49 protein-coding genes and 3 pseudogenes (2 of these 52 only partly in view) are annotated in these 56,805 nt (G+C 72.7%); 31 read left to right on the plus strand and 21 right to left on the minus strand.

Annotation, left to right across the window (positions count from 1 at the left end):
- Positions 1-1,639, plus strand: the end of a protein-coding gene (locus tag ACFY01_RS36500; RefSeq protein WP_390740150.1) for a pyruvate carboxylase. It extends 1,736 nt beyond the left edge of the window; the window shows 1,639 of its 3,375 coding nt (coding positions 1,737-3,375); its start codon lies off the left edge, out of view; it ends in the stop codon at positions 1,637-1,639.
- A 358-nt stretch (positions 1,640-1,997) separates the two neighbouring features.
- Here ACFY01_RS36500 and ACFY01_RS36505 read toward each other — a convergent pair whose 3' ends face one another.
- The 6 genes from ACFY01_RS36505 to ACFY01_RS36530 form a co-directional block, all read right to left on the minus strand.
- Complete coding sequence (locus ACFY01_RS36505) at positions 1,998-2,192, minus strand: antitoxin (RefSeq protein ID WP_390740059.1); 195 nt, start codon at positions 2,190-2,192, stop codon at positions 1,998-2,000.
- A 110-nt stretch (positions 2,193-2,302) separates the two neighbouring features.
- Positions 2,303-4,408, minus strand: coding sequence for a SpoIIE family protein phosphatase (locus ACFY01_RS36510; protein WP_390740060.1), 2,106 nt, complete (start codon positions 4,406-4,408; stop codon positions 2,303-2,305).
- A gap of 163 nt (positions 4,409-4,571) precedes the next feature.
- Entirely contained in the window at positions 4,572-5,882 is a 1,311-nt protein-coding gene (locus tag ACFY01_RS36515) for a serine/threonine-protein kinase (protein ID WP_390740151.1), read from the minus strand.
- A 197-nt stretch (positions 5,883-6,079) separates the two neighbouring features.
- Positions 6,080-6,742 (minus strand): DUF305 domain-containing protein, encoded by a 663-nt coding sequence (locus ACFY01_RS36520; RefSeq protein ID WP_390740061.1) that lies wholly within the window; start codon positions 6,740-6,742, stop codon positions 6,080-6,082.
- Positions 6,743-6,834: 92 nt separating this feature from the next.
- A complete protein-coding gene (locus tag ACFY01_RS36525; RefSeq protein WP_390740062.1) occupies positions 6,835-7,227 on the minus strand; it encodes a DUF6153 family protein in 393 nt (130 codons plus the stop codon).
- A gap of 5 nt (positions 7,228-7,232) precedes the next feature.
- Positions 7,233-7,745, minus strand: coding sequence for a hypothetical protein (locus ACFY01_RS36530; RefSeq protein WP_390740063.1), 513 nt, complete (start codon positions 7,743-7,745; stop codon positions 7,233-7,235).
- A 216-nt stretch (positions 7,746-7,961) separates the two neighbouring features.
- Here ACFY01_RS36530 and ACFY01_RS36535 point away from each other — a divergent pair, with 216 nt between their 5' ends.
- The 3 genes from ACFY01_RS36535 (at position 7,962) to ACFY01_RS36545 (ending at position 10,688) form a co-directional block, all read left to right on the plus strand.
- Entirely contained in the window at positions 7,962-8,627 is a 666-nt protein-coding gene (locus tag ACFY01_RS36535) for an SDR family NAD(P)-dependent oxidoreductase (protein ID WP_390740064.1), read from the plus strand.
- A 94-nt stretch (positions 8,628-8,721) separates the two neighbouring features.
- Positions 8,722-9,441, plus strand: coding sequence for a restriction endonuclease (locus ACFY01_RS36540; protein ID WP_390740065.1), 720 nt, complete (start codon positions 8,722-8,724; stop codon positions 9,439-9,441).
- Positions 9,442-9,509: 68 nt separating this feature from the next.
- On the plus strand, positions 9,510-10,688 hold the full coding sequence (locus ACFY01_RS36545; RefSeq protein WP_390740066.1) for an FAD-dependent oxidoreductase: 1,179 nt from the start codon (positions 9,510-9,512) through the stop codon (positions 10,686-10,688).
- 30 nt (positions 10,689-10,718) lie between these two features.
- On the opposite strand, the gene ACFY01_RS36550 is transcribed toward ACFY01_RS36545, so the two are convergent.
- Entirely contained in the window at positions 10,719-10,892 is a 174-nt protein-coding gene (locus tag ACFY01_RS36550; protein WP_390740067.1) for a CsbD family protein, read from the minus strand.
- Between the two features lie 156 nt (positions 10,893-11,048).
- Here ACFY01_RS36550 and ACFY01_RS36555 point away from each other — a divergent pair, with 156 nt between their 5' ends.
- On the plus strand, positions 11,049-15,551 hold the full coding sequence (locus tag ACFY01_RS36555) for an HAD-IC family P-type ATPase (RefSeq protein ID WP_390740068.1): 4,503 nt from the start codon (positions 11,049-11,051) through the stop codon (positions 15,549-15,551).
- Between the two features lie 52 nt (positions 15,552-15,603).
- On the plus strand, positions 15,604-15,870 hold the full coding sequence (locus tag ACFY01_RS36560) for a hypothetical protein (RefSeq protein WP_390740069.1): 267 nt from the start codon (positions 15,604-15,606) through the stop codon (positions 15,868-15,870).
- 63 nt (positions 15,871-15,933) lie between these two features.
- On the opposite strand, the gene ACFY01_RS36565 is transcribed toward ACFY01_RS36560, so the two are convergent.
- Positions 15,934-16,587 (minus strand): FMN-dependent NADH-azoreductase, encoded by a 654-nt coding sequence (locus ACFY01_RS36565; RefSeq protein WP_390740070.1) that lies wholly within the window; start codon positions 16,585-16,587, stop codon positions 15,934-15,936.
- Between the two features lie 123 nt (positions 16,588-16,710).
- Between ACFY01_RS36565 and ACFY01_RS36570 the strand changes: the two genes are divergently transcribed.
- Positions 16,711-17,070, plus strand: coding sequence for a winged helix-turn-helix transcriptional regulator (locus tag ACFY01_RS36570; RefSeq protein ID WP_390740071.1), 360 nt, complete (start codon positions 16,711-16,713; stop codon positions 17,068-17,070).
- A gap of 36 nt (positions 17,071-17,106) precedes the next feature.
- Here ACFY01_RS36570 and ACFY01_RS36575 read toward each other — a convergent pair.
- Positions 17,107-17,787, minus strand: a pseudogene (locus ACFY01_RS36575) (peptidase dimerization domain-containing protein); the annotation flags it as partial.
- Positions 17,788-17,804: 17 nt separating this feature from the next.
- On the opposite strand from ACFY01_RS36575, the gene ACFY01_RS36580 reads away from it, so the two are divergent.
- Both ACFY01_RS36580 and ACFY01_RS36585 read left to right on the plus strand, forming a co-directional pair.
- Positions 17,805-18,995, plus strand: coding sequence for an aminotransferase class I/II-fold pyridoxal phosphate-dependent enzyme (locus ACFY01_RS36580; RefSeq protein WP_390740152.1), 1,191 nt, complete (start codon positions 17,805-17,807; stop codon positions 18,993-18,995).
- Between the two features lie 112 nt (positions 18,996-19,107).
- The gene (locus ACFY01_RS36585) at positions 19,108-20,025 is read left to right on the plus strand and encodes an SGNH/GDSL hydrolase family protein (RefSeq protein WP_390740072.1); all 918 of its coding nucleotides are present in this window, start codon (positions 19,108-19,110) and stop codon (positions 20,023-20,025) included.
- 18 nt (positions 20,026-20,043) lie between these two features.
- Here the strand turns inward: ACFY01_RS36585 and ACFY01_RS36590 are convergent, their stop codons facing one another.
- Complete coding sequence (locus tag ACFY01_RS36590) at positions 20,044-21,276, minus strand: acyltransferase family protein (protein ID WP_390740073.1); 1,233 nt, start codon at positions 21,274-21,276, stop codon at positions 20,044-20,046.
- 199 nt (positions 21,277-21,475) lie between these two features.
- Between ACFY01_RS36590 and rpmG the strand changes: the two genes are divergently transcribed.
- The 3 genes from rpmG (at position 21,476) to ACFY01_RS36605 (ending at position 23,327) form a co-directional block, all read left to right on the plus strand.
- Positions 21,476-21,640: a 50S ribosomal protein L33 gene (gene rpmG / locus ACFY01_RS36595; protein WP_361807056.1), complete on the plus strand. Its 165-nt coding sequence runs from the start codon at positions 21,476-21,478 to the stop codon at positions 21,638-21,640.
- Between the two features lie 43 nt (positions 21,641-21,683).
- On the plus strand, positions 21,684-22,889 hold the full coding sequence (locus ACFY01_RS36600) for an MFS transporter (protein WP_390740074.1): 1,206 nt from the start codon (positions 21,684-21,686) through the stop codon (positions 22,887-22,889).
- Positions 22,890-22,964: 75 nt separating this feature from the next.
- Positions 22,965-23,327, plus strand: a complete 363-nt coding sequence (locus ACFY01_RS36605) for a hypothetical protein (RefSeq protein ID WP_390740075.1) — start codon at positions 22,965-22,967, stop codon at positions 23,325-23,327.
- Between the two features lie 129 nt (positions 23,328-23,456).
- Here ACFY01_RS36605 and ACFY01_RS36610 read toward each other — a convergent pair whose 3' ends face one another.
- The 4 genes from ACFY01_RS36610 to ACFY01_RS36625 form a co-directional block, all read right to left on the minus strand.
- Positions 23,457-25,340, minus strand: coding sequence for a hypothetical protein (locus tag ACFY01_RS36610; RefSeq protein WP_390740076.1), 1,884 nt, complete (start codon positions 25,338-25,340; stop codon positions 23,457-23,459).
- 65 nt (positions 25,341-25,405) lie between these two features.
- A complete protein-coding gene (locus tag ACFY01_RS36615; RefSeq protein ID WP_390740077.1) occupies positions 25,406-26,236 on the minus strand; it encodes a transferase in 831 nt (276 codons plus the stop codon).
- The gene (locus ACFY01_RS36620) at positions 26,233-27,498 is read right to left on the minus strand and encodes a glycosyltransferase family 4 protein (protein WP_390740078.1); all 1,266 of its coding nucleotides are present in this window, start codon (positions 27,496-27,498) and stop codon (positions 26,233-26,235) included. Before ACFY01_RS36620 ends, ACFY01_RS36615 begins: the two co-directional genes overlap by 4 nt.
- Before the next feature lie 121 nt (positions 27,499-27,619).
- Positions 27,620-28,195: a DUF3455 domain-containing protein gene (locus ACFY01_RS36625; RefSeq protein ID WP_390740079.1), complete on the minus strand. Its 576-nt coding sequence runs from the start codon at positions 28,193-28,195 to the stop codon at positions 27,620-27,622.
- A 206-nt stretch (positions 28,196-28,401) separates the two neighbouring features.
- On the opposite strand from ACFY01_RS36625, the gene ACFY01_RS36630 reads away from it, so the two are divergent.
- Positions 28,402-28,875: a carboxymuconolactone decarboxylase family protein gene (locus ACFY01_RS36630; protein WP_390740080.1), complete on the plus strand. Its 474-nt coding sequence runs from the start codon at positions 28,402-28,404 to the stop codon at positions 28,873-28,875.
- Here the strand turns inward: ACFY01_RS36630 and ACFY01_RS36635 are convergent.
- Together ACFY01_RS36635 and ACFY01_RS36640 are read right to left on the minus strand one after the other, a co-directional pair.
- Entirely contained in the window at positions 28,851-29,156 is a 306-nt protein-coding gene (locus ACFY01_RS36635) for a hypothetical protein (RefSeq protein ID WP_390740081.1), read from the minus strand. The genes ACFY01_RS36630 and ACFY01_RS36635 overlap by 25 nt on opposite strands.
- A gap of 105 nt (positions 29,157-29,261) precedes the next feature.
- The gene (locus tag ACFY01_RS36640; protein WP_390740082.1) at positions 29,262-29,672 is read right to left on the minus strand and encodes a hypothetical protein; all 411 of its coding nucleotides are present in this window, start codon (positions 29,670-29,672) and stop codon (positions 29,262-29,264) included.
- 164 nt (positions 29,673-29,836) lie between these two features.
- Here ACFY01_RS36640 and ACFY01_RS36645 point away from each other — a divergent pair, with 164 nt between their 5' ends.
- From ACFY01_RS36645 to ACFY01_RS36670, 6 genes and pseudogenes are all read left to right on the plus strand, one after another.
- The gene (locus tag ACFY01_RS36645) at positions 29,837-30,691 is read left to right on the plus strand and encodes a GNAT family N-acetyltransferase (protein ID WP_390740083.1); all 855 of its coding nucleotides are present in this window, start codon (positions 29,837-29,839) and stop codon (positions 30,689-30,691) included.
- 93 nt (positions 30,692-30,784) lie between these two features.
- Positions 30,785-31,575 (plus strand): annotated as a pseudogene (locus ACFY01_RS36650) (hypothetical protein); the annotation flags it as partial.
- 132 nt (positions 31,576-31,707) lie between these two features.
- Positions 31,708-32,013, plus strand: coding sequence for an alpha-L-rhamnosidase C-terminal domain-containing protein (locus ACFY01_RS36655; RefSeq protein ID WP_390740153.1), 306 nt, complete (start codon positions 31,708-31,710; stop codon positions 32,011-32,013).
- A gap of 68 nt (positions 32,014-32,081) precedes the next feature.
- The gene (locus ACFY01_RS36660) at positions 32,082-32,282 is read left to right on the plus strand and encodes a DUF6229 family protein (RefSeq protein WP_390740084.1); all 201 of its coding nucleotides are present in this window, start codon (positions 32,082-32,084) and stop codon (positions 32,280-32,282) included.
- Between the two features lie 99 nt (positions 32,283-32,381).
- On the plus strand, positions 32,382-35,228 hold the full coding sequence (locus ACFY01_RS36665) for a type 2 lanthipeptide synthetase LanM family protein (protein WP_390740085.1): 2,847 nt from the start codon (positions 32,382-32,384) through the stop codon (positions 35,226-35,228).
- An 89-nt stretch (positions 35,229-35,317) separates the two neighbouring features.
- A complete protein-coding gene (locus ACFY01_RS36670) occupies positions 35,318-36,694 on the plus strand; it encodes an alpha/beta hydrolase (RefSeq protein WP_390740086.1) in 1,377 nt (458 codons plus the stop codon).
- 18 nt (positions 36,695-36,712) lie between these two features.
- Here the strand turns inward: ACFY01_RS36670 and ACFY01_RS36675 are convergent.
- Positions 36,713-37,415, minus strand: a pseudogene (locus ACFY01_RS36675) (LysR family transcriptional regulator).
- Here ACFY01_RS36675 and ACFY01_RS36680 point away from each other — a divergent pair.
- Positions 37,399-37,803 carry an SRPBCC domain-containing protein gene (locus ACFY01_RS36680; protein WP_390740087.1) on the plus strand — a complete coding sequence of 135 codons (405 nt, stop codon included), beginning with the start codon at positions 37,399-37,401 and terminating at the stop codon, positions 37,801-37,803. The pseudogene ACFY01_RS36675 and the gene ACFY01_RS36680 sit on opposite strands and share 17 nt — an antisense overlap.
- 18 nt (positions 37,804-37,821) lie before the next feature.
- On the opposite strand, the gene ACFY01_RS36685 is transcribed toward ACFY01_RS36680, so the two are convergent.
- Positions 37,822-38,595: a CAP domain-containing protein gene (locus tag ACFY01_RS36685; RefSeq protein WP_390740088.1), complete on the minus strand. Its 774-nt coding sequence runs from the start codon at positions 38,593-38,595 to the stop codon at positions 37,822-37,824.
- Between the two features lie 471 nt (positions 38,596-39,066).
- Between ACFY01_RS36685 and ACFY01_RS36690 the strand changes: the two genes are divergently transcribed.
- The 3 genes from ACFY01_RS36690 to ACFY01_RS36700 all read left to right on the plus strand — a co-directional run bounded on the left by ACFY01_RS36690 (position 39,067) and on the right by ACFY01_RS36700 (position 41,026).
- Positions 39,067-39,525 (plus strand): ATP-binding protein, encoded by a 459-nt coding sequence (locus tag ACFY01_RS36690; RefSeq protein WP_390740089.1) that lies wholly within the window; start codon positions 39,067-39,069, stop codon positions 39,523-39,525.
- Complete coding sequence (locus ACFY01_RS36695; RefSeq protein WP_390740090.1) at positions 39,522-39,980, plus strand: Fur family transcriptional regulator; 459 nt, start codon at positions 39,522-39,524, stop codon at positions 39,978-39,980. The genes ACFY01_RS36690 and ACFY01_RS36695 overlap by 4 nt, the downstream gene beginning before the upstream one ends.
- Positions 39,981-40,126: 146 nt before the next feature.
- A complete protein-coding gene (locus ACFY01_RS36700; protein WP_390740091.1) occupies positions 40,127-41,026 on the plus strand; it encodes a serine hydrolase in 900 nt (299 codons plus the stop codon).
- Between the two features lie 13 nt (positions 41,027-41,039).
- On the opposite strand, the gene ACFY01_RS36705 is transcribed toward ACFY01_RS36700, so the two are convergent.
- A complete protein-coding gene (locus ACFY01_RS36705) occupies positions 41,040-41,816 on the minus strand; it encodes a zf-HC2 domain-containing protein (protein WP_390740092.1) in 777 nt (258 codons plus the stop codon).
- Positions 41,806-42,393 carry an RNA polymerase sigma factor gene (locus ACFY01_RS36710; RefSeq protein WP_390740093.1) on the minus strand — a complete coding sequence of 196 codons (588 nt, stop codon included), beginning with the start codon at positions 42,391-42,393 and terminating at the stop codon, positions 41,806-41,808. Before ACFY01_RS36710 ends, ACFY01_RS36705 begins: the two co-directional genes overlap by 11 nt.
- 180 nt (positions 42,394-42,573) lie before the next feature.
- Between ACFY01_RS36710 and ACFY01_RS36715 the strand changes: the two genes are divergently transcribed.
- Both ACFY01_RS36715 and ACFY01_RS36720 read left to right on the plus strand, forming a co-directional pair.
- A complete protein-coding gene (locus ACFY01_RS36715) occupies positions 42,574-43,386 on the plus strand; it encodes a maleylpyruvate isomerase family mycothiol-dependent enzyme (RefSeq protein WP_390740094.1) in 813 nt (270 codons plus the stop codon).
- 123 nt (positions 43,387-43,509) lie between these two features.
- On the plus strand, positions 43,510-46,203 hold the full coding sequence (locus ACFY01_RS36720; RefSeq protein WP_390740095.1) for a SpoIIE family protein phosphatase: 2,694 nt from the start codon (positions 43,510-43,512) through the stop codon (positions 46,201-46,203).
- 13 nt (positions 46,204-46,216) lie between these two features.
- On the opposite strand, the gene ACFY01_RS36725 is transcribed toward ACFY01_RS36720, so the two are convergent.
- Entirely contained in the window at positions 46,217-47,017 is an 801-nt protein-coding gene (locus ACFY01_RS36725) for a maleylpyruvate isomerase family mycothiol-dependent enzyme (RefSeq protein WP_390740096.1), read from the minus strand.
- 339 nt (positions 47,018-47,356) lie between these two features.
- Between ACFY01_RS36725 and ACFY01_RS36730 the strand changes: the two genes are divergently transcribed.
- The 6 genes in view from ACFY01_RS36730 to ACFY01_RS36755 are tightly spaced (at most 42 nt apart) and all read left to right on the plus strand, a layout consistent with a single transcriptional unit that may run on beyond the window.
- Positions 47,357-49,912, plus strand: a complete 2,556-nt coding sequence (locus ACFY01_RS36730) for a Pls/PosA family non-ribosomal peptide synthetase (RefSeq protein WP_390740097.1) — start codon at positions 47,357-47,359, stop codon at positions 49,910-49,912.
- Positions 49,913-49,925: 13 nt separating this feature from the next.
- Entirely contained in the window at positions 49,926-53,195 is a 3,270-nt protein-coding gene (locus ACFY01_RS36735; RefSeq protein WP_390740098.1) for an amino acid adenylation domain-containing protein, read from the plus strand.
- 42 nt (positions 53,196-53,237) lie between these two features.
- Positions 53,238-54,245: a TauD/TfdA family dioxygenase gene (locus tag ACFY01_RS36740; protein WP_390740099.1), complete on the plus strand. Its 1,008-nt coding sequence runs from the start codon at positions 53,238-53,240 to the stop codon at positions 54,243-54,245.
- Complete coding sequence (gene sbnB, locus ACFY01_RS36745) at positions 54,242-55,312, plus strand: 2,3-diaminopropionate biosynthesis protein SbnB (RefSeq protein ID WP_390740100.1); 1,071 nt, start codon at positions 54,242-54,244, stop codon at positions 55,310-55,312. The genes ACFY01_RS36740 and sbnB overlap by 4 nt, the downstream gene beginning before the upstream one ends.
- Before the next feature lie 37 nt (positions 55,313-55,349).
- The gene (gene sbnA, locus ACFY01_RS36750; RefSeq protein ID WP_390740101.1) at positions 55,350-56,387 is read left to right on the plus strand and encodes a 2,3-diaminopropionate biosynthesis protein SbnA; all 1,038 of its coding nucleotides are present in this window, start codon (positions 55,350-55,352) and stop codon (positions 56,385-56,387) included.
- A 23-nt stretch (positions 56,388-56,410) separates the two neighbouring features.
- A protein-coding gene (locus ACFY01_RS36755) for a cyclase family protein (protein ID WP_390740102.1) crosses the window boundary here: on the plus strand, positions 56,411-56,805 show its 5' end (the start). It continues 574 nt past the right edge of the window; 395 of the gene's 969 nt are visible here — the first part of the coding sequence; it begins with the start codon at positions 56,411-56,413; its stop codon lies off the right edge, out of view.

Consider the following 56,805-nt stretch of genomic DNA (forward strand, 5'->3'; position numbering starts at 1 on the left):
CCTCGCCGAGGACCCGTGGGAGCGCCTCGCGGCCCTGCGGGAGGCCGTGCCCAACATCTGCCTCCAGATGCTGCTGCGCGGCCGCAACACCGTGGGCTACACGCCGTACCCGACCGAGGTGACCGACGCCTTCGTGCAGGAGGCCGCCGCCACCGGCATCGACATCTTCCGGATCTTCGACGCGCTCAACGACGTCGGCCAGATGCGGCCCGCCATCGAAGCCGTACGGGAGACCGGCACGGCGATCGCCGAGGTCGCCCTCTGCTACACCGCCGACCTGTCCGACCCCGGCGAGCGCCTGTACACCCTCGACTACTACCTCCGCCTGGCCGAGCAGATCGTCGAGGCGGGCGCCCACGTGCTGGCCGTCAAGGACATGGCGGGCCTGCTGCGCGCCCCGGCCGCCGCGAAGCTCGTCTCGGCCCTGCGCCGGGAGTTCGACCTGCCGGTGCACCTGCACACCCACGACACCGCGGGCGGCCAGCTGGCCACCTACCTGGCCGCGATCCAGGCCGGCGCGGACGCGGTGGACGGCGCGGTGGCCTCGATGGCGGGTACGACCTCCCAGCCGTCGCTGTCGGCGATCGTGGCCGCGACCGACCACTCCGACCGGCCCACCGGCCTCGACCTCCAGGCCGTCGGCAACCTGGAGCCGTACTGGGAGAGCGTCCGCCACATCTACGCGCCCTTCGAGGCGGGCCTGGCCTCACCGACCGGGCGCGTCTACCACCACGAGATCCCCGGCGGCCAGCTGTCCAACCTGCGGACCCAGGCGGTCGCGCTCGGCCTCGGCGACCGCTTCGAGGACATCGAGGCGATGTACGCCGCCGCCGACCGCATGCTGGGCCACCTGGTCAAGGTCACCCCGTCCTCCAAGGTGGTCGGCGACCTCGCCCTGCACCTGGTCGGCGCCGGGGTGGACCCGGCGGACTTCGAGGCGGAGCCGAACCGGTACGACATCCCCGACTCCGTCATCGGCTTCCTGCGCGGCGAACTGGGCACCCCGCCCGGCGGCTGGCCCGAGCCGTTCCGCAGCAAGGCCCTCCAGGGCCGCGCCGAGGCCAAGCCGGTGCAGCAGCTGTCCGCCGAGGACCGCGAGGGCCTGGAGAAGTCCCCGCGCGCGACCCTCAACCGGCTGCTGTTCCCCGGCCCCACGCGGGAGTTCGACACCCACCGCCAGACGTTCGGCGACACCAGCGTGCTGGACAGCAAGGCCTTCTTCTACGGGCTGCGGCCCGCGAAGGAGTACGCCGTCGACCTCGAACCCGGCGTGCGGCTGCTGATCGAGCTCCAGGCCGTCGGTGACGCCGACGAACGCGGCATGCGGGCCGTGATGGCCTCCCTGAACGGTCAGCTCCGGCCGATCCAGGTACGGGACAAGGCGGCCGCCTCCGACGTCCCGGTCACCGAGAAGGCCGACCGGACCAACCCCGGCCACGTCGCCGCGCCGTTCGCCGGAGTGGTGACGCTCGCGGTCACCGAGGGCACCGAGGTGGAGGCCGGGGCGACGGTGGCGACCATCGAGGCGATGAAGATGGAGGCCACCATCACCGCGAGCAGGGCGGGCCGCGTGTCCCGCCTGGCCATCAACCGGATCCAGCAGGTCGAGGGCGGCGATCTGCTGGTCGAGATCGCCTGAGCCGAGCCGACCGGACGACCGGACCCCCGACAACCCTCCCCGGCCCGCCGACGGCACCGCACCGAGCCGCCGGCGGGCCGGGGACGGTCCCGGCTCGGACGCGGTTCCACTCGAGCCGCAGCGCGCGCCCCGCCTCGGCGGCCGGGCCGCGGGTGGCCAAAGCAAGCGCGTCGCGGCCGATCCCGACCAGGGAGCCCTCGTCGGGCTCGACGACCAGCACCCGCGAAGCGGCGGAGCGTGGTCGGTGTCGGCGCGGGAACGCACCGGGCGGGGGAGGCCGTGCCCCTGGGGTGTGTCGTCGCCCCCGGGGCGTGCGGCTCGGCGCGCCCGGGGGCGATGGTTCGCGGAAGGTGGCGGGTCAGGTCCGGGGCGGGTTGTCCCGGCCCTGCTCGCGGCCCAGCTGGTCCTTCAGCTGCTCCTGGGCCGTGTCGACCTGGCGGCTGTACTTGTCCTGGGTCCGGTCGTCGACGTAGTCACCGGCCTTGTCGACGCCCTTGGACGCCTGGCTCTCATGGCCCTTCAGCATGCTCTTGAGCTTGTCCATCATGGACATGGTGTCTGCCTCCTCGGCGGAACGGACCCCCGGCGGGACGGACCCCCGGCGGAACGGGCCCCGTTACCAGGGTCGGCACAGGCCTGCTGATCCGCATCTCGGGCGGCCGGTCAGGCCTCCGTCGTGAAGGGGCGGACGCGGGCGATGAGCAGGGCGACGTCGTCGTGGTTCGCGGGATGCCTCAAGTCGTGCAGGAGCCGGTCGCAGGTCTCCTCCAGGGGGGAGCCCGGCTTGTCGAGGAGGTGCAGCAGGACTTCGAGGCGCTCGTCTATGGAGTCCTCGCGCGTCTCGACCAGTCCGTCGGTGTAGAGGACCAGCTGGTCGCCGGGGGCGAGCGAGACCGTGGCGGTCTCGAAGGGCACGCCGCCGACGCCGAGCGGTGCGCCGGTCGGCAGGTCCAGCAGACGGGGGCGCTCGCCGCGGCGGACCAGGGCGGGCGGGAGGTGGCCGGCGGTGGCGAGGTGGCACTTGGCGCTCCGGGCGTCGTAGACGGCGTACACGCAGGTGGCGATGTACTGCTCCAGCCGTGAGGTGAGCGCGTCGAGGTGGTGGAGGACCTGGGCGGGGTCGAGGTCGAGGTCGGCGTAGGCGGTGGTGGCGGTACGCAGCCGGCCCATCGTGGCGGCGGCGTCGATACCGCTGCCCATGACGTCGCCCACGACGAGTGCCGTGCGGGCGCCGTCGAGCGGGACGACGTCGTACCAGTCGCCGCCGACCTCGTAGGCGGCCTGTGCGGGCTGGTACCGGGAGGCCACCCGCAGCCCGGGCAGGCGCGGCGGGTGATCGGGCAGCAGACTGCGCTGGAGGGCCTCCGCCGCGTTGCGCACGCTCTGGTGGGCACGGGCGTTGTCGATGCACACCGCGGCGCGGGAGGCCAGCTCGACCGCGATGGCCATGTCGTCCTCGTCGAAGGGCCGTGGATCGCGGGCGCGGGTCAGACCGAGGAAGCCGATGGTGGTGCCGCGCGCGGCGAGCGGCACGGCGAGGTAGGAGTGCACTCCGGCACGGGCCAGCAGGGTGGCGGAGTGCTCGTCCCGGGCGATGCACGACAGGTCGTTGCCGTCGGCGTGCTGGACGAGGATGGGGCGGCCGGTGCGCACACACTGGGTGGCCAGGCGGTCGGCGGGGTAGCTGGTGATCCGGCCGGGCGGGTCGGCGGCCCGCACGGCGTCACTGGGGTAGGCGGCCTTCACCGCGAGGGCGCGGAAGAACGCGGGGGAGCCCTCGCGGGAGGCGGGCCGGTGCTCGTCGAGGACGGAGTCCAGCACGTCGACGGCGGCGATGTCGGCGAAGGCGGGGACGGTGACCTCGGTCAGTTCCCTGGCCGTCTCTCCGACCTCCAGGGTGGTGCCGATACGGGCGGAGCCGTCGGCGATCAGGGTCAGGCGCCGCCGTGTCTCACTGGCCTCCTTGGCCGCCTTGTACCGCTCGGTGACGTCCACCACGAGCTCGGCCAGGCCGAGGATCCGGCCCTGGGTGTCCTCCAGCCGGAAGAGGGAGATCGTCCAGGCGTGCTGGTGCCCGGGATCGGCCGCGGTGTGGCCCACCAGCGGCGCCTGCTCGACCATCGGCTTCCCGGTGCGCAGCACCTCGCGCATCGCGGCCTCGGCCGCGTCGAACTCCGCGCCGCTGGCGATCTCGCGGTAGTGGCGCCCCAGGTGGTCCTTCGCGGAGACGGCGTGGATGCGTTCCAGGGCGGGGTTGACGGCGACGTACCGCAGATCGCTGTCGAAGATCGCGATCCCGATGGGGGACTGGGAGATCAGCCGGGTGGACAGGGCGACGTCGCGCTCCAGCTCGTGCAGCGTGGGTGAGTCGGTGCCCAGTCCGAGGGCGTAGAAATCGCCGTGGTCGTCCAGCAGGCGCATGTTGCGCAGCTCCACCTGGCGGGTGCTGCCGTCCTTGCGGCGGATGGGGAAGGTACCGGCCCAGCTCCGGCCGGTCTCCATGACGTCGACGAAGGTCTTGACCACCCAGTCCCAGTGCTCCGCGTGGACCAGCAGCCGCGCCGCGTACTCGCCGAGCGCCTCCTCGGCGGTGTAGCCGTACAACCGTTCGGCCTCAGGGCTCCACAGGACGACTCGCCCCTCAGCGTCGAGCAGCACCGCCGAGACGGCGAGCACGTCCATCAGCCCGCTGGGGTGCGACGACTGGTCCTCCGGTCGTCCGGTTCCGGTCCGGCCGAGGATCGCCGGAGCCCGATCGGCCTGGCTCATCGCAGGCACTCCTTCCGCCGGCGGCGCGGACCGTCCGTCGGTCCGGAGGGCGGCCCGCCTGCGCCGGAAGACGCCTTGCCTTCCATGGTCCCCCCGATGCGCCGGTCGACACACCTCGTCTCCGAGCGGCTCTCCCGCGAGGGGCCCATCGGGTCTCCTGGGGTCAGTGCCTGCCCTTGCCCCCGTGTCCGCCCGCCTTCTTGGGGGCCGCCCGGGGGCCGTCCGCCGGTTCCGCGTGCTGCTCCGCGGCGGCCTGCTCGGGGGACGGCGAAGCGGTGGTCGCCGAGGACGGTGCGGTGGGCGGCGCGCTCGCCGACGGGTCGGCTTCTCCGCCCCCCGCGGGGCCGGACGGCGAGGACCAGGCCATGCCGGCGAGCAGGGCGGCGACGAACAGGGCGGTGCAGCCCAGCAGGACGAGCACACGGGAGCGGCGCAGGAAGGACGGGCGGGAGCGCTGCGCGGCGGCCCGGTGCACCGACGTACGCCATTCCGTGTCCGCCGTCGGGCCGGTCAGGCCCGTGGTGGAGGCGGCGGGCACACGGGTGCCGGCAGTCCGCGTGGCCGGTGCAGCGGCCCGCGCGGCGGGGACCTGCGGCCGCAGCGGGCCCCCGGCGGTGACCCCGAGGTTCTGGCCGGGCAGTTCCTGCGGCAGGGGCTGCGCCGTCCCGCGCCAGGCGCCACGCCCGAACCAGTCCGCCACCTCCTCGGCCGAGGGCCGGTCCTCGGGCCGCTTGGCGAGGAGTCCGAGCAGGTAGTTCTCGAAGGCCGGCGGCAGTTCGGCGCCGAGTCCGCGGGGCGGCACCGGAGTGGCGTCCAGGTGCTGGTGCAGGATCATCAGGGCGCTGTCCCCCTGGAAGGGCGGCCGGCCGGTGAGGAGCTGGTAGAGCACACAGCCCAGGGAGTACACGTCGGAGGCCGGCCCGGCGGGCTTGCCCAGGGCGCGTTCCGGTGCGAGGTAGAGGCTGGTGCCGACGATCTGCCCGGTGGCGGTGAGCGCGGCACCGGGGTCGTCGAAGAAGCGGGCGATACCGAAGTCGCCGATCTTCAGCGTGCCGTCGGCGTCCAGCAGGAGGTTGGCGGGCTTGATGTCGCGGTGCACGATGCCCTGCCGGTGGGCGGCGGCGAGCCCGGCGGCGGCCTCGGCGGCCATACGGGCGACGTGTGCGGCGGGCAGCGGCCCGGAGGTGGCGAGCAGCCGGGCGAGGCTGTCGCCCTGGACCAGTTCCATCACCAGGAACAGACCGCGCTCGTGCTCACCGAAGTCGAGTACGCCGACCACGTTCGGGTGGTTGAGGGAGCCGGCGGTCTGCGCCTCCAGGTGGAAGCGGGAAGTGGCGGTGGGGTCGGTGCTCTGGGGCAGCAGCAACTTCACCGCCACGGGTCTGCCGAGTATCTCGTCGAAGGCCCGCCAGACCTCCCCCATGGCGCCTCGCCCGATCGCGTCCTGCAACCGGTATCGGCCCGCTGCCAGCACCTGTGGTCCCACCCTCTTGCCGTACGACATCTTGACCGCCGCTCGCGTCAACTCACCACGTGTGCAGGGGTGTAGGCGCTGCGGCGACCCAAGCGTAGCCGCTTCGGGAGGGCCGGTTCCCCGATCCGCCCAGGTGGGGGCACGGGGCCCGTGGCGGAGGGGGACGGCGCGACCGCCGGCCCCCTCCGCCGGGGACGTCAGCCCTTGCCGAGGAGCTTGTTCATCTCGGTGATCTCGGCGGTCTGCCCGGTGACGATGTCGTCGGCCATGGCCGTGGCGGGACCGTACCGGCCCTTGGTCTTCTCGGTCGTGGCCATCTCGACGGCGCCTCGGTGGTGCTCGACCATCATGGTCAGGAACATGGTGTCGAAGCCGGCGCCGGACGCCTTCTTCAGCTTCTCCATCTCCTTGTCGTCCATCATCCCGGACATGCCGGAACCGCCGGCGTGGGCGGAGTGGTCCATGCCCGGCATCGAGCCCATCGAGCCGCCGGACGCCGGCACCTTCTCGTCCCAGGACTTCAGCCAGCCGCTCATGGCCCTGATCTCCGGGTCCTGGGCCTTCTCGATGCGCGCGGCGAGGTCCTTGACCTTGGCGGAGGACGCCCGGCCGGCGGCGAGCCGGGCCATCTCCAGGGCCTGCTGGTGGTGGGGGATCATGCCCTGGGCGAAGGAGACGTCCTGGACGTTGTGGGCGCCCGCCGTGGCGGTGGCGCTCGCCTTCGGTGAGGTGGAACCGTGGTCCTGGTGGCCGCTGCCGGTGGTGTCGCCGTCGTTGCCGCAGGCGGCGAGGACGAGGGCGGCGGTGACGGCCGTGGCCGCGAGGGCGGCACGGCGGGCGCGGGTACGGGTGTTGCGCATGAGGGAACTCCTGTGGTGCGTAAGGGATCTGGGCATGCCGGGGCGCGCCGTGCCCGGTTGTCGTCGGGCGGTCGGCGCGGTGCGGGCGGTGTCTAGATCCGCAGCAGCTGGAGTTCGGCCAGGGAGGGCGGGGCGCGGGCGCCGTCGGGAGTCCGGACCGCGTGCGAGCGCACGGCTTCGGCGTGATCGGGGACGGCCACCGGGTCGGGCACGAGGGCGGGCAGCACCGGTCCGCCGCTCACCGCGGCCGCCTGGCAGACGGAGTCGGCGTGCCGCAGGTGGCCTCCGCCGCAGTCGTCGCCTGCACAGCCGTCGTGCGACACCACCGCGACCGTCGAGTACCGCATCCGGGCGTGGTCGTCGTGGAGGCCGCCGCCGGGGGCCAGGGCGTGCATGGCCATGAGGCCGGCCAGCACCGCGAGCACGAGCAGCGCCCAGGACCGCCGTACGGGCGGTCGCTCGGAAAGCTGCTCGGGACTCGTCATCGGGATCATCCTAGATGCTCGGGCACACCATGCCCGCACACACCGCGCCGTCGGCCGATGCCACGGCCCCACAGCCACCCCCATGTCCGGGTCAGCCCCGCGATGTCCGAGCTGTGCGCGGCGGCCACCCCCGTCATCACCGGCCACGCCAGGAAGGTCACCGCGATCTCCGCGTAGCCCCCGTCCGTGCCCACGGCGACGACCGCGAACTCGGAGACGAAGGCCAGACCGCCGAGCAGCGCGCCCACGAAGGCCAGCGGCCAGGGCCGGACGACGAAGCGGGACACGAGGGCCAGCCCGCCGCCGAGGACCGAGCCCATGAACACCCCGGCCACCGCGCTGCCCGCGACGAGCAGCCCGCAGTACCGGAGATCACGGGTGGCGAACCCGGTGTCCCCGCCGGTCGCGAACTCCACCACCGCCACCACCAGCGTGAGCGCCGCCCACGGAAGGGCCGGCACGCCCGCCATCACCATGCCGACGCGCATCCCACGCCCCAGCGCACCCCGCTCGCGCACACGCCCCCCTGGCCGCTCACATGTACCAGGCGGCAGACTACTCGGCGCACTTCACGGATGCCGGGGGGCCCACCGCGAGCTTACGGTTGGCGCAGCGGGCCCGCCCACGGAAGCCGTACCGGGCCCCTCGGCACCAGCCGTACGGAGACCCGTACGCGGATCGGGAGGCGAACCGGTGACTGTGACTCCCCGTCGTTCCACGCCGACGGCCGCCTCATGACCGCGCTCGCCGTCGTCGGAGCCGGCCCGGGCCTGGGAGCGGCCGTCGCGCGCCGGTTCGGGCGGGAGGGGTACGACGTCGCGCTGGTCGCCCGGGACCAGGGCCGTCTGGACACCCTCGCCGGTGAACTCGCCGCCGACGGGGTCGGGGCGCGCGGTTTCGCCGCCGACGTGCGCGACCCGCGGGCCCTCGCGGCCGCTCTGGAGGCGGCCGCCGCGGCCGTCGGCCCGATCGAGGTCCTCCAGTACAGCCCCGTCCCGCACCGGGACTTCATGCGTCCCGTGCTGGCGACCACGCACACCGACCTGATCGGCCCGGTCGAGTTCTCGGTCTACGGTCCGGTCGCCGCCGTCCAGCAGGTGCTGCCCGGCATGCGTGGCCTGGGCCGCGGCACGATCCTGTTCGTCAACGGCGGCACCGCCGTCGTCCCGCACCCCGAACGGGCGGGCACGTCGATCGCGTTCGCCGCGGAGAGTGCGTACGGCCATCTGCTGCACGACAGACTCGCCGCCGAGGGAATCCACGTCGCACAGCTGATCGTCCCCGGTGCGATCGTCCCCGGTCACCCTCGCAAGGACCCGGGCGTGCTCGCTGACGTCCTGTGGTCCCTGCACCAGGACCGGCACGGGTTCCGGCACTTCGCCGACGACCTGGACTCCTGAACCCGGCGAGCGGCGCGGTCCCGCTGAACGGCGTGATCTTGGGCAGACGGTAGAGGTGATCTTCACATCCGTCAGAGGGGGGAGCCTCGCCGCCGTGACCACGCCCACACGCCGCCTGCCCCGGAACACCCGCCGACGCCCGTTCAGCCTGCGCGCTACGGCGCTCTACTTCGGCCTTCTCGCCCTTCTCCTGTGCGTCCTCGGCCTCACCGCCCGCGCGGTGGCGGCCGCCTTCGAACGCCGGCCGGTCTGGATCGCTCTCCTGTGCCTCCTCGCCGCGGCCTGCGCGGTGGCACTGCGACGCGGGCGGCGCCGGTGGACCGCCCGGCAGGCCGCGCACCGGGCCGCCGCCGCCCTCGACGCGGCGACACGCACGGCTGTGGAGGCGCTGGAGCCGCCGCACGGCGAAGGCGGCGCCGTGGAGTACGGCGTCGTGGACTACGACGCCCTGGACGCCGACGAGTTCGAACAGGCGATAGCCGCCCTGTGCGAACGGGACGGATGCTCACAGGTGGAGGTCGTCGGCGGAGCCGGGGACCTCGGTGCCGACATCCTGGCCGTGACCCCGGACGGCCGGCGCGCCGTCATCCAGTGCAAACGGTACGGCGACGCCCACCGGGTCGGCTCGGAGGAACTCCAGCGCTTCGGCGGCACCTGCTTCACCGTCCACGAGGCCGACGTCGCGATCGTCGTCACCACCAGTGACTTCACCGCGCCGGCGGCCGAGTACGCCGGACTGTGCGGGATCGTCTGCGTGGACGGACAGTCCCTGCTGGCGTGGCACGACACCACGGGACCGCGGCCCTGGACGTAAGCGCGCGGTGGCGAATCACGCGCGCCGCACGGGAGGCTGATCGGTCCCCGACTGACAGGGAGTTGGACATGACACGAGTCCTGGTGATCGGCGGTGGGATCGCGGGCACCGCGGTCGCGCTGGCCCTGCACAAGGCGGGGCTGCAAGTCGCCGTGTTCGAGGCGCACCCCGACACGGCCGAGGACATCGGGGCGTTCCTGACCCTGGCGAGCAACGGCATGCGCGCCCTGGCACAGCTCGACGCAACGGACGCCGTCACGGCGATCGGGTTTCCGCTGACCTCGATGCGCTTACTGGACAGCCAGGGCGTCGAGTCGGCGCGCGCGCCCATGGGCGAGGCCGACGATCCGGCCCTGAGCTACCGGTGTCTGCGCCGAGGCGAGTTGAACGCCGCCCTCCAGGCCGAGGCCGTACGCCGGGGCATCGCCCTGCACCACGGCACCCGGCTGCTCTCGGTGGACGACGGCCCGGACGGGGTCACCGCGCGCTTCTCCGACGGCAGTACGGTGACGGGCGACCTGCTCATCGGCGCGGACGGGCTGAACTCGACCGTTCGCCGGCTGATCGCCCCAGGCATGCGCCCCGGTTACGCGGGGCAGCGTGTGTTCTACGGCTACACCGACGGCGGGCCGTCGGACGACGGCACCGGCCACATCACCATGGTGCGCGGCACCGAGGCCGCCTTCGGCTACGCGGTCTCGCCCGAGGGGGAGACGTACTGGTTCGCCCGTGTCGCCGGCGAACCGCTGCCCGCCGACGAACTCGCCCACGCCACGCCGGCAGCCTGGCGTGACCGGCTCGTCCCGCTGCTGCGCGAGGACGCCACGCCCGCCGCGGACATCGTCGCGGCCTCCACCGGCCGCGTCATGGTCACCAACGCCACCGAGATGCCGCTCGGCACCGCCTGGCACGCGGGACGGTCCCTGATCATCGGCGACGCCGCCCACGCCGCCTCCCCGGCCACGGGGCAGGGAGCGTCGATGGCCCTGGAGGACGCCGTCGTCCTCGCCAAGTCACTGCGCGACACGCCCGATACGCGGACCGCGTTCTCCCTCTACGAGACGTGCCGCCGCCCGCGCGTGGAGCACAACATCACCGTCAGCGGACAGCTGTCCCGCAGCACCCACGCCGTCTCCGGCACCGTCCGAGGACGCCCCGCACCCCGTCCCGGGGACGACGAACTGGCACGGCTGCTCGACTGGGACACCGACATCCGCACGGCGTACGGCGAGGCCCCCGCTCCATGAACGGGGGCCTCGACCGGTGCGCAGGACCGCTCAGCGCTTGAAGGCGTCCTTGGCCTTCTCCTTCGCCTGACGCAGGTCGCCCTTCGACTTCTTGGTCCGGCCCTCGGCCGCCAGGCCCTCGTCGTCCGTGGCCCGGCCGACGGCTTCCTTCGCCTTGCCCTTGGCCTGCTCCATCTTGGCCTTGGCCTTCTGCTCTCCAGCCACCTTGCTCACTCCCAGTCGCACTCGACGTCGGGGGTCACCACGTCGGGTGACCGCCCGCAAGGGACGTAAACGTCGACCATTCACCAGCCCGGATGTGATGACCAGGCGACGCGGGAACTCGGGGGCCAGAATGGGACCAGTGACTGAGGGAGCGAGATGCGGCTAGCGGGAGTGATGCGTCCCTCGAAAGCGGCCGGGCTCGCAGCGGCCGGATCCCGGCTGCTGGCAAGCGGGGCCGCGCCCGTGGCGGGCCTGGTCGCGGGAGCCGCCACGGCGACCGCGCGGGCGGGTGTGCGCGGCGCCGACACCACGGTGCGGGTCGCACGGGTCGCACGGGTCGTACGGAACGCCATGCCGGGCCGGACCGGCCAGTGGCGGTCGGGCACGCGGGCCCACCTCGCGCTGCGTCCGGCCGACCCCGCGCGGGCCCGCACGGTGGCCCGGGCGGCCGAGAAGGTGGCCGGGGCACTGGCCGAACACCCCGACGTGGTACTCGCGTACTGGGACGGCGGGCTGGGACGTCTGGTCGTCACCGCGAGCGAGGAGGCGCTCACCGACGGGGTGGTCGAACACGCCGAGGGGCTCGCCGAACGCCATGGCCTGGTCTTCGTGGAGGACGAGCCGGAGGAGTTCTCCCACCCCGGTGACCCGCACGGCGTACGGCTCGCGGCGGCGACCCTGGCGGTCGACGTCGTCGGCGCCGTCGTCGGGTTCACCGCCTCTTCGCTGCCGCTGCCCCGCTCCGCGCGTGCGGTGACCGCCGGGGTCACGCTGCTGCGCGAGAACCCGCGCTTCCGCGCCTGGCTGGCGGACCGTGTCGGTCTCGCGCGGATGGATCTGGTGCTCGCCGCCGCCAACGCGGCCACCCACGCCGCCGACCGCTCGCCGACCGCGCTGGTGCTCGACGGAACGCTGCGCTCCTGCCAGCTCGCGGAACGTGTGGCGCGCGCGGCGGCGTTCGACGCCGATCACGACCTGCTGTCCGGGCCCGGCCGGGTGAGCGTGCCCGCCGGTCACTGCCCGCGCCCACCGCTGCGGACCGCCCCGTACCAGGAGTACGCCGCCCACGCCTCCATCGGCAGCGTCCTCGGAGCCGTGGTGACCGAACTGGTCAAACACGACGTCAACGAGGCGGCCGAGGCGGTGCTGGCCGGCTCGCCCAAGGCCGCCCGCTACGGCCCCGGCGCCTTCCACGCCGTGCTCAGCGGCACCCTGGCCCGGCGGGGCGTGCTGGTGCGGGAGACCGCGCGGCTGCGGGAGCTGGAGACCGCGGACACCCTCGTACTGCACGCCGGGGCGCTGCGCGGACCGGACGGCGGCCCCGACCCGTGGGGCGAGGCCGTGCTCGACGCGGCGCGGCACGCCAGGCTGAACGTGGTGATGACCGAGGACCCGGCCCTGAGCGACCTCGGCGGACTCGCCGACCGGGTGGTCGAGGGCGACCGGCCGTGGGACGAGGTGGTGCGCGAGCTGCGCGAGCGGGGCGACACCGTCATCACGGTCGCCCGGCCCACCTCGATCCATGAGACCGACGTGCTCGCCGGACTGCTCGGCGGCGATGTGGCCGTCGCCCTCACCGACCGCGACGGGGCCGTCGTCTGGGGTGCGGACGTCCTGGCCGCGCACGGTCTGACCGATGTCTGGCGGCTGCTGACCGCCGTCCCGGCCGCCCGGGCGGTGGGCCGCAGGTCGCAGACCCTGGCCCGCTCCGGTGCCGTCCTGTCGGGTCTGCTGGTGGCCGTCGGCGAGTCCCGCAAGCCCAAGGGGTCGCCGCTGCCCGGCCTGCGGCACGCGCCGGTCGACGTGGGCGCCGCGGCCGCGCTGCTGAGCGGAGCGCGCGCGGCCTTCCGCGTGGGCACGGCCCCGGCTCCGCATCCCCGGCCGCGCATCGCATGGCACGCCCTGGAGGTCGAGGAGGTCCACGAGCGGCTGGCGCGGGAGATCGCGGCGCGGCCCACCTCCGTCGAGCGGACGACCGGCCGGGTGCGCGGCCTCGCGGAAGCCGCCCGCGAGCACCCCGTGATCGGCCCCGCGTCCGCCCCGGCGCGCTGGGCGGTGCAGCTCGGCCGGGCCGTGAAGGGCGAACTGGACGATCCGCTCACCCCGGTGCTCGCGGTCGGCTCCGCGGCCTCGGCGATCCTCGGCTCCGCCGTGGACGCCATGCTGGTCGTGGGGGCGCTCGATCTGAACGCCACGATCGGCGGTGTCCAGCGGCTGCGGGCGGAGCGCGCGCTGTCCGGACTGCTGGCCGAACAGCAGCAGAAGGCGCGCCTGAGCCGCCCCGCGCAGCGGCCCCCGGAGGAGCCGCCGGAAGAGTCCCGGGAAGAGCCGCGGGAAGAGCAGGAGGCCCCGTCGTCGGACGAGGCGCGGATCGTGGACGCCGCCGAACTGCGCCCGGGCGACACCATCGAGCTCACCGCCGACGACGTCGTACCCGCCGACGCCCGTCTGGTGTGGGAGGACGGGCTGGAGGTGGACGAGTCGGCGCTGACCGGCGAGTCACTGCCGGTCGACAAGCACACCGAGCCCACCCCGCGCGCCGCCGTCGCCGACCGCCGGTCCATGGTCTTCGAAGGCACGACCGTGGTCGCCGGACACGCCCAGGCGGTCGTGGTCCACACCGGTGACCGCACCGAGGCGGCCCGCGCCGTCCACCTCGCGGCCCGCAAGCCACCGGCCGGCGGGGTCCAGGCCAGGCTCCAGGAGATCACCCGCAAGGCGCTGCCCCTGACACTCGCGGGCGGGGCCGCGGTGACGGGGCTGTCCCTGCTGCGCGGCGCCCCGATCCGCCGGGCGGTCAGCGGCGGGGTCGCGGTGGCCGTCGCGGCCGTCCCCGAGGGGCTGCCGCTGGTGGCCACGGTCGCCCAGCTCGCCGCCGCCCGCCGGCTCAGCCGGCACGGTGTCCTGGTCCGCACCCCGCGCACGCTGGAGGCGCTGGGCCGCATGGACACGCTCTGCTTCGACAAGACGGGCACGCTCACCGAGAACCGGCTGCGCCTGGTGCGGGTGGCCGACGCCCGGGGCACGGTCCGTACGGTCGCGAGCCCTCGGTCCGCCGAGACCGTACGGGTCGCCGCGCGGGCCTGTCCCCGCGTGAACGGTGACGGGGAGGACAAGCCCGCCCACGCCACCGACGAGGCGGTGCTGGACGCGGCCGGGCCCGACCCGGACTGGGTGCAGACCGAGGGCCGCCCATTCGAAACCGGTCGTGGTTACGCCGCGGCCGTGGGCCGGTGCGCGGACGGGCCCCGGGTGCTGGTGGTCAAGGGCGCGCCGGAGACCGTGCTGCCGGCCTGCGCCGACCTGCCCCCCGAGGCCTCGGAGGCGGCGCAGGCGCTGACCGGCGAGGCGCTGCGGGTCCTGGCGGTGGGCCACCGACCGCTGGCGGCGGACGAGGACGACGCGGACGCCCTCGACCAGGCGCTGGAGGGGCTCCGCTTCACGGGTCTGCTGGCGCTGTCCGACGTGCCCAGGGAGAACTCCCGCGCGCTGGTACAGGAGCTGCGGCAGACCGGCGTGCGGCCGGTCATGCTCACCGGCGACCACCCGCAGACCGCCCGGGCGATCGCGATCGAGCTGGGCTGGCCCGCGGACACCGCGGTCGTCACCGGCGACGAGCTGGCCGACGCCGACCGTTCGCGGCGGGCCCGGATCCTGCGGGACGCGGATGTCGTGGCCCGGGTCGCGCCCGAGCAGAAGCTCCTGGTCATCGAGGCGCTGCGGGACGCAGGCCGGGTGGTGGGCATGGTCGGCGACGGCGCCAACGACGCCGCGGCGATCCGCGCCGCCGACATCGGCGTCGGCATCAAGGCCCGCGGCTCGGCCGCGGCGCGCAACGCCGCCGACATCGTCCTGACCTACGGTGATCTGGCCGTGCTGACCGATGCGGTGGCCGAGGGCCGGGCGCTGTGGCGCTGCGTCGCCGACGCCATCGCCATCCTGATCGGCGGCAACGCCGGCGAGGTGGGCTTCGGCATCCTCGGCACCCTGCTGGCCGGCGCGGCACCGCTCTCCACCCGCCAGATGCTGCTGGTGAACCTCTTCACCGACCTGTTCCCGGCGATGGCCGTGGCGGTCACCCCGCACGAGGAGGACCGGGAAGAGGATCCGGCGGCGGCACCCGACGAGCAGCTCGTCACGTCGCTGCTCGGCAGGCCGCTGATGCGACAGATCCGGCACCGCGCCCTGACCACCTGCCTGGGCGCGACCACCGCCTGGCTGATCGGCCGCTTCACCGTGGGCACGGCCCGCCGCTCCACCACCATGGCCCTGTGCGCCGTGGTCGGTACCCAGCTGGCCCAGACCCTCGCGGACCGCCGGGACAGCCCGCTGGTCCGGTTCACGGCCCTCGGCTCCGCGGCGGCCCTCGTGGCGCTGGTCCAGACCCCTGGTGTCAGCCACCTCTTCGGCTGCACCCCGCTCGGCCCGCTCGGCTGGACGGGTGTGGTCGTGGCCATCACGCTCGCGGTGACCGGACAGCGGGCGCTGCCGCAGGTGGAGCGGGCCGTGCTGCGGTGGTGGCGGTCGTCAGGCCGGCCCGAGGAACCGGTGGCGTCGGCGCCGCAGCGGGTCGTGGACACGGTGCGACGGGCCTGGGAGGCGCTCGACCAGGCCGTCGCCCGCCCGGGCCCGTCCCCCGAGGCCGCCCCGGCGAGGTAGTACCGCCCCGTCCGCCGGGTGGTTGTCAGTGGCGGATGCGAGGCTGCCCGGCATGGATGAGCAGGAGTTCATGCGCGGCCGGGTGTACGGGGCCGACCACGACGACGCCGGCCCCCGGCCCGACCACGCCTATGTCCAACTCGTCGGTGGGCCGCTGGACGGTCTCCTGCTCGACGTCACCGACGGCCCCGGGCGGAAGCCGGGCGAGCCGGTGGCGCTCATGACGGAAATAGGCCGCTACGGCCCGGGCGGCCGCACCCTGTACGCACCCCGGCCGCAGGACGGCACCCGTTACGACTGGCACGGCGACGTGCCCTGAGGGGTGAGGCCGGTGACCGGGCGGTGGCCGACGAGGAGCCGCCGGCCACCCGGCCCGTGCGGATCAGGCGGCTGCCTTCAGCGCGGCGGCCTTGCCCTTGGTGACGGCGTCCTCGTGCGCCTGGGCCTTGGAGGCCTCGGCGAGCGGGACCAGTTCCGCCATCGCCGGGTTGGAGTGCGCCAGGGTCAGCTCGGGGACGATGAAGTCGACCTCCATGCCCAGCATGTCGCCGAGGACGGCGCCCAGCAGGTTCTGGACGTACTCGTAGCCCTCGCGCGGGGTGCCGGGAGCGTAGGAACCGCCGCGGCTGGCCACGATGTACACCGGGGTGCCCTTGATGGGGGACTCCTCGACCATCGCCGTGCGGCCCACGAGGATCACCTGGTCGAGCCACGCCTTCAGCGTCGACGGGATCGTGAAGTTGTACATCGGGGCGCCGATGAGCACGGCGTCCGCGTTCTCCAGCTCCTCGATCAGCTTCAGCCGCTCCGCGAAGGCCGCCGCCTGCTCAGGGGTGTGATCGGCCGGGTCGGCGAAACCGGCGGACGCGGTCAGGGCGTCGAGGTGCGGGACCGGGTGGGCGTTCAGGTCGTGGTGGATCACGGTCCCGCCGGGGTGCTGCTCCTCCCACGCCTTGCGGAAGGCGGCCGTGACGGAGCGGGAGGCGGAAGCGGCCTCGGGCCAGAGGGACGAGTCCAGGTGCAGCAGCGTTGCCATCGTGATCTCCAAAAAAGGCGTGCCGAAGGGAACGAAACCGGGCGGCCGTTCCGTGCGTACCTAGTAATAACACAGGTGCTTACTTTTTTTCAGCTCCAGTGAAGGTCATAGTAGACTGGGTCCATGAGGGAGCACGCCGCAGAGCCCTGCAAGAAGGTCGACAGCTCGATCACGCGTGTGTTCTCACTGCTCGGCAAACGCTGGACCGGCATGATCGTCGCGGTGCTGATGGAGCACCCGGTGCACTTCTCCGACCTGCGCCGTGCCATCCCGGGCCTCAGCGAGCGCATGCTCTCCGACCGGCTGACCGAACTCGGCGCCGCCGGACTCGTCGTACGCGAGGTGGACGAGGGCCCGCCGCTGCGCGTCTCGTACCGGTTGACCGAGGCGGGCTCGGCTCTTGAGCCGGCCTTGAAGGAACTGGCCGTCTGGTCGGAGAAGCACCTGCCCGAGACGGAGTGGTCCGGGCCCTGCTCCGGCTGAGCACCGGCCGGCCCGAGCGACCGGCGACGACCGGCCTCACCCTCCGGCTGCCGCGGCCGAGCGGTGCCGGGCCCATGCCTCCTCGCCCAGCTCCGGGCACAGCACGAGGTCCGCGGCCGTGCAGGCCAGTGCCTCCGTCGCGGCGAGCAGCACCTCCCGGGCCCGCGCCGAGGCGGCGGCCTCGGCGAACTCGACGGTGTGGTCCGAGCCGTCCTCGTCCATGATCGCGACGAAGGGGTGGATGGCGGGCACCCGTGTGCTGACGTTGCCGATGTCCGAGGAGCCCAGATACACCCCGGGTACGGGCGGAGTGAGCGTGATCCCCGCCCGGGACAGGTGCCGGGCGAACCGTTCCGACAGCACGTCGCTGTCCCGGAAATGGTCGTAGCGGACCGTGGCCCGCTCCACCTCGGCCCGTGTACCGGTGGCGCGCGCGACCCCCTCGGCGCACTCGCGCAGCTGCCCGATCAGGTCGTCCAGGGCCCGGCTGGTGGCCGCCCGCAGCCCGAACTGCCCCTCCGCGTACTCGGGAACGATGTTCGTGGCCGTGCCGCCGTGCGTGACGATGCCCTGCACGTGCGAGGCCTCCGGCAGGCGCCGGCCCAGTACGGCCAGCACGTTGAACAGCTCGATCAGGGCGGCCAGCGCGTCGATGCCCTCGGTGGGGTTGCCCGTGGGATGGGCGGCCCGGCCGTGGAAGGCCACCCGGTACTGCACCTACCTGCGGCAGTTCACTGTCGATCAAGACAGCCATGCTGGCCGTGGCGGGACCCGGCGAGAAACTGCTGTTGTCCCGCAACGCCCACAAGTCCGTGATCGCGGCCGTCGTCGTCAACGGGGTCGAGCCGATCTGGGTGCACCCCAAGTTCGACACGGAGCGTCATATCGCCCACCCGCCGGAGCCCGACGACGTACGCCGCCGCCTCCGGGAACATCCGGACGCCAAGGGCATGCTGCTGATCACGCCGACCGACTGGGGCACGTGCGCCGACATCCAGGGCGTGGCCCGGGTGTGCCACGAGTTCGACGTGCCGCTCATCGTCGACGAGGCCTGGGGCGCGCACCTGCCGTTCCACCCCCGGCTGCCGGCCTGGGGCATGGACGCCGAGGCCGACCTGGTGGTCACCAGCGTCCACAAGATGGGCGGCGCGATCGAGCAGAGTTCCGTCTTCCACCTCCAGTACGACCGGGTGTCGCCGGAGGCCCTCAAGCAGCGGGAGGACCTGCTCGGCACCACCAGCGCCTCCACCCTGGTCTTCGCCACTCTCGACGGCTGGCGCCGCCAGATGGTCGAGCACGGGCACGAACTCCTGGAGAGCGCACTGCACCGGGCGGAGCGGATCCGCACCGCCGCCGCGGAGCTGCCGGGCCTGCGGCCCATGGGCCGGGAGGTCCTGGACGCGGGGCTCGCCGCCGAGTTCGACCCGCTGAAGATCGTGATCGACGTACGCGGGCTCGGTGTCAGCGGCATGCAGGCGGCCGAGTGGCTGCGGACCCAGCGGCACGTCGACGTGGGCGGCTCCGACACCTGCCGCATCAGCGCCTCCATCACCCACGCCGACGACGACGAGACCGAGAAGGTCCTGCTGGACGCCCTGCGTGCCCTCGTCGAAGGAGCCGGCTCCATCGAACGGCGGCCACCGGTCCATCTGCCCGAGCCCTCCGCTCTGGAGCTGGAGCAGGCCATGCTGCCGCGCGAGGCATTCTTCGCCGAGGTCGACCACGTGCCCGCGGAGCGGGCCGCGGGCCGGATCTCCGCGGAGATGATCAGCCCGTACCCGCCGGGAGTGCCCGCTGTGGCCCCCGGCGAGGTGATCACCGACGCGGTCCTCGACTATCTGCGCAGCGGCGTCGAACACGGCGTACTGATCCCCGACGCGGCCGACCCCTCGGTACGGACCTTGCGCGTGGTGGCCCGAAAGTGAGCTGACCCGCTGACCGGAACCCGATAGTCGGTCCCCGCCCCTGGCTTCGCGGACGTACCCGACGGTATACAAGCCCCGTCGAACGTGCGAAGGCACCAGGGGGAGGAATCCGATGGCGGACGGCAGGTATCCGGGCGGAGCGGCGCGACGGCGGCGGACGGTGGCACTGGGGGCGGCACTGGGCGGGTGCGCTCTCGTCGCCGCCTCCACAACGCCCGCCGCCGCGAACGGAGTCGGCGGGCACGGCCGCGACACGCGGTACGTGTCGCTCGGCGACTCCTACACCTCGGGTCCGCTCATCCCGCGGCAGGTGGACGCGGACTGCGCGCGCTCCGACCACAATTACCCCTCGGTCGTGGCGGCGGAGCGACACGTGACGGCGTTCAAGGACGTCAGTTGCAGCGGGGCGACCACCGAGGAGATGTGGAAGCCGCAGGGTTCCAACGCCCCGCAGCTGAACGCGCTGCGGCGGGACACCGACCTGGTCACGGTCCAGATCGGCGGCAACGACATCGGCTTCGGCTCGATCATCCAGACCTGCGCCCGCCTCGGCTCCCAGGATCCGACGGGGGACCCGTGCGAGCGCTACTACGGCTCCTCGGGGGTCGACCAGCTGGCCGTGACCATCGTGCGGACCGCCCCGAAGATCGACCGTGTGCTGCGGGCCGTGCGGGCCAGGGCCCCGCACGCGCGGGTGCTCGTCGTCGGCTACCCGGACCTCCTCCCCGACGACGGCAGTGGCTGCTTCCCCTCCGTACCGTTCGGGGCGCAGGACTTCCCCTACCTGCGGGACACCGGCAAACGGCTGAACCTGATGCTGCGCATGGTGGCCGCGTGGAACCACGTCGAGTACGTCGACACCTACGGCCCCACGCGCGGCCACGACATGTGCAAGGCGCCCGAGGACCGCTGGATCGAACCGCTCCAGCCGGCCTCGCCCGCCGCACCCGCGCATCCGAACGCCAAGGGTGAGGACGTCATGGCCCGTGCCGTACTGGCACGTCTGGGCCAGGGGCATGGACGCCGTTGAGTGGTCCGACCGGGTGATTCAGTCGGTCGTCGCGGTCGTCGCGGTCGTCGCGGTCGTCGCGGTCGTCGCGGTCGCTGCGACCGGTGACCGGGTGTCCGTCGCCGGTTTCCGGGCCGCGGCGGAACGGGACTTGCGCAGGAGCAGCCGTCGCGCGGGGCGTTCCACCGCCTCGTACAGGACCCAGGACAGTCCGAGGGACACGGTGAACGCGACGACGGTGACGGTGAGGGCCGTCGGCAGGCCGAACCGCGGGGACTTGCCGAGGAGGACGGTGCCGGTCCGGATCACCAGGAGATGGACCATGTAGAAGGCGAAGGACAGTTCGCCCAGCCGGACCAGCCGTCGGTGCCGCCACAGCGACGGCAGGCCCTGCACGTCGGCGACGGCTGCCGCCGGGATGAGCAGGGCGAAGCCGATGATGGTGCAGACGGTGGCCTGGTACCCGGGGGTGACCTGCGGGACGAAGAAGTAGCCGATGATCGCCAGCGCGAGCGAGGCCTCCAGACCGGGCCCACGCCACCGGCCGAGCAGCACCAGACGGGCGGTCGCGGCGCCGAGGACGAACTCGGGCAGACGGGCGGCGGGGAAGGAACTGATCGGCTGGCTGAACCAGTGGTGCGACTCGGTGTGGGCGAGTGCCAGTACCGCCAGTGCCGATGCCCCGGCGAGGGCCGCCGATCCCCGGGCGCCGAGACGGCGCAGCAGGAGGGCCAGCAGCGGGAAGGCGGCGTAGAAGAAGGCTTCGCAGGCGAGGGACCAGCTGACCGGGTTCAGGGTCTGCCACCACGGGCGCCACCACGAGTGCACCAGCAGCACATCGGCCAGTCCCTGGCGCAGCGTCGGCCTCGCCAGGTGGACCGGCGTGCAGGTCATGAGCAGCGCGATCGCGACGGTGACCAGGTGCACCGGGTAGACACGGGCGATGCGCCGCCACCAGAAGCCGAGCGCTCGGTCGTTCGGGCGTGCGGACCACGTCAGTACGAATCCGGACAGCACGAAGAAGAAGGACACTCCGCTGGCCCCGGCTCCGAACGCCCACGTCATGACGCGGCCGCCGGTGCCGCCGAAGTAGCCGAAGTTGTGCACGTGCAGTCCGAAGACCAGCAGCGCCGCCATCCAGCGCAGCCCGGTGAGGGAGGGGAGCGAGGTCATCGAGGCAGGCGCGGTGGACGGTGGGATCTTCGTACCGGGTCCGGCGGTCGCGGCGGCGGTGGCGGGCGGCGTCCGGGTCGCCGTGGTCGCCGTCGTCATGGAGTCTCCTGCCGGGGGATGTTCACGCGGGGCATGAAAGGGAACGTTGCCCATTCGGAACTGTTCATTCCGTTCCCGTGCGAAACATCACACCGCTGCCGAACCAGAAGGCGGGAATTCCACCCGGGAGCCGGTGGTTGAGCCTGTTGCTGACATGCTCGGATCAAGATCGAGCGTGTGGTGAACGAAGGAGGACCTCATGGCCCGCAACACCGCGCGCCCCGTCGTCAGACTGAAGTCGACGGCCGGGACCGGCGTCACCTACGTGACCCGCAAGAACCGTCTCAACGACCCCGACCGGCTCGTACTGCGCAAGTACGACCCCACGGCCGGGAAGCACGTCCTGTTCCGCGAGGAACGCTGAACCACGAGTGAGCCGCCGGACGGCAGGATGCCTATGGTGAGGTGTGGTCAGAAGTGACGCCGAGCGTCATCCACGGAGGCGCCGGCCGGGGTACAAGTCCGCGGCCGGCGTCTTCGCCGTCGGCATGCTGGGCACCACCCTGCCCACGCCGCTCTACGGGCTGTACCGGGAGCGGATCGGGTTCTCCGAACTGATCGTGACGGCGGTGTTCGCCGTCTACGCGGTGGGCGTCATCACCGCACTGCTGGTCGCCGGCGGCTTCTCCGACGTGCTGGGACGGCGCCCGGTGCTGATGTCCGCGCTAGGACTGTCCGCGCTCAGCGCGCTCTGCTTCCTGTTCGAGGGCGGCCTGCCGCTGCTGTACACGGGGCGGGTGCTGTCGGGTTTCTCCGCGGGGCTGTTGAGCGGTACGGCCACTGCGACCGTCCTCGACCTGGCACCGCCGGGACTGCGCGCACGGGCCGGACTGGCGGCGACCGCGGCCAACATGGGCGGCCTCGGCCTCGGCCCCCTGCTCTCCGGCTTCCTGGCCGAGTACGCGCCCTGGCCGCTCGAACTGCCCTTCGTCGTCCATCTCGCGCTGCTGGCGGTCGCCATGACGGTCACCTGCCTGCTGCCCGAGACCGTACGCCACCCCGGCCCCCGGCCTGCGCTGCGGCCGCAGGGCATGACGGTGCCACCCGAGGTGCGGGGCGTGTTCCCGTCCAGTGCCCTCGCCGCCTTCGCGGGTTTCTCCCTGCTCGGCCTGTTCACGGCCGTGGCCCCCGCCTTCCTCGCCGAGACGCTGGGTGAGCGCAACCTGGCGGCGATCGGTGCCGTCGTCTTCTGCCTGTTCTGCGCCTCCACCTGCGGACAGCTGCTCATGGGACGCGTCGGTGCCCGCCGAGCCCTGACGTGGGGCTGCCTGGTACTGGTCGTCGGCCTCCTCCTCGTCGGCGCCTCGCTGCTCCTGACGTCCCTGCCGGTGCTGCTGGTGGGGGCGGCGACGGGCGGTGTGGGCCAGGGCATGGCCTTCCGCGCCGGTCTGACCGCGGTGAGCTCCGCGGCCCCCCAGGAGCACCGCGGCGCCACCATCTCCGCGTTCTTCGTCGTCGCCTACGTGGGGATCTCGCTGCCGGTCGTCGGGGTGGGCGCCCTTGCCGTGACCCTGGGCGTACGCGACGCCGGGATGGTGTTCGCCTGCTGCGCGGTCCTGCTCGTCGCGGCCGTGGGCATCCGCGTCTGGCGCCGCCCGCCACGGGAGCTGTGACGCGCCGCCCGGCGGACGGAGTGCCGGCCGCGTGTCACACGGCCGTCGCACCCGGCCCTGCGGCAGGCTGACGAGGTGAACGCCGACCGGTCACGGGCCGAGATCCACGTGAGCATCGCACTGTGCACCCTGACCGTGACATCCGGCGCGATCGACGCGATCACGTTTCTCGGCCTGGGGCAGGCACCCGGGATCGCCGCCGCCCGGCCGGGCCGCGGGGGACGGCGGTGGTTCGTGATCGCGCTCACCGCCGAGGTGGCGGTGCTGTGTGCCACCGGCCTGTACGCCGTCGCCGCCGGCGGCACTGGGCAGCTCCCCGGACACTCCATGGCCCTCACGGCCGTGGCGCTCGCCTTCGCCATGGGATGGCGCACCCGCGTGATCAACCAGGCGGGGTCCCGGACATGCCCACCACGGCCGTCCAGATCACGCTGGTGAAGGCCCTCACCGTCGTGCTGTCCTTCCGCTCGGCGGCCCCGAGACAGCCGGTCCTTCAGCGGGTGCGCCGGATCGCGACCGTGCTCGGCATCTCCGGGCGCCTCCGCCCGGACCGCCGGGTGAACAGGGTCAGTTCCTGCGCAGGACCCTGTTCGCGCCTGCTGCGGCCGTGGTGGCGAGGAGCCAACCCGCGCTGACGAGCACGACGGCCGCCCACTGCGCGGGGCCGCGGGCCGTGAACGCCGGTTCCTGCCCGAAGTCGACGACGGGCAGCAGCAGATCCAGGGTGTATATGGCGGGCTGGAAGTCGGGTCGCGCGCCGTCACCGGTGAACTGCGGCGGCCAGGTGGCGAAGACGGCGGTGCCGGCCGCGAACAGCGCGGTCAGGAGCCACGCCGCCCGGGCCGGCCGGTAGCCGTAGCCGACCGTGAGGTCCTGCACGACGCTCCAGAGGCGGGCGGGCCAGATGAGCGTGGTGCGGATGCGGCGCTGCTCGGCCAGCAGCACGGTGCGGGCGTCGGCGTCCCGGCCGTGCTGCCGGTAGGTGGCCGCCAGCTGCTCGTACGGTTGCAGGGCGAAACCGGTGGGGTCCCGGTCCAGCCAGGGCAGCCGGTCGCCGCCGGGCAGCGTCGGGTGGACGCTGTCGTACACCAGGCCTTCGAGGAGCAGCGCCCGCGGCCAGCCCGCCGGGTCGTCCCGCAGCACGCCGACCCGGGTGTGCCTGAGGTCGACGGTGCCCACGGGGGCTTCGCGGGGCTGGAGCGCCAGCTCGGAGGCCGTGGAGCGGCGGCAGGTCAGCGCGGTGCTGCCGCTCGGGACGTCGAACAGGGCGTCCTTGAAGCAGAGTTTGGCTCGCACGGTGATGCTGCTGAGCGAGATCCGGCCGTGCGCGGTCAGCCCGTCGCAGCAGTTGAACTCGGCCCCCACCTCTATGCCGTTGGCCCGCAGCGCCGGCCCCGCGAGGCCGGTGAGATCCGCGCCCTCCAAGAGGACCGAACCGCCGATCCGGGCGTCGCAGAGGTCCACGGTGCCCTGCGCGACGAACCCGCCACGGCAGTTGAGGGTGCCGCCGACGTGCAGGCGCTCGGCTGTGAGCGCCGTGCCGTCCGGGTGGTGCAGCCGGGCCCGCTTCAGCACGACACTGCCGCGCACCGTCGTGTCCCTCAGGTCGACACATCCGTGCACCACGAGCCCGCGGCCCGCCTGGATGTCACCGCCGACCGTGGCACACAGCAACTGGAGCGCGGGCTCCCGGCGTCCCTCGCCCGTGCCGGTGAGGGTGCTCTCCTCCAGGTGCAGGGTTCCGCCGATCGAGGCGCCGTAGAGGTCGATGCCGCCCTCGCTGGTGAAACCGAGATCGAGGTGGAGCCCGCCGCCCACACTGAGTTCGGCTGCCTGGAGGCAGGCGTCGGCGCCCCGGATCCGCGCGCCGCGCAGGGTGAGCGCGTCCCGGATCTGGGCGCTGGTGAGCCGCACCGGTCCGGCGCATTCGAGGCCGACAGCGGAGAAGCCCTCGTCGACGGAGAGCGACTCGGCGTCGATCGCGGGCCGCCCGTCCGAAGCAGCCGTCCGCGAGCGGTTCAGTGACAGACGTGTGCCCACGCTCAGGGACCGCAGATCGAGCGTGCCGCCGATCACGCTGTCCGCGAGGACGCATTCCCGATCGATCCGGGTGCCCACCGCCGTGAGGCCGGGCAGCGCGCAGTCCCTCAGCTCCAGGGCGTTGAAGTGCCCGCCGTCGAAGCAGGGCACCTCGTCCAGCCGACAGGACCGCAGGCGGATCGCGCACCGGACGTCCGCCTCGGCGAGATCGAGCCTCCCGGTGATGCGCGTTCCCGCCAGGCGCAGCCGGGCGAGGCTCCCCGGCACCGGCCGGGGCGCGGCGACGAGCAGCCACCGTACGACCTCGGCGCGCACTTCCGGCACGTCGTCGCACCACTCGCCCCGCCGGAACGCCTCCCAGAGACGGCGTTCGTGCGGCTCCCAGGCATCCGGCGGCCCCTCGTCCGACACCGCGCGTCTCCCCCTTCGGCCCAGCGCCAGTGAAGCACCGCATGGTTACCCGACCCGGATCGGCCTCACGCCTGCGCCGCCGGGCGACCGGCCTTCGCCACCTTCACGGAGAAGTCGTTGTCGACCGTGTAGTAGGGGGACACCACCGCGTCCCCGGTCGTGGTCGCCGGGTAGACGAACACCTCCTTGCGGTCCGCCACGTCGTCGAGCAGTCGGGCCAACCGGATGAGAGGTGCCTCTGCCGCGGGGCGGACGAACACGTCCCAGACGCCGCTGCCGGTGCTCGTGCCGACGGCGAGCTCCTCGTGGTCGAGGACGAAGGAGAGGCTCCGGCCGTCGTCTTGCGGCTGTGGCCGAAGAGTGCGTACGGTGCCGTCGTCGCGCAGGCGCAGGTGGACCACCGCCCCCTCCTGGAGATCGGCGCCGTGCAGGCGTGCGGCGACCGTCGTCGACCGGTCCGTGATGTCGACGCGGCCGGCCTCGGCGTGGGCGGGGCGCAGCCAGGCGCGCACGGCGAGATGACCGTCCTTGGTGCCGTAGGGGATCCGGACGGCGAGCGGTGACGGCCGGTCACGCAGGTGGCCGTCGACGAGGGCCCGCAGGTCGCGCAGGCCCGGGCGCAGCCGGACCCGCGGGGAGTCGGGGTCCGGCAGCAGGTACACGTCCCAGCGGCCCTCCGCGAGCACGGTGGGCGGTTCCAGTGTGGCGCGCGAGCCGTGGCCGGAGGGTTCGAGGCCGAGGACGTGGCGGGTCGTCTCGGGCTGTCCCTTCTTGGGGCGGAGCCGCAGGAGCAGTCGCTGGCCCTCGGCCGCCGGCAGCGGCAGGTCGAAGGTGATCCGGCCGTCCGCGCCGACCGTACAGGCGACGCGTGGCTGAGCGTTGTGTTCCGTGCTCATCGTCCTGCCCTCCGTACCCTGCGCATCACGCCGTTCGCCGCGACCCGCGCGGCGTCGCGGGCGGCGAAACCCCGGCTGGTCAGTACGCGGCCCACGTGAGCGCGTTCCCGGGCGAGCGGGTGTCCCGCCCGCCGGGCCGAGACCGCCGCGGTCAACAGGTTCTCGGCCTGTTCGAGTACTGGGCCGGGAGCGTACCGCCGCGCGTTCTCCATGGCCGCGCGTCCCGCACGGCGACGCCGCTCGTCGTCGCGTACGAGTTCCAGCAGGGCGGCGCCCAGGGCGGCACGGTCCCCGACCGGCACCAGCCGGCCGTCGACGCCGTCCTCGATGATCTCACCGGGTCCGTGGGGGCAGTCGGTGCTCACCACCGGCAGACCGCAGCGCATCGCCTCGACGATGGTCATGCCGAACGGCTCGAAGTCCGAGGCGGCCGCACCGATCGAGCCCTTGACCCACTCCGCCTCCATGGGGGCCGCCGGACCCATCAGGTGGACGTTGTTCCACAGCCCCAGCTCCATGATGAGCCGGCGCAGCCGGTCGCGCTGCTCACCCTTGCCGTAGATGCGCAGCTGCCAGTCGGGGTGCTCGGCGGCGACCACGGCGAAGGCCTCGATGAGGAGGTCGTACCGCTTCACCGGGACCAGCCGGCCGGCCGCGACGACCACCTTGGCGCTGCCGTCCGCCGTCGGCAGGGTGGGATCCGGCACGCTGTTGGGGAGGTTCTCCACGCGGACGCCGGGCAGTCTCATCTGCCGCCTGTACGCGGCGGCGTCCGCCTCGGACACGGTGGTGAGCACATCGAGCCGGGGGTAGGCCCGGCGCAGCGAGGTGCGCAGCTGCGGCGAGTGGTTGTCCAGGGTCAGGTGCTCCTGCCCGACGCGTGCCACGTGGCGGGGTGCCTGGAGCGCGAGGTGCACGTTGAGGCCCGGCCGGGTGCCGATCACCACGTCGGCGTCGGTCGCGGCGAGACACGCGGCGATGCGCTCGTCCGTCAGCTCGCTGTACTGCTTGTACCGGTACTCGGCGCGGGGAAAGACTCGCGCCGGTCTCAGCTGCTGGGGATGCTCCTTCTCCTGCCGGAGGTCGACCAGCGGCCGCAGCGACACCCTCGGGTCCAGGGCGGAGTGCGGCCGCTCCAGGTGCCGGAACACGGAGACGATCTCCACGTCGTGCCGGTCTGCCAGCGCCTGCGCCAGGTTGAAGGTGGTGGTGATCGTGCCTCCGATCCCGTAGGCGTTGTGCAGCAGGAAAGAGATCTTCATAGGGGCCTAGACCATGCCGTCTTCCGCGTGGTTGCTTCTTGTTACCGCTTCGTGATGCCGCTGTCGGGCTGCGTAACCGCAAGCGGGGTAGGACGAGTGGCCCGCTTCACCGGTTCGGCGGTCATGGACGCGAGGGTGCGTAGAAGAGGTACGTGGCCGAATAGGGGACGCCGGCCTGGCTGTTGTCCGTGCAGGATCCCGCCGGTGCGAGGCCTCCCTCGGTGTGGAGGCGCTGGATGTAGGAGACGGAGCCGAACATGCCGTCGCCGCGGGTGGCCGTGGCCTTGAGCAGCAGTTCCGGTACTGCGTCATCGTGCGGGACGCTAGCGCCGGGGACGGCGGAGGCGTTGACCGCGCTGCCGTCGACGGTGGAGATCCACACCGGGCCCTTGCTGTGCAGGGCGACAGGGCGGTGTCGCGGGTCGTGCTCCTTCCAGAGGTTGGCGGCGGGCTCCAGGAAGGTCCAGGAACCGTTGACGCAGGTGTAGGTCTGCACGCCCTGCGCGACGAGCGAGGCGATCCGCTCGTTGCCTTCGGGCACGCGCAGCTGCGGGGGGATCGCGGTTTCGTGGGCAGCGGCGGAGGTGTGGGCCGTCGGGTGGTCGGCCGCGTGACCGACCGTGGCGGCCCCCAGGACCGCCGCGGCTGCCGTGGCGAGGCTTCCGGTCATGAGCGCGGCGCGCTTGGTGAGCATCATGCGGGATCGACTCCGGGCGTCGTGGCTGCTGGATGTGGGCTGAGGCGCTGACTGACGCGTGCACGGGACGGTACGGACCGGATGCGCAGCGTGTTCAGCCGCGTATGCGAGAGGGGTGTGACTCACGTCACGTCCACAGCTGTCACATTCAGGCGGGCCGTTCAGTCAGAGAGACGTAAGCACCAGCAACCGCAGAGGAGTCCGTCATGGAAGCTCGCCTGAACGCGTTCGGTATCCCGGGTGTGGCCAAGTTCCTGAAGCACCTCAACTCGGCGGGCAAGGTGGTGTCGGATTCGACGCTGCCGGCCGCGACGCAGGAACTGGTGAAGATCCGCGCCAGTCAGATCAACGGCTGTGGCTTCTGCACCGACATGCACACCAAGGACGCCGCCCACGCCGGGGAGACCTCGGTGCGCCTGAACCTGGTCGCGGCCTGGCGCGAGGCCACGGTGTTCACCGACGCCGAGCGCGCCGCGCTGGAGCTGACGGAGCAGGGCACCCGCATCGCCGACGCGGCCGGCGGTGTCTCGGACGAGGCCTGGGCGAACGCCGCCAAGCACTACGACGAGGACCAGCTCGCCGCTCTCGTCTCCCTCATCGCCCTCATCAACGCCTACAACCGGCTGAACGTCATCGTCCAGCAGCCCGCCGGCGACTACCAGCCCGGCCAGTTCGGATAAGCCGGCCGAGGGGGAGCTCGTCCGACGCTCTGGTCGCAGGTGACGTCTGCGGCGGGCAGGTGCCCGGTGGTGACCAGGACCGCGGCCCCCGCGATCCGGTCGCGGGCGGTGAGGGTGTGCAGCGCGCGACGGACCTCGTCGTGCGGACCGCAGCGGCCGGGCGGGTGCGCGGCGGGCGGGCGCGCGGTCGCCACCGGTGTCGCGGCCGGCACGAGGGCCGTCACCAAGGCCGCGAGACCACGGCGGCGGCCGGGTGCGGAGCTGGGTAAGCAGGTTGCCATGCCACCTCACGCCAGGCACCGGCCGTCACACGATCACTCCGGCTGACAGCCGCATCGGAGGTGGGACAACCCCCGCCGGGACACGGTGGAACACCCCATTGAGGACTACGCGAGCCAGAGCGATCCGCGTCGGTGACGTGCCGGCGGCACGTCCACGGCCTCAGCGGCGTCGAGGGCCAGTTCACCGGCGGCGGTGTTCACCAGCCGCAGCACATTCCCCAGTTGGGTCCGCAGCCGCTGTCGTGCCCGGCGTTCCTCCAGCGCGGACCACTGTGCGACGCAACGGTCGTGACCGTGACGGGCGAATGAGCGGAAATCCACCTTGCGGCGGACCGCACGGGGACGGGGCCTCCTGGATTCCCGTGCCGCGTCGGTGAGGCTGCGGGCGCTGTACCTGAGGTCGTACAGAACCACGGAACGCCAAGGGCTCCCTGGTCGGTGGTCATCGGCGTCCCGGCTGTGCGCGGCGGGAACGTGGTGGGCGGTGCGTGCCACGGGGACTCCGTAGGTAGTCACCGCCAGGTATCTCCTGGCGGCTACCTGAAGCCCGCCGGTCCCTTCGAGCGTGAGATCTCCATGCCCGCGACGATATCCCGCCGCATCCCTGAACGGGCCTTGCAAGCATGGGATTTCGGGGACGAGGGATTTCCGGATGCGGCGCACCGCGTCACCGTGGTGGGATGCGGATCATGAGTGACGCGCTGCGCGACCGTATCGAGCGGTACTACGCGACCGTGCCCCTGCTGTTCGCCGACGCCGAGGACTTCGGCCCGCTGCGGCTGTTCGTACGCAAGGAACCGGGAACCCCGTACTACGGCGGCCCGAGCCACGCTCAGCCCACGGCGGAGGGCGCCTCGGTGGTGAACGGCGCGGACATCGCCCGGGTGCGCGCCCGGCAGCGGGAGCTCGGCGTGCCGGAAGCCTTCGAATGGCTCGCCGAGACGGCACCGGCGCTGCGCTCCCGTATCGAGGACGCGGGCCTGCCCGTGGCGGAGCGCCCGCTGATGGCCCTCGACCCGCACCGTGCGATCCCGCGGCAGCCTCTGCCCGAGGGCGTGCGGCTCCATGTGCTGACGGCCGAGGACCCGGCCCTGCCCATGACCCTCGCACTGCCCCGCTTGGCCTTCGCCCGCGCGGGCACGGCCGTGGGCCCGGCGGGCGGAGCGGAACTCGCCACCCAGGCCGGGGAACTGACCGCGGACGGCACGGTCGAGACGATCCGCCCGTCCCTCCGCGCCGGACACAAGACGCTCATCGTCGCCCTGGGTCCCGACGGCACCCCGCTCGCCGCCGGCCACTACCATCCGGCGAACGGCACCACCGAGATCGGCGGTATCGGCACTCTGCCCAGCGCCCGCCGCCAGGGCCTGGGCGCCGCCGTCGCCGCGGCTCTGGCCACCCACGCCCGCGACCGCGGAGTGCGCACGGTCTTCCTCGCCTACGCCGACGACAGGGTGGCCCGCATCTACTCCCGCCTGGGCTTCCGCCCCGCCGGCAGCACTCTTCTGATCGCCAACCAGCCCGCCCGGTCGTAGTCGCGTCCGGCACGCGGACCGCCGCGCACCGACAACACCTCCGCCGGCGACTTCACCGGCTCCGACCCGCTCGTCAACGGCATCCGCTCGCTGATCCGGCGGGCGATCGAGGGCAACATGATGAGCGTCCTGACCGACTGCCCCAGCCGGGAGAAACTGGGCGGGACGTGGCCGACGCGCAGACCCAGGACGGGCTGATCCCCAGCACCCTCCCGGAGTGCACCAGCCTGCCCGGCGCCTACCGCGACGACGCCAACTGGGGCGGCGCGTTCGTGCTCGTGCCCTGGCAGCTGTACACCACCTACGGCGACCGCGACACACCGCGCACCTACTACCCGCGCATGCGGCAGTACGCCGCCTACCTGGAGCGCCAGGTGAGCGGCGGCATCCTGGACCACGGCCTGGGCGACTGGTTCACGCCCGACCGCACCTTCCCACGGGCGGTGGCCGGCACCTACGGCTACTGGCGGGTCGTCGACGGCCTCAGCCGGATCGCCGGCGTCCTCGGTGACCGGGCGGCGGCCGACGAGTACCGGGCGAAGGCCGACGCGAGCGCCAAGGCCCTCGCCGCCAAGTACTACGACGCCACGACCGGCACCTTCGGGGGCGGCGGCCAGGGCGCCGAGGCGCTGGCCCTCGACACGGGCGCCTACCCGGCGGGGGAGGGGGACCGGCTGCTCGGCCACTTCACGACCGCCGTCAAGTCCGCCGGACACCACCTGCTGCTGGGCGAGATCTCCCTGCCCGCCGCCTTCCGGGTGCTGTCCGCCGCCGACCGCGACGACCTCGTCCACGAGATCGCCACGCAGACGACCAGCCCGAGCTACAGCCACCAGGTACGGGCGGGCGACACCACGCTCGGCGAGTCCTGGGACGGCGGACCGGGCCAGTCACAGAACCACTTCACGCTCGGCGCCATCGACTCCTGGTTCACCGAACGCGTCGCCGGCCTCGCGCAGACGGCCGACTCGGTCGGGTACGCCGAACTCCTCGTGGATCCCGCGGTCGAAGGCGACATGACCTCGGCCGCCTCCCACCGCACCCCCTGCGGCAGCGTACGCACCGCCTGGACCCGCCGTGCCGACCGTTTCCGGCTGACCGTGGACGTGCCCGCCGGGAGCACGGCGGAGGTCCACGTCCCGCGTCCGACGGCAGTGCCGAGGCACCGGCGGGAGCGCGCCTCCTGCGCACCGGCGACACGGAAACGGTGTACGAGGTGGGTTGCGGCCGCTGGCGGTTCCGCTCGACGTTGCCGCAGGCCTCCCACGGGCAGCCGTACGCCACACCAGCACCGTTCGACTGTGGCCGAATCGCACATCTGACGGGCGTTCGAATCCCGCGATACTCAGGGCGGGCAATCCGTCCCAATCCCCTCGTTTGGAGGCCATCCATGCCCCAGACCAGAGTTTCCACCGCCGCCGTGCTCGACGCCTGGCTGTCCGGCGCCGAGTGCGCGTACGGGCAGGCCAACCCGGCCGGACCCCTGTACGTCGGCGGCACGGCGGCCGAGGCCGCGCTGACCGACCCGAGCGACTCCCTCTACGGCTTCTGTTCCAGCCCGAGCGGCTCCCACGGCAGCTGGTGCTGCTGATCACCTGAGGCACCTTCACAAAAGCACAGGCGCGGGGGACCGCGTGCCGAACCACGGCGCGGTTCCTCGTGCTCCTTTCTGGCATCAGGAGGGTGGACGGTGAGCGGATCGGTACCGGTGGAGCCGGGCACGAGCGACGAGAAGCAATGGTTCTCCCGGCCCGTACGAGCCATCGCCCGCCCGTGGCGGGAGGAGCTGGCCCGGCGGCTGGCCGCCGTGGACGGCCTGGGCCGGGCCGAACGCGAGGCGGTGCTGGACGGCGGGCACAGTGCCCTGCTCAGGTCGCTGCACGCCAAACTGTCCCGCCTGTTCCTGATCGAACTGCGCGCGCTGCACATGACAGCGGGCGGCGGACGGGCCGCCGAAGGCGCAGGCGCCGTGGCCGACACGGAGACATGGGCCGAGTTCATCGAGCAGGCCGCCCAGGAGGGCTATCTCGACCGGCTGGCCGGCCGGTACCCGACCGTGGCCGGGCGGGTCGCGTCGGTGGCGCGGCTGTCCGTTGCGGCGACGGCCGGTTTCGCACAGCGGCTCGCCGCGGACCGCGAACTGCTGCGTCCGCTGCTGGACGGACCCGCGGGGCAGCTGCGCGCCGTCGCGTTCGGAGCGGGCGACACCCACCGCGGTGGACTGACGGTCAGCCGGGCCGACTTCGCCGGTGGAAGCGTCATGTACAAGCCCCGGCCGTCCGGTACGGACGTGGCCCTGGGCGCGCTGCTGGACGAGCTCTACGCGGACTTCCCCGGCGCCCCGGCGCCGGACGAGCGCATCAGGGTGCCGCGGACGCTGCCGCGCGAGGGCTACGGCTGGGCCGAGTTCGTCCGCCACCGCCACTGCGCCGACGACTCCGAACTCGCCGCCTTCTACCGCAACATGGGGCACTGGCTGGCCGTGCTCCGGTTCACCGGCGGCACCGACATGCACGCCGAGAACATGGTCGCCGCGGGCCCGGTGCCGGTGATCGTGGACGCCGAGACGCTCTTCGACGCCCCCGCGCCCTTCCCGCCCAGCGGCCGGGGCGACGCGGTGGACGTGGCGGCGGCGGCCATCCGCCGCACGGTGCTGCGTACCGGACTGCTGCCCGTGCGCGGCACCGGCTTCGCGCTCGGCGGGGTGGACATCTCCGGGGTCGGGGCGCTGCCCGGCCAGCAGCCGCTGATCCCGAACCCGGTGATCGCGGACGCCGGCACCGCGGCGGCCCGCTTCCAGGTGGAGCTGGTGGCGATGCCCCCCACGAACAACCACCCGAGCCCCACCCCGGTACTGAGCCTGTACTGGGACCGGATCCTGGCCGGGTTCCGCGAGATGACCGCGCATCTGCACCGGCCCGGGACCGATCCCCACCAGCTGCTGCGCCGCTTCGAGGGCGCCCGGGCGCGGCGGATCCTGCGGCCGACGCAGGCGTACGTCGACATCGGCCGGATGCTGTGGCACCCGGCGTCGTTGCACGACGAGACGGCCGCCGTCGAGCGGGCCCGGGACATCCTGCGCCGCAACGCCGAGGTGCTGGCCGGCGCGCCGGCCGACCGCCCGGCCGTCGACGGCGAGATCGCGGACCTGCTGGTCGGTGACATACCGATGTTCACCTTCACCGTGGACGCGGCCGCCGTCCGGACCACCGTCGAGGACTGGCGCACCGCCGACCTGGCGCTGGAGGAGTCGGTGATCCAGGACGCGCTGGTGGGCGCGTACCTGAACGAGCGTTCGCTGCCCCAGCGGGTGCAGGCCGCCGCCCGTGAACCGCACGCTCGTGACCGGGAGCGGCGGCGCCGCGACCTGGCCGCCCAGATGGTGCGGCGGCTGTGCGACGGGGCGGTGCGCGGCGAGGACGGCACGGTCACCTGGATCAGCCCCGTCTTCACTCCCGCCGGGTGGTCCATCAGGGTGCTGCCCGCCGACCTCTACACCGGGCAGGGCGGGGTGGCGCTGACCCTCGCGGAGTACCTGACGCAGGTGCGGGCCGGACGCGCGGACGACGTGCCCGGGGTCGCCGAGACGTTCGAGGGCGCGCTGCGGGTGCTGGTCTCCACCGAGGACCGGACGCCGACGCCGTCGGCCGGGGCGTTCAGCGGTGCCGCCTCCCAGGTGTGGACGTGGCTGGCGCTGCACCGGGTGCTCGGCGAGGACTGGCTGCTGGAACGGGCGGCCGCGAGGGCCCTGCTGCTCGCGGAGGGCGGCCGGCTGGTCGAGGAAGACATCGAGGTGGACCTCCTCAACGGGGCGGCCGGCGGCATCGTCCCCCTGCTCGGCCTGGCCGCCGCGACCGGACAAGACCGGTGGCTCGGCGCCGCCGCGCACATCGGCCGCCGGCTCACCGGGTCGGCCACCGTCGACGGTGGCGGCGCCCGCTGGACGACCCGGCTCAACCCCGAGGGCATCGGCGGCTTCGCCCACGGCGCCACCGGCATCGGCTGGGCGCTGACCCGGCTCGCCCTCGGCGGCGCGGGCTCGCCGGCCGAACGGCGCGACTGGACGCACCTCGCCGAGCGGGCCTTCGCCTACCAGGAGTCCCTCTACCGACCCGAGCACGGCAACTGGCTCGACGTCCGTGTCGGCGCCGAGGAAGACTTCTTCACCAGCTGGTGCCACGGCAGCGCGGGCGTGGGCACCGGCATGCTCGACCTCCACCGGCGCACAGGGGATCCCGCCCACCTCGACATGGCCCACCGCGCCGCCCGCGCCTGTGCCGCCGAGGGCTTCGGCTGGAGCCACACCCTGTGCCACGGCGACCTCGGCCTCTGGGAGTTCCTCACGTCCATGAACTTCGGCGACCCGGCGGCGCTCGACGGCGAGATCCTCACCGGTCTCGAACAACGCGGCCCGGTGGGCGGCCTGGCCCGCGAGGCGTTCTCCCCGAGCCTCATGTCCGGCCTCGCGGGAGTCCTGCACACCCTTCTGCGTATGCGTCCCGGGGCCGCGCTGCCCAACCCACTCCTCCTCGACTGACCAATGTTGTGCATCAGATTGACGGCTGCAATAAAACTGCCCTAGATTCCGACGTGCTCCCGCCCCCACTCCCACCAGGAGCCGCCGTCATGCGCAGCCGTCTGCGTCTCTCCCTCGTCGCCCTCGCCACGGCGGCGGTCACCGCCCTCACGGCCGGTTCCGCCCCGGCGGCCGTGCGGGCCCAGGCCGCGAACTCCGGTCATCTCACCGGCACCCTCGCCGACGGAGCCACCTGGATCGCGGACGTCCCCGCCGACTGGAACGGCACCCTGCTGCTGTTCAGCCACGGCTTCGGCCCGCTCGTCGCCCGCGACGCCCCCACCGACGCCGTACGCGACGAACTCCTCGCCCAGGGATACGCGCTGGCCGGCTCCTCCTACGACCCGCACGGCTCGATGTGGGCCCTGGCCAGTGCGGAGCGCGACCAGTTCGCCACCCTCGACGCGGTCACCGCGCGGATCGGCACACCGAGCCGCACCCTCTCCGTCGGCAGCTCCATGGGCGGACTGGTCAACGCCCGGATCGCCCGCGACGGCGCCGGTCGCGTCGACGGCGCGCTGGGCCTGTGCGGGCTGGTGGCCGGCGGCACCGACCTGGACAACTACCAACTCGACGCCGAGTACACCCTCGCCCGGCTGCTCCTGCCCGGACAGGACGTCAAGCTCGTCCGGTTCGGCTCCGCCGACGAGGCCGCCGCCACCGCCCAGCAGCTCACCACGGCCGTCACCGCCGCACAGGCCACACCGCAGGGTCGCGCCCGCATCGCACTGGCCGCCGCCTTCCTCAACCTCCCGGCGTGGGCACCGGGCCGGACCGCCCCCGCGCCCACCGACTGGGCGGGCCAGCAGGAGCAGCAGTACGCCTGGTTCGCGAGCGGCATCCTGTCCTTCGTCGAGGGCGGCCGGTACGCGGTCGAGCAGTCCGTCGGCGGCGACAACTCCTGGAACCGGGGCGTCGACTACGCCCGTCTCCTCGCCGGATCCGTCCACGCCCCACAGGTCCGCGCCCTGTACCGAGCGGCGGGGCTCGACCTGCACGCCGACCTGAAGGCCCTCACCTCGGGCGCCGGCATCACCGCCGACCCGGCGGCCGTCCGTACCGCCGAACGCACCTCCTCCGCCGGGCAGGGACTCGCCGTACCCCTGCTGGACGTACACACCACCGCCGACAACCTCGTCCCGGTCGAGCAGGAGCGCCGGTTCGCCGACCGCGTCCACGCGGCCGGCCGGGCCGCGCTGCTGCGCCAGGCCTACGTCGAGCGCCAGGGCCACTGCACCTTCACCACCGCCGAGACGGTCGCCGCCCTCCACGCCCTCGAACACCGCGTCGCCTCGGGCAGCTGGGACGCCGCCGACCCCGCCGCCCTGCAACGGTCGGCGACCGCGCTCGGCCTGGACGGAGCGGCGTACGTCGCCTACCGCCCGGCGCCCCTGACGGTGGGCCGCGCAGCCGCACACCACCGCTGACGTCAGGCCCGGGAGCCGCTACCAACCCCGGGCGGCATCCCGCAGGGTGTCGCGGACCCGGACGACGTCGGGATTGCTCTCGGCGCCGGGCCGTTGGACGAGGAACAGCGTGTTCAGCGGGGATTCCTCCGGATCGCGCAGGAGGGCGAGGCGCCCGGAGTCCAGGTACTCCTGGCAGAGCGAGCGGGGCAGCGCGCTGAAGCCGCCGCCCGCGTTGACCGCGGACAGCACCGCGTACAGGTCGGGCACGGTGACCGCGGCGCGCGCGGTGAGCTGTCTGCCGAAGACGGTGCGCCAGTAGCGGCGCACGATGGGCAGGTCCTCGGCGTACGTGACGAGGGGGATGTCGCGCAGGGCGGCGCACACGTCGTCGGCCTGCCGACGTGCGGCGATGCGACCCGCCCAGGCCGGGGCGGCGACACAGCAGTTCCGACGGGCCCGCGAGGTGCACGGGTACGGGCGCGGCGCGCCCGGCGAGCGGGCCGCCGCCTTCGACGGCGGCGAGCGCGTCGAGGGGGTCCGCGATCTGGGCGGCGAGTTCATGGGCGAGCGGTGTGGGGTCCACGCCGCGGGGGAGCCGGATGAACAGCTCGCGGCCGGTCTGCTGCTCCAGGGCGCGGATCTGCGCGGTCACGGTCGGCTGGGACAACCCCAGCGCGGGCGCGGCGGCGGTGAAGGTACCGGCGCGGTAGACCGCGAGGAAGGTGCGCAGCGGGTTCAGGTCGCCGTACTACGACAACGTCGCCGACATCTCCTTCCCGGGCGGCGGCCCCGAGCTGCGGGAGGGCCTCGACTTCAGCTTCGGCACCTTCGGCTTCCCGCCCCTGGACGCGCACGTCGTGGAGTTCCAGGCCCCGGCCCAGGGTGTCCCGGGCCGCCTGTCGTGGACCGCGAAGCAGGGCGGCGAGCCGGACGAGCGGCTCGACGTCCTGCACGCCTGGCTGGTGGAGGACCTGCCCGGCGGCCGGGTGCGCTTCCTCACCCAGGAGACGCAGATCGGCCGGCCCGCCGCCGAGCCGGCGAAGCAGACCCCCAACCCGATGCTCAACGGCCACCAGGCCTGGCCCGACGGCCTGGTCCGCGCCGCCGCCGGCACGCTCGGCGCCTGACCGTCAGCGGGCCCCGGCCTACCGGGGCGTGCCGAAGTCCTGGGTCCAGTAGGAGTTGGGCTGTGCGAGGCCCACGCCGATCTCCTTGAAGGAACAGTTGAGGATGTTCGCGCGGTGGCCGGGGCTGGACATCCAGCCCGCCATGACCTGCTCGGGGGTGGAGTACCCGTAGGCGACGTTCTCGCCGTAGGCGCTCCAGCTGTAGCCGGCCCTGGTGATCCGGTCGCCCGGGGACGATCCGTCGGACCCGGTGTGCGACATGTTCTGGTGGGCCGCCATGTCCGCGCTGTGCGCCTGGGCGGCCTTGGCGAGGGTCGCGTTCGAGGTGAGGGCCGAGCACCCCGCCTTGGCGCGCTCCACGTTGACCAGCTGGATGACCCGGGCGGCGACCCCGGAGGCCGTGGCCGTCGGCTTCGGGGTGCTCGGGGTGCTCGGCGTGTTCGGCGTTCTCGGCGTCGTGGGGGTCTTCGCGGTGGGCGCGGTGGGCGCGGTGGCCTTCGGCGTGCTCGGGGCGGCCGGGGCGGTCGGGGCCTTCGTCGCCGGTGGAGCGGTGGGGGTGCTGGGCGCGGTGCCGTCCCAGCGGTGCTTCCAGTGGCGGTACCACTGGAGGTCCCGGTCGGTGTTGCCCTGCCACTGCACGGCCGTGTCCGCCGTCGTGCCGGGGAGTGGGTCTCCGCCGCCGGCTCCCCAGTCGGTACAGGCCATGGCGACGGACGGCACGCCCACGGCTCCTACGACGGCGGCGGTGACGACTATCCGCCGGTAATGCTGGATCTTGCGGTGCTTTCCCATGCGTGACCTGCCCTGAACTGCGACGATGTCCTGCGGGTCGTCATTCTTGGGAGGGCCTGGGACAGAGCGCAAAGGGCCCTTGGTACTACCCGGGTTCGTAGACTTCCGCGGCCCTTGCCAGAGGAGTGGGGGCGTGCTGGTGGCGCTGCCTCGGCCGGTGGAAGGGCCTGATGACCCGTCAGCAGCCTTTGCGGAGCGCGAACGGGCGAGAACCCCTGAACGGGCGGAATGCCGTCAAGCCGAACGCGAGACGTGTCCGCACCAAGACGGACAAGTCTCCTATGTCGCCGGAGCGCCCTCTACTAAGCGGAACGGCGAGGTCGTGGGCGCGGGGTGAGGGATGTCACGGAACCACCGGTTCCAGATGCGTGTGAGTCCAGAAAAATGACGCCATCCACAGACTTGACCGACTCCAGAAAAGGCGTACGGTTTCAAGTGAGATCGCACCCGTCCCCCGAAGGCACGCCTCCCATGGACCGCACAGTCCCCCGCGAACCCCACCAGAGCGTGGCGTCCGATGCCCCCCTGGCCGGGAGCGGCCTGGAATCGTTCGTCGGCGGACCGTGGACCCTGCCGTGGTCTCCGACCGCGTGCGCCCGGGCGAGGACCGCCATCCGCGACGTACTGTCCCGATGGGGGCTCACCGACCTCGCCCCGACCGCCGAGCTGCTGGTCAGCGAGCTGGTGGCCAATGCCCTGCGGCACGCCGACGGTCCGCTGAGCCTCACTCTGGAGTGGGTCTCCGATGTGCGCTGTCTGGTGAGCGACGGCTCCTCGGCGCCTCCCCGTCCGCGCGACCCGGACCTCGAGGACGAGACCGGCCGAGGCCTGGCGCTGGTCGATACGCTGGCCACGCGGTGGGGCTGGACGTACGGGCCCGTGGGCAAGAGCGTGTGGTTCGAGCTCTCCGTGGACCTGGCGGCGGCATGACGACGACGTCCACCACCGACGAGCCCATGGCGCTGGCCGCCGCGCGGCTGCGTACGGCGGGCATGCGGGTGACCGCCCCGCGCATGGCCATGCTGACCGCCGTCCATGAGTCGCCCGGCCACCTCGACGCCGACGCGCTGCGTGAACGTGCCCAGCGGATCACCGGCCACCTGTCCCTGCAGGCCACGTACAACGTGCTGCGTGCGCTCACGGACGCCGGTCTGGTCCGGTGCACTCAGATCCCCGGCCACCCGGCCCGTTACGAGACCGAGCGCCACGACAACCACCACCACTTCGTGTGCCGCGCCTGCGGCGCCATCCGCGACGTGGAATGCACGGTGGGTGCGGCCCCCTGCATGGAGCCGCGGCTGCCGGACGAGTACGACACCCAGGAGGCCGCGGTGACGTTCTGGGGACTCTGCCCAGACTGCCGGGCCGCCACCCCGGCCTCCTGATCGACGCCCCTCGGCCGAGCTGTGAAACCCTTCACAGTTCGCCGCGAAACGGGCTTTTCGTGGCGACGGTCACCTCGCGCGGCAGGCAATTTGTTTAGGTTCGCGGGACTGTGCCACTCTCCCGCGAACTGCCGAGGTGCCTGCCGATGCCGTACCGCCCCTGCCTCCTGCCGCACAGGCGTGCCGCGATGTGGGCCGGCGCCGTCGCGACCTCGGTGGCGGGGTTGCTGGCGGCCGGGACGGTGGACCCGTCACCGGCAGCGGCGGTAGAGGCGGCCGCGCGGTCCGACGCCGCCACCACACGGTCGGACCCGGCGACGGCCGCTTTCCTCGGGCAGGTGCGGCCGCAGGGGAAGGAACAGGTGACGGCCGCGGCACTCGACCTCGACGGCACCGGCCGCACGCCCGCGGTGTACGGCGACGACGTCCCTTACGACACCGCCAGCATCGTGAAGGTCGACATCCTCGCCGCGGCACTGCTCCAGGCCCAGGACGCCGGCCGGAGTCTCACGAAGCAGGACCGGGCCCGGGCGGAAGTGATGATCGAGCGCAGCGACAACGACGCGGCGAGCGCCCTGTGGCGGCGCATCGGCCTGGCGCCCGGTCTGGACGCCGCGAACAAGCGGCTGGGGCTGACCTCGACGAAGGGCGGTTCCGGCACCGACTGGGGGCTGACCCGGACGACGGCGAGCGACCAGATTCGGCTGCTGCGCGACCTCTTCGACGCGGACTCCGGTACAGGCGGCGCCTCCCCGGCGCTCGACGCGGATTCCCGCACCTACATCCGCACGCTGATGGCTCGTGTCGCCGCCGGGCAGGCCTGGGGTGTCTCGGCGGCCGCCGACTCCGGATGGGCGCTGAAGAACGGCTGGCTGCGGCGCAGCGCCACCAAGCTGTGGGACGTCAACAGCGTCGGGGAGATCACCGCGGACGGGCACCACTATCTCGTGGCGGTCCTCTCGAACGGGAGCACGACGATGGGGGACGGCGTCTCCCTGGTGCAACGCGCGGCCCGGGCGGCCGTCTCCTCGGCGGCCGCCCACTAGTTCGCGTCGCGTACTACGCCGACCATGCCGGGGCGGCCAGGTCGGATGCCCCCAGGCGGGCTGTGGCGAGCACGGTGCCGTCGGACGTCGTCACCCGCGCGCCGGTGAGTGTCCTGGGGTCGACGGAGGCGGGGCTGCCCCAGGAGCCCTTTCCCCCGTGCAGGGTCAGCGCGCCGACGGGAACCGTGGTGCCGTCCCTGTGGACCAGCAGGCAGAAGGCCTTGCCGCTGTACGGCTTCCCGGCGCCGGCAAGGTCGATGGTCATGTAGACCCAGCCCTGCGGACCGGCGTGCGCATAGACTTCACCGGCCGGTTTCCGGCCGACGGCGGCCGAGGTGAGGTCTCCGGACAGCATCTCCGTTCCGCTGCCGGGGGAGGTCGCGGCCGGGCCGGCCGCCACGTCCTCGATCGCGGTACCGACCGCCCAGCCGCCGAACCCCACGGCGACGACGAGCGCGGCCGCCGCGGAGGCGATCCGCAGCCGCACCCGGCGGCGTCGGCGCCGGGGCGGCACCGAGGACTCGCGGGCGTGCGGACGCCCCTCATGGACCGGCGTCCCCGGCGTCAGGGCCTGCGCCACCCTGGTCTCGAACCCGACCGGCGGCTCGTTGCCGGGCAGCAGCCCGATCAGCCCGTCACCCACGAGGGTCAGCTGCCCGATGTACTCCCGGCACTCCGCGCACTCGTCCAGGTGAGCGACCGCACCGGCCCGCTCCCGGCCGGGCAGCACGCCGAGCGCCAGCTCGGCGCCGATCTCCCGCAGCTTCTCGCAGGTCACGTCACTCGACATGGTCGCCTCGTTTCGGAGCCGCGAGTGTGGTCCGCAGCTTGCCCATCGCCGCCCTGATGCGCGTCTTGGCGGTGCCCAGCGGGATCTTCTCCGAGTCGGCGACCTGCTGGGCGGTCATGCCGTAGATGCCCGCCATCACCAGGGCGCGGCCCTGTTCGGGCGGCAGCTCCGCCACGGCGGCCCGCAACCGGGACGACGCCTCGTCGGCCAGGGCGTGCCGCTCGGGTGTGTCGCTGACGACACCGAGAACCGCCTCCAGGTCCTCGGGCGCCACCGGCTCCGGCTGCCGCGAGCGTACGGCGTCGATGGCCAGATTGTGGGCGATGGCCGTCAGCCAGGTCCGCACCGAACCGCGACGCGCGTCGTAGATCTGCGCATGCCGCCATGCCCGCTCGAACGTCTGCTGCGCGACGTCCTCGGCGAGCTGCGGATCCCCGGTGACGGCGATGGCGACACCGAAGACCGTGTGCTGGAACCGGCGCACGAACGTGACGGCGAGCTCCGGATCGCCGGTGGCCAGCCCGGACAGCAGAGCCTCGTCCGGCAGGCGGCCCGCGGGGAACCGAAATCTCGACACATCTGTATGTACGGTCCGTCCGAGCCTCGGGATTGCCCGGCCGCCACAGAAACGGAGGGACATATTCCGATTCTCTCTCCGCCGGGCCCGGGTGAACCCGGCGGACTTGCCTTGGAGTGCGCTCCAGCAGCCACACTGATCGCGACGGATTTCGTAGCGGGAATTGAAGGGCGGCAGCACATGGAGACGACAGGCCGGGTGGGGCATCCGCTGGCGTACGACGTCTACCGGCAGGCGATCGAGCGGGAGACGCTGCGATTCGCCGAGGTGGCGGGGGGCGCGGACCCCGAGACCGCCGTGCCCTCCTGTCCCGACTGGACGCTGGCCGAGCTCGCCCGGCACGTGGGATCGCTCCAGCGCTGGTTCTCCGCGCTGCTGACGCGACTGGTGCAGGAGCCCCCGCGCAGCCGGGACGTGGAACTGGGGCTGCCGGAGCGGGTGCGGGAGTATGCCGACTGGGTGGCGGCGGGCGTGCCCCGGGTGGCGGCCGTACTGCGGTCCACGGACCCCCATGCGGCCATGTGGGCGTGGGGCGAGGACCAGCATGCCCGGTTCTGGGCCCGGCGGATGCTGTTCGAGACGCTGGTGCACCGGGTGGACGCCGAGCGTGCCGTCGGCCGTGACTCGGACATCGACCCCGTCCTGGCGGCGGACGGGGTGGACGAGTTCCTCGTCAACCTGCCCTACGCCGGCCTCTTCGCCCCCGGTGTCGCCAAAGTCCGCGGCAGCGGCGAGATCATTGCCTTCCGCCGCACGGATTCCGTCGACGGCGTCGGCGAGGAGTGGCGGGTGCGGCTGGATCCGGACGGGTTCCGCCTGCTGCCGCCCGCGGTCGACGGCGCCACGGAATCCGAGCCGCACGCGGCGGTGGCCGGGCCGGCTGCCGACCTCCTGTTGCTGCTCTACGGGCGTCGGTCGTACCAGGAGGCGGTCTTCGACGTCTCGGGAGAGGGCGCGGCGCTCGATTCGTGGTTCGCGCACACGGCCTTCTGACCTGCATCGCGGACCGAGGCATCCCGTGACCGATGTGACTGGTGGGACAGCAGGGGAAGCAGTGACCGACGCTCCCTGGACAGGGTGGTGACGATTCGGGACAAGCAGTGCTAGAAAGGCCGAATGCAAGACCGATTTGCCCGGCTTAGACGAATAGCGCTGCGGCCGCTGTCGGGAAAGAGCCCGCGGAGCGTCGCCGGGCAGGTGTTCGTTCTGCAAGTGGCACTGGTGGTGCTGCTCGTGGTCTTCGCCGTCTTCTCCCTCTTCCTCCAGTCGCGGCGGGACACCAACGCCGAAGCCAAACGCCGTTCCATAGCCGTCGCGCAGACCTTCGCCCACTCCCCGGGCATCCTGAGCGCGCTGCACACGCCCGCCCCGTCGAAGGTGCTCCAGCCACTGACCGAGGCGGGACGCAAGTCCGCCGGCGTCGACTTCGTCGTCGTCATGGACACCCACGGCATCCGCTACACCCACCCCATCCCGAGCAAGATCGGAAAGCGGTTCGTGGGGACCATCGGGCCGTCGCTCGCCGGGAAGGTCTACACGGAAAGCGTCCACGGCCCGCTGGGACACGAGGTGCAGGCCACCGTGCCCATCAAGGACACCCGCGGCAAAGTGGTCGCCCTCGTCTCGGCCGGGCTGAAGGTCAAGAACGTCACCAACCAGGTGGACCGGCAGATACCGATCATCCTGGCCGCCGGAGGGGGCGCGCTCGGAGCGGCGACGTGCGTGACGGCCCTGGCGGGCAGACGGCTGCGCCGCCAGACCCACAGCCTGGCTCCGGGCGAGATGACCCGCATGTACGAACACCACGACGCGGTGCTGCACTCCGTCCGCGAAGGCGTGCTGATCATCGATGACGACGGGGTGCTGCTGCTCGCGAACGACGAGGCCAGGCGCCTCCTGGCGCTGCCCGCGGACGCCGAGGGCAGGCACGTGGGCGAGATGTCGGGCCTGGAAGCCGAAATGGTCCTGCTCCTCACCTCCGGCCGTGAGGCCACCGACGAGGTCCACTTCGCCGGGCCCCGGCTGCTGGCGGTCAACCAGCGGCCCACGGACCGCGGCGGAGGCCCCAAGGGAACCGTGGTCACACTGCGTGACTCCACCGAGTTGCAGGCCGTGTCCGGCAGGGCCCAGGTCGCCCGGGACCGGCTCAAGCTGCTGTACGACGCCGGACTGGGCATCGGCACCACCCTGGACGTGGTCCGGACGGCCGACGAACTCGCCCGGGTCGCCGTTCCGCGCTTCGCCGACTTCGTCACCGTGGACGTGGCCGACGCCGTGCTGCACGGGGAGGAACCCGCCGCCACGGCGACCGGCATGCGACGTATCGCCGTGTCCGGCATCCGGGACGACCACCCCCTGTACGAGAAGGACCGGCTGATCGACTTCCTGCCCTCCACACCCCAGGCCCGCGGCTACGGCACCGGCCGTTCCGAGCTGGTCACCGACCTGTCCGCCGCCACCGGCTGGCGCGCGCAGGACCCGGAGCGCGCCGAGGGCATCGTGGAGTACGGCATCCACTCCCTCATCGCGGCCCCCATCCGGGCCCGTGGCATCGTGCTGGGCGTGGCCAACTTCTGGCGGTCCAAGGAGCACGGTCCCTTCGACGAGGAGGAGCTGTCGCTGGCGGAGGAACTGGTCGCCCGCGCCGCCATCAGCATCGACAACGCCCGCCGCTACTCACGCGAGCACGCCCTGGCCGTCACCCTCCAGCGGAGCCTGCTGCCGCGGGCCCTGCCCGAGCAGAGCGCCCTCGAGGTCGGCTACCGCTACCTCCCCGCCCAGTCGGGGGTGAGCGGCGACTGGTTCGACGTGATACCCCTGCCCGGCAGCCGAGTGGCCCTGGTGGTCGGTGACGTGGTCGGTCACGGCCTGCACGCCGCCGCCACCATGGGGCGGCTGCGCACCGCGGTGCACAACTTCTCCACGCTCGACCTGCCGCCCGACGAGCTGCTGGGCCATCTGGACGACCTCGTCGGCCGTATCGACCAGAACGAGAACTGCCCCGAGACCCCCGCGGCCGTCGTGGGCGCCACCTGCCTGTACGCGATCTACGACCCGGTGACGCGCCGCTGCGCCATGGCACGGGCCGGACACCTGGCACCCGCGCTGGTCCTCCCGGACGGCAGCGCCACCTTCCCCGACCTGCCGGCCGGACCCCCGCTCGGCCTGGGCGGCATGCCGTTCCAGACGGCGGAGTTCGACCTCCCCGAGGGCTCCCAGCTCGTGCTCTACACCGATGGCCTCATCGAGGACCGCACGCGCGACCTGGACGTGGGTATGGAACTGCTGCGGGAGGCCCTGGCAGGCCACCCCGACCGGCCGCCGGACGAGAGCTGTCAGGCCGTGCTGGGCGAGCTGCTGCCCGGCCGGCCCCAGGACGACGTCGCCCTCCTGATCGCCCGCACCCGGGCGCTGCCGCCCGACCGGATCGCCGACTGGGACGTCCCGCCCGATCCGGCCGCCGTGGCCAAGGTGCGCCTCGCGGCCGCCGACAAACTCGACGAGTGGGGCCTGACCGAGCTCGCCTTCGGCATGGAGCTCATCCTGAGCGAGCTCGTCACCAACGCCATCCGCTACGGCGGCGAGCCCATCCACGTCCGGCTGATCCACGATCGCACCCTCACCTGCGAGGTGGCCGACGCCAGCAGCACCTCGCCGCATCTGCGCTACGCCGCGACGACCGACGAAGGCGGCCGGGGCCTCTTCCTGGTCTCGCAGCTCGCCGAACGCTGGGGCACCCGGTACACCCCCCAGGGCAAGGTGATCTGGGCGGAACAGGCACTGCCGAAGACCGAGGGCGGCTGCGCCTGATCGGCGGCGCGCGTCAGGGCGCGGTGAACAGGGTCGGGAAGCGCGGCGCGAGCCATGGCCTGCGCCCCCAGGCGACGACCCGTCCCCGCGCGATGGCCGGCCACGGGGCGCGGCGGCCCAACGCGATCAGGAGGAAGGTGACGGGGTCGATCAGGATGGTGCAGTCCGGACGGTCCGGTGGCCCGGGTGTCACGTTCACGGTGCCGTCGGCCAGGACGACGCCGAACGCCGCGGCACTGCGCAGCCGGACGGCGTACCGGGCCGTGAGGCCGGCGGTGGCCGCCGGGTCGGCCACGCGCGGCATGACCGAGAGCATGAACGGCATGCAGAGCAGCACGCGGTCGCGGTCGAGCATGTGCCGTTGGTCCAGCGCCCGGGCGAGGTCGTAACCGTGGCCCAGCATGTGCGTCAGCAGGTATGACCCGAGTGTCGCCGGGTCCATGGGGCCGAGCGGGGTGACCAGCGGGGGGTTCTCTGCCGCCGCGTGGGACGCGGCCCGCTCCACGGCGTCCAGGAACAGCCCGGCCTGCTCGGTGATCATCGTCGCGAGCGGCTCCGCGCGGCGCTCCTCGAAGCCGGCCAGCGCCCGCGCGTTGGCCGCGGCCAGACTCCCGGGTGTGCCGTCGCCGTAGGGGCGTTCCCGTCCGGACACGAGGTCGGCCATCAGTTCGTTGGCCAGCGCCAGATGGGCGGCGGCCTCGCCGACCGTCCACAGCGATCCGGGTACGGGAGCCGATGTGCCGGGCGCCGCGCGCAGCAGAGCTGCGATGTCACCGGCGGTCTCGCGGATCGCTCGCCCGAGCCCTTCGGGCAAGGGCCCTCTCAGGTCCTGCCGAGCCGTAGTAGGCACACCGCGCCCCTTCCCCCCGGCGCGTCTCTCGCGCACGTGGTCCGCGCACCCAACCAGACGCCGGGCAGGCACGACAAGCCCTCACCGGCGTCGGACCGCCACGGGGCCCACACGGGGTCCCTATGGCGTCCCCGGCCGGACTCCGGCCATTCGGGTGATGTGCTTCTCGGGCCCAACGGTGCGGGAAGCAAGGGCGGACTGGCTCTTTTCCCGCTCGTCGCTTTCCCGGCGATCCGTTCGGAGTGGCAGCTCGAGGCGGGCCGACCCAAACTGAGATCCACGGTTCGCGATCTAGGAGGTCGAATGGTGGAGCAGTCCTCCGAGGTCCCCATATCCGGACCGGCGACCGAGACGGAAAGAAAGCTCGCGGACGTACTGGCCGACGTCACGTCCCTGGAGCGTATTCCGGTCGACAGCCACTTCTTCACCGATCTCGGCGCCAACTCCCTGGTGATGGCACAGTTCTGCGCCCGGCTCAGGAAAAGGGCGGATCTGCCGTCCGCTTCGATGAAGGACATATACCAGCACCCCACGATCCGCAGCCTGGCGACTGCTCTGGCGTCGGCCACTCCCACGGCTCCCACGGCTCCCGCAGCCACCGAGGCGCCGGTGACGCCGACATGCGGGCCGGCGCACCTGCCGACGAGCCGGCTGCGCTATTTCCTCTGCGGAACCTGCCAATTGCTGGTCTTTCTGGCCTACTCCTTCGTGGCGGGCCTGGTCACCTCCCGGGGATACGGGTGGATCGCCACCGGATCCGGTCTGGCGGACATCTATCTGAGGTCGCTCGTCTTCGGGGGCGCCGTTTTCGTGGCCATGTGCCTTTTCCCGGTCGTCGCGAAATGGCTGCTCGTCGGCCGCTGGAAACCCGGTGAATTCCCGCTCTGGAGTCTCGCCTATCTGCGCTTCTGGCTCGTGAAGGTGCTCCTCCACGCCAATCCGATGGTCTTCTTCGTCGGCAATCCGCTCTACGTGCTGTACCTCCGGGCACTCGGCGCGCGCATCGGCAAGGGGGTCACGATCCTCTCCCGCTCCGTACCGGTCTGCACCGACCTGCTCACGATCGGGGCCGGGACGGTGATCCGCAAGGACGCGTTCCTGCTCTGCTACCGGGCACACGCGGGCCGCATCCAGACGGGACGCATCACGCTCGGCCGCGACGTGTTCGTCGGCGAGAAGACCGTCCTCGACATCGACACGTCGATGGGCGACGGAGCGCAGATCGGTCACTCGTCCGCCCTGTACCGCGGCCAGGCGGTGCCGGACGGGGAGCGCCGGCACGGCACCCCGGCACAGCCCACCCGGACCGACTACGTGCGGGTCGCCCCGGCGAAGTGCGGCACCCCGCGCCGGGCCTGGTTCGGACTCCTGACCCTGCTCCAACTGTTCTTCCTGTACCTGCCGTTGGTGTTCGGCGGGGTGTACATGCTGTTCACCAGGGTTCCGACGATCGGCAGGCGGCTGGACCCGGACACGGACGGCCTCGCGCCGCCGGCCCTGCTCACCGACGCGCTGCTGCTGTCCCTCACGCTGTTCGTCGGCTTCGTCGTCGTCGGTCTCGTCGTGCTGTACACCGTGCCGCGGCTGCTGAGTCTCGCCGTCAGACCCGACAGGGTCTATCCGCTCTACGGATTCCGCTACGCGGCGCACCGGGCGACGGCCCGCATGACCAACGTGAAGTTCTTCGCCTGGCTCTTCGGCGACAGCTCCTTCATCGTGTACTACCTGCGCGGTCTGGGATACGACCTGTCCCGGGTGGAGCAGACCGGGTCGAACTTCGGCACCGAGGTGCAGCACGAGAGCCCCTTCCTGGTCACCGTCGGCAGCGGCACGATGGTGGCCGACGGGCTCTCGGTCCTCAACGCCGACTTCTCCAGCACGTCCTTCCGGGTGTCCCGGGCGTCGATCGGGGCACGCAACTTCCTCGGCAACAACATCGCCTACCCCGCGGGCGGCCGGACCGGCGACAACTGCCTCCTCGCGACGAAGGTGATGGTGCCCCTCGACGGTGAGGTCCGTGAAGGGGTGGGGCTCCTGGGCTCCCCCTGCTTCGAGATCCCCCGCTCGGTGGAGCGCGACGCGCGGTTCGACCACCTGCGGACCGGGGACACACTGCGCCGGCGGCTCGCCGCGAAGAACCGCTACAACCTGCGCTCGATGGCCGTCATGCTGTTCGCGCGGTGGCTGCACACCTTCCTGCTGACGCTTCTCGCGCTCGCCTCCGTCGACCTGTACGGCGTGCTCGGACATGTGGTGATCGCCGGATACCTGGCCCTCACGCTCGCGTCGACCACCCTCTACTACATCCTCGTGGAGCGCTGCATCACGTCGTTCCGCGCGCTGCGACCCCAGTTGTTCTCCATCTACGACCCGCGTTTCTGGCGGCACGAGCGCCTGTGGAAGGTCCCGGACGAGCACCTGAACATCTTCAACGGGACCCCCTTCAAGTCGTTGGTCTGGCGGCTGCTGGGCGTGCGCATCGGCAGCAGGGTGTTCGACGACGGCTGCTACCTGACGGAGCGGACGCTCACCACCATCGGCGACGAGTGCACCCTCAACGCCGGTAGCAAGATCCAGTGCCACTCGCAGGAGGACGGCACCTTCAAGTCCGACGGCACCACCCTCGGCGCCGGCTGCACGCTCGGCGTCGGCGCCCATGTGCACTACGGCGTGACGATGGGCGACGGCGCCGTGCTGGCCACCGACTCCTTCCTGATGAAGGGCGAGGAGGTCCCCCCGAACACCCGGTGGGGCGGCAACCCCGCTGCGGACATGCCCGATGCCCCCGGCCAGTTCAGCGGCATCGGCTCGGAAACAGCAATGTCTACGGTCAACGGCGCTGCGGCGACGCTGAGTTGAGGAAGGCCAAGCGATGGGAGCGCGTGTAGAGGCGGACCGGGAGTACTGGAGCCGTGTGCTGACCGCCGGAGGTCTCACCCCGGTGCCACGCTGGGCCCCGGAACCGGTCGCGGGAGTCGCCGAGTACGAGGCGACCGTACCGGACGCCGTGGCGACCGCGGTGCGTGAGCTGGCGCGGCGGTCGGCGACGCCGGTGAGCGCGGTACTGCTGGCCGCGCACGCCAAGGTACTGGCCGCCCTGTCCGGTGAGCGGGAGGTCGTGACGGGTTACGCCGCGGGGGAGCGGAGCGGACCGCTGCCGTGCCGGCTGACCGTCCCCGACGGGAGTTGGCGCTCGCTCGTGGCCGAGGCGCACCGGGCCGAGGCCGCGTTGCTGGCACACCGGCACTTCCCGGTGGAGGAGCTCCGGCAGGAACTGGGCGTGGCGGGCCCGTCGTACGAGGTCGTGTTCGACCCGGCGGGGGAGGAGACCGGCCTCGTCGACGACGCCGCTCTGAGCGTCGGCTGGTGCGACCAGGACGGGCGGCTGTCGGTGCGGCTGCGGTACCGCACGCAGGTGCTGGACACCGACTGCGCGGCCCGGGCCGGGGGCTACCACCTGGCCGCGCTGCGGCTGATCGCGACGGACCCGGACGCCGACCACACCCGGCAGAGCCTGCTGTCCGCCGACGAGGTGCACGAGCAGATCGAGGGGCTGGCCGGGCCCCGCCGCGAACTGCCGTCGGCACGGGTGCACGAACTGTTCGAGCAGCGGGTGCGCGCCCATCCGGATCTGGTCGCGGCGGTGCACGGCGAGCGGGAATGGACGTACGGCGAGCTCAACGCCCACGCCAACCGGCTGGCCCGGGCCCTCCTGGAGCGCGGACTGGGCCGGGAGGACGTGGTCGCGGTGGTCACCGAACGCCATCTCGACTGGCTGGCCGCGACCTTGGCGGTGTTCAAGGCGGGTGGCGTCTACCTGCCGATCGAACCCCACTTCCCCGCCGGACGGATCGCCGCGACACTCGCGCGAGCCGGGTGCCGGCTGGTGCTGACCGAATCCGGCAGCCCCGACACCCTCGACGAGGCCCTGGCCACCCTGCCCGGCGTCGAGAAGCTGCCGATCGAGACGGCGTACCGGCAACAGCACGACGGCGCGGACGTCGGCGTGCGGGTAGCCGCCGGCCAACTGGCCTACATCTACTTCACCTCCGGCTCCACCGGTGAGCCCAAGGGCGCGATGTGCGAACACGCGGGCATGCTCAACCACCTGCACGCCAAGATCGACGACCTGGGGATCGCCGAGGGATCGGTGGTGGCACAGACGGCCCCGCAGTGCTTCGACATCTCGCTGTGGCAACTGGTGTCCGCGCTGCTCGTGGGCGGGCGGACGCTGCTGGTCGGGCAGGAGGACATCCTGGACGTCGAGCGGTTCCTCGACACCATCGTCAGCGGCCGGGCCGCCGTGGCGCAGGTCGTGCCCTCCTACCTGGAAGTGGTGGTCTCGTACCTGGAACGGCGGCCCCGCGCACTGCCGGACCTGCGGTGTGTCTCGGTGACCGGCGAGGCACTCAAACGGGAGCTGGTCCAGCGCTGGTTCGCGATCCAGCCCGGGATCAAACTGGTCAACGCCTATGGCCTGACGGAGACGTCGGACGACACCAACCACGAGGTCATGGCCGGCGTCCCCGAGCGCGTGCTGCTCGGGCGCGCGGTCAACAACGTGCACGTCTACGTCGTCGATGAGCATCTGTCACTGGTGCCCCTGGGCGCCCCGGGACTGATCGCCTTCTCCGGCGTCTGCGTCGGGCGGGGCTACGTCAACGACCCCGAGCGGACCCGTGAGGCCTACCGGGAGGATCCGTACCGGCCGGGGGAGCGGCTGTACCTCGGCGGTGACTGGGGCCGCTGGCACCCCGGCGGGAGACTGGAGTTCCTCGGCCGCCGGGACAACCAGGTCAAGATCCGTGGCTTCCGCATCGAGATCGGAGAGATCGAGAACACCCTGCTGCGGGTGCCCGGAGTGCGCGACGGCGCGGTGGTCGTCGCCGAACGGGCCGACCACGGCAAGCACCTGACCGCCTTCTACACCGGCCGGCACCGCGAACCGGACGCGCTGCGCGAAGCGCTGGGCGCCGAACTGCCCGCCTACATGATCCCCTCCGCCTTCCACTGGCAGCCCGCCCTGCCGCTGACCGCCAACGGAAAGACCGACCGCAAGGCCCTCACCGCGCTGGCCGAGCGGACGGCCGCAGTACAGTCCGTGCGGAGCGACGGCACGGCTGGGCACGACCACGTCACCCTCACCCCGACCGAGCGCAAACTGGCCGCCGTGTGGGCGGAGTTGCTGGGCGTCCCCGAGCACCGGATCGGCCGCACGGACCACTTCTTCGACTCCGGCGGCACATCGCTGTCGGCGGTGAAACTCACCATCGCCCTCGACCGTGCGGTCTCCCTCAAGGACATCACCCGGCACCCGGTACTGGCCGACCTCGCCGCCCTCCTCGACGGCACCGCACGGCAGCGCCCGGAACTGCTCCAGCCGCTGTCGGAAGCGGACGGTGCGCCGGACTGCGTACTGGTGTGCTTCCCCTACGCGGGCGGCAACGCGGTCAACTACCAGCCGATGGCCGGCGCCTTGGCGGCCGGCGGGGTCACGGTGCACGCCGTCGAGCTGCCCGGTCACGACCTGGCCGCGCACACCGAGCCGTTCGCGCCGATCGAGCAGGTGGCGGACCGGGTCGTCGCCGAGATCACCGCCCGCGGCCTGACCAGCGTCATGCTGTGGGGCCACTCGTCCGGCGCCGCCCCGGCGGTGGCCACGGCGCGGAAGCTCCAGGAGCACGGCGTCGACGTCGCCCGGGTGTTCCTCGCCGCCCAGCTCCTCGGCACCGCCTCCGACCGGCGCGCCGCCGTCGACGAGCTGACGGGCCTGAGCGACGCCCGCCTCGCCGCGGGACTGACCGCCGACAGCGGCTACACCGAACTGCGGGAGCTGAACACCGAGCACGCCGAGCGCGTCGGTGCGGCCTACCGGCACGACTGCGTGTCCGCCCACCGCTACTTCGCCGCCGCCCTGGCGGCCCCGCCCGCGGTGAAGCTGACCGCGCCGGTCACCGTGGTCGTCGCCGCCGACGACCCCAACACCGCTGGGTACGCCGGCCGCTGGAACGACTGGCAACTCCTGGCCGAACGCGTGGAGCTGCACGAACTCACCGACGGCGGCCACCACTTCCTGCGCACCCGCCCGGCCGAGGCCGCCCGAGCCGTCTTGGGCGCCGTCGAACCGCTGGCCTCCTCCTGAACCTCCCGTCGCCTCCCACGGGGCGACCGAAAGGAGACAGAGATGTCGTCCTCACCACCCCTGACCGCACCGCTCGACGTACGGCCGCAGCCGGACAGACCTCCGATCCTACGGGTCGAGTCCCCCAGGGACGCGGCCAGTTGGGCGGCCGAGCACCGCGAAGCGCTGCGCGCCCAGGTCACCGAGCACGGTGCGTTGCTCGTCCGGGGCCTGGGGCTGCGGGACGCGGCCGGGGCCGGAGCCGTGTTCACGGCACTGACCGGCGGGCTGATGACCGAGAAGGAGGCCTTCGCCCCCCGCGACACCCACGGCCCGGGGGTGTACTCCTCCACGACCTGGCCGGCGAACCAGCCGATGTGCATGCACCACGAACTGAGCTACGCGCTCGACGTGCCCGGCCTGATGCTGTTCGCGTGCCTGACCGCGCCCGGTGAGGGCGGGGCGACCGCGGTGGCCGACGCGGAGGACGTGCTGCGGGCGCTGCCCACCGAGGTGACCGAGCGCTTCGAACACGAGGGCTGGCTGCTGACCCGCGCCTACAACGAGGAGATCGGGGCGTCCCTCACGGAGTCCTTCGGCACCGACGACCGCGCCGCCATCGAGGAGTACTGCCGCGCCCACGCCATCGACTTCACCTGGCAGCCCGACGGATCCCTGCACACCCGGCAGCGGCGCAGCGCAGTGGTACGGCACCCGCTCACCGGCAGGCGGTGCTGGTTCAACCAGATCGCCTTCCTCAACGAGTGGACGCTCGCCCCGGAGGTGCGCGAGTACCTGGTGGACGTGTACGGCGAGGACGCACTGCCCTTCAACACCCGCTTCGGAGACGGCACCCCGATCGGCGAGGACATCGTCCGGCTGCTCAACACCACCTACGAGGAACACACCCGGCGCGAGCCCTGGCAGGACGGTGACCTCATGCTCGTCGACAACATCCGCACCGCGCACAGCAGAGAGCCCTTCACCGGAGAGCGCCAGGTACTGGTCGGCATGGCCGAGCCCCGCCGGCTGCCCGACAACCGCCCGACCCCGGAGGCGAGCCGGCGATGACCAATCTGTTGTCACCCACCACCGAGCGGTCCGGCGCCGGCCCGGTCCCGGCGCCGACCTTCGCGGTGATCCCCGGCGCCCAGGTCCAGCAGGCGCTGAGCGGGCGCGAGAAGCAGATCGTGGAGCTCGTCGAGGCCACCTACCGGCTGCACGGCGCCGGCCGGTCCGTGAACCCCCCGTCGTACTTCCTGCGTTTCCCGGACCGCCCCGCGGACCGCATCATCGCGCTGCCGGCCTCCGTCGGCGGGCCGGTCCACGTAGACGGCCTGAAATGGATCTCCAGCTTCCCGGCCAACGTCGGCGCGGGCCTGCCCCGGGCCTCCGCCGTCCTCATCCTCAACGACCACGACACGGGCTATCCCTTCGCCTGTCTGGAGAGCTCCATCATCAGCGCGACCAGGACGGCGGCCTCCGCCGCACTGGCCGCCGACCGGCTCAGCCGCTCCCGGCCCCGCCCCGCACGCGTCGGTTTCTTCGGCACGGGCCTGATCGCCCGCTACATCCACACCTTCCTGACCGGCACCGACTGGACGTTCGACGAGATCGGCGTGTACGACGTCTCCGCCGACAGCGCGGCCGGATTCCGCGGCTACCTGGAGCAGTCCGGCGCCCCCGGCCGGGTCACGGTCCATGCCGGTGCCGAGGAACTCATCCGCTCCAGCGACCTCGTCGTCTTCGCCACCATCGCGGGCGAGCCCCATGTCAGTGACCCGGCCTGGTTCGCCCACAACCCTGTGGTCCTGCACATCTCCCTGCGCGATCTCGCCCCGGAGATCCTGCTGTCCTCGGCCAACATCGTGGACGACATCGAGCACTGCCTGAAGGCCGACACCTCGCCCCACCTGGCCGAACAGCTCACGGGCAACCGTGACTTCCTGGACGGCACCCTCGACGACGTCATGAGCGGCCGGCTCACCCCGCCGCCCGACCGGCCGGTGATCTTCTCACCGTTCGGGCTCGGCGTCCTCGACCTCGCAGTCGGCAAGTACGTCTACGACGAAGTGGCCCGGGCGGGTCAGCTCCGCCTCATCGACGACTTCTTCCACGACCTGCGCCGGTACGGCTGAGGCGATCCCGCTCGGCGCCGGCATCCGGAGGCCCACCGTGCCTGTCATATCCGCTCCCCACGCCTTCAACGAAGGCCATCTGTTCGTCGACCTCGAGCCGGTCCTCGGGTGCCGTCTCCACCTGAAGTGCGAAGGCTTCAATTTCGCCGGCTCCGTGAAGTTGAAGGCCGCGAACGAGATGGTGGAGGCAGCAGAGCGAGACGGTCTGCTCACCGAGGACTCGATCGTGGTCGAGTCCTCGTCCGGGAACCTGGGCGTGGCGCTCAGCGTGATCGCCGCCAGCAAGGGGTACCGGTTCCTGTGCGTGACGGACTCCCGTTGCAACCTGTCGACCAGGCTCTTGATGGAGGCGCTGGGCAGCGAGGTGCACGTCGTGGCCGACCTCGACGCCAACGGCGGCTTCCTCGGCAGACGGATCGACTACGTCCGCGCGCTGTGCGCCTCCGACGACCGCTATGTGTGGCTCAGCCAGTACACCAACGCGGGCAACTGGCGGGCGCACTACCGCACCACGGGACCGGAGATCGCCGGCCACTTCCCGCGGCTCGACGTGCTGTTCATCGGGGCGGGCACCACCGGGACCCTGATGGGCTGCGCGCGCTACTTCCGGCAGTGGCACCGGCCGGTGCGGATCGTCGCCGTGGACAGCGTGGGCTCGGTCTCCTTCGGCGGCGAGCCCGGCCGCCGGATGATCCCCGGCCTGGGCATGAGCATGCGCCCGCCGCTGCTCGACGAGTCCTACGTCGACGACGTCGTCCGGGTCGAGGAGGTGGACACCATTCGCACCTGCCACCGGCTGGCCCGCCGCGGATTCCTGTTCGGGGGCTCCACCGGGACCGTGGTCAGCGGCGCGACGGACTGGCTCGCCCGGCACGACACGGGGGACCTGACCGCGGTGGCCATCGCCCCCGATCTCGGCGAGCGCTACCTCGACACCATCTACCAGGCCAACTGGCTCCAGGACCTGTACGGCGACGAGATCTTCGACCCCGAAGAGGTGCCCGCGACGTCCCCGAGGGGCAAGCCGGTGGCACGGCGCCGCGCCGTCGGCGGCGACCGCGGAAGGGAACACTGATGGGCCCGGAACGGTGAGCGCGGATGAGCCCGAGCCCCGCCGACGCCCCGAGGCCCAGGCCGGCCGGTGCCGGTAACGGACCCGCCGTCTCCCGCCGGGAATTCGACGCCCTCTTCGACGCGGTGCGCACCTGGGGCAGATGGGACCCGGCCGACCGCGGGGCCTGGAACCGGGTGACCGGCGAGCACGTACGGCGGGCCGTGGCCGCGGTGCGGTCCGGGACGGTCGTCCCGATGGCGTTGCCCTGGAACACCCGGCCCGCCCCGGACAACCCCAAGCCCGCCCTGCACCACATGACCGACCTCGGTGATGTGGAGAGCCCGGAACCCTCCACCCACAAGGACTTCATCGCCGTCGACTACCACGGCAAGGGCGTCACCCATCTCGACGCGCTGTGCCACATCGCCTACCGAGGGCG

The sequence above is a fragment of the Streptomyces sp. NPDC001480 genome, assembly GCF_042894725.1.
Taxonomy (GTDB): domain Bacteria; phylum Actinomycetota; class Actinomycetes; order Streptomycetales; family Streptomycetaceae; genus Streptomyces.

What these genes read in the sequence shown, in the direction of transcription:
- ACFY01_RS36505 (WP_390740059.1), bottom strand. Translation starts at nt 2,192, where the DNA reads ATGTCCATGATGGACAAGCTCAAGAGCATGCTGAAGGGCCATGAGAGC.
- ACFY01_RS36510 (WP_390740060.1), bottom strand. Translation starts at nt 4,408, where the DNA reads ATGAGCCAGGCCGATCGGGCTCCGGCGATCCTCGGCCGGACCGGAACC.
- ACFY01_RS36520 (WP_390740061.1), bottom strand. Translation starts at nt 6,742, where the DNA reads ATGCGCAACACCCGTACCCGCGCCCGCCGTGCCGCCCTCGCGGCCACG.
- ACFY01_RS36525 (WP_390740062.1), bottom strand. Translation starts at nt 7,227, where the DNA reads ATGACGAGTCCCGAGCAGCTTTCCGAGCGACCGCCCGTACGGCGGTCC.
- ACFY01_RS36535 (WP_390740064.1), top strand. Translation starts at nt 7,962, where the DNA reads ATGACCGCGCTCGCCGTCGTCGGAGCCGGCCCGGGCCTGGGAGCGGCC.
- ACFY01_RS36545 (WP_390740066.1), top strand. Translation starts at nt 9,510, where the DNA reads ATGACACGAGTCCTGGTGATCGGCGGTGGGATCGCGGGCACCGCGGTC.
- ACFY01_RS36555 (WP_390740068.1), top strand. Translation starts at nt 11,049, where the DNA reads ATGCGGCTAGCGGGAGTGATGCGTCCCTCGAAAGCGGCCGGGCTCGCA.
- ACFY01_RS36560 (WP_390740069.1), top strand. Translation starts at nt 15,604, where the DNA reads ATGGATGAGCAGGAGTTCATGCGCGGCCGGGTGTACGGGGCCGACCAC.
- ACFY01_RS36565 (WP_390740070.1), bottom strand. Translation starts at nt 16,587, where the DNA reads ATGGCAACGCTGCTGCACCTGGACTCGTCCCTCTGGCCCGAGGCCGCT.
- ACFY01_RS36570 (WP_390740071.1), top strand. Translation starts at nt 16,711, where the DNA reads ATGAGGGAGCACGCCGCAGAGCCCTGCAAGAAGGTCGACAGCTCGATC.
- ACFY01_RS36585 (WP_390740072.1), top strand. Translation starts at nt 19,108, where the DNA reads ATGGCGGACGGCAGGTATCCGGGCGGAGCGGCGCGACGGCGGCGGACG.
- ACFY01_RS36590 (WP_390740073.1), bottom strand. Translation starts at nt 21,276, where the DNA reads ATGACGACGGCGACCACGGCGACCCGGACGCCGCCCGCCACCGCCGCC.
- rpmG (WP_361807056.1), top strand. Translation starts at nt 21,476, where the DNA reads ATGGCCCGCAACACCGCGCGCCCCGTCGTCAGACTGAAGTCGACGGCC.
- ACFY01_RS36615 (WP_390740077.1), bottom strand. Translation starts at nt 26,236, where the DNA reads ATGAGCACGGAACACAACGCTCAGCCACGCGTCGCCTGTACGGTCGGC.
- ACFY01_RS36620 (WP_390740078.1), bottom strand. Translation starts at nt 27,498, where the DNA reads ATGAAGATCTCTTTCCTGCTGCACAACGCCTACGGGATCGGAGGCACG.
- ACFY01_RS36625 (WP_390740079.1), bottom strand. Translation starts at nt 28,195, where the DNA reads ATGATGCTCACCAAGCGCGCCGCGCTCATGACCGGAAGCCTCGCCACG.
- ACFY01_RS36630 (WP_390740080.1), top strand. Translation starts at nt 28,402, where the DNA reads ATGGAAGCTCGCCTGAACGCGTTCGGTATCCCGGGTGTGGCCAAGTTC.
- ACFY01_RS36635 (WP_390740081.1), bottom strand. Translation starts at nt 29,156, where the DNA reads ATGGCAACCTGCTTACCCAGCTCCGCACCCGGCCGCCGCCGTGGTCTC.
- ACFY01_RS36645 (WP_390740083.1), top strand. Translation starts at nt 29,837, where the DNA reads ATGCGGATCATGAGTGACGCGCTGCGCGACCGTATCGAGCGGTACTAC.
- ACFY01_RS36655 (WP_390740153.1), top strand. Translation starts at nt 31,708, where the DNA reads ATGACCTCGGCCGCCTCCCACCGCACCCCCTGCGGCAGCGTACGCACC.
- ACFY01_RS36660 (WP_390740084.1), top strand. Translation starts at nt 32,082, where the DNA reads ATGCCCCAGACCAGAGTTTCCACCGCCGCCGTGCTCGACGCCTGGCTG.
- ACFY01_RS36670 (WP_390740086.1), top strand. Translation starts at nt 35,318, where the DNA reads ATGCGCAGCCGTCTGCGTCTCTCCCTCGTCGCCCTCGCCACGGCGGCG.
- ACFY01_RS36685 (WP_390740088.1), bottom strand. Translation starts at nt 38,595, where the DNA reads ATGGGAAAGCACCGCAAGATCCAGCATTACCGGCGGATAGTCGTCACC.
- ACFY01_RS36690 (WP_390740089.1), top strand. Translation starts at nt 39,067, where the DNA reads ATGGACCGCACAGTCCCCCGCGAACCCCACCAGAGCGTGGCGTCCGAT.
- ACFY01_RS36695 (WP_390740090.1), top strand. Translation starts at nt 39,522, where the DNA reads ATGACGACGACGTCCACCACCGACGAGCCCATGGCGCTGGCCGCCGCG.
- ACFY01_RS36700 (WP_390740091.1), top strand. Translation starts at nt 40,127, where the DNA reads ATGCCGTACCGCCCCTGCCTCCTGCCGCACAGGCGTGCCGCGATGTGG.
- ACFY01_RS36705 (WP_390740092.1), bottom strand. Translation starts at nt 41,816, where the DNA reads ATGTCGAGTGACGTGACCTGCGAGAAGCTGCGGGAGATCGGCGCCGAG.
- ACFY01_RS36715 (WP_390740094.1), top strand. Translation starts at nt 42,574, where the DNA reads ATGGAGACGACAGGCCGGGTGGGGCATCCGCTGGCGTACGACGTCTAC.
- ACFY01_RS36720 (WP_390740095.1), top strand. Translation starts at nt 43,510, where the DNA reads ATGCAAGACCGATTTGCCCGGCTTAGACGAATAGCGCTGCGGCCGCTG.
- ACFY01_RS36730 (WP_390740097.1), top strand. Translation starts at nt 47,357, where the DNA reads ATGGTGGAGCAGTCCTCCGAGGTCCCCATATCCGGACCGGCGACCGAG.
- ACFY01_RS36735 (WP_390740098.1), top strand. Translation starts at nt 49,926, where the DNA reads ATGGGAGCGCGTGTAGAGGCGGACCGGGAGTACTGGAGCCGTGTGCTG.
- ACFY01_RS36740 (WP_390740099.1), top strand. Translation starts at nt 53,238, where the DNA reads ATGTCGTCCTCACCACCCCTGACCGCACCGCTCGACGTACGGCCGCAG.
- sbnB (WP_390740100.1), top strand. Translation starts at nt 54,242, where the DNA reads ATGACCAATCTGTTGTCACCCACCACCGAGCGGTCCGGCGCCGGCCCG.